This window comes from Pseudopedobacter beijingensis (assembly GCF_042678145.1).
Classification (GTDB): Bacteria; Bacteroidota; Bacteroidia; order Sphingobacteriales; family Sphingobacteriaceae; genus Pseudopedobacter; species Pseudopedobacter beijingensis.
This window is the reverse complement of the sequence record NZ_JBHUDG010000049.1, coordinates 1-57,671: the sequence shown is the minus strand read 5'-3', so window position 1 is coordinate 57,671 and position 57,671 is coordinate 1. Positions and strand designations below refer to the sequence as shown.

Genomic DNA, 57,671 nt, shown 5'->3' with positions numbered 1-57,671 from the left:
AAACTTTACTATTCTAAATCTACTCCGACAAAGGCCACTGTTTACGATATATCAGGAAAACTATTGGGAGAAAAAAATCTCACTATTTACGAAGGGGAAAATTTATTCAATATTCCGGTAAGGGGAATGTATGGAAATTCTGTTTATGTCCTTGTATTAAATGCAGATGGAGAAATAATCAGTAAGAAGTTTATGCCAGTTAAATAACTAAATATAAACAATATGAAAAGGAAAATTACATTATGTAGTCTGGCAGTTTTACTGCTTGGTGCTGGTATTTCAAAAGCACAACAAAATTTTACAGCGGATAATCTGGTTATTGTTCGGGTAGGTACAGGACCAACAGCCTTAACGGTTAATGCAGCTGCGGCATATTTAGATGAATATACTACGGCAGGTGAATATGTGCAAACAATAGAGATACCAACTACAGCAAGTGGTGCAAATCATGGTTTTGTGGTTGGAGGAGCAACAGGTTCAACTCATGGGTTTGGTAACCTATCTCCAAATGGTCAATACTTAGCTATAGCAGGACATGAAGTCCCTGTAGGGTCAGACGTGGCAACTTTGCAGGCATCTACAACTCCCAAAGTGATAGCTATTGTATCAAACGGCGTTTCGTCTCCTGTAATTAATACGTCCACAGCCGTAAATATTGACAATAAAGACAATCGTACAGCAATAACTACAGACGGTAATTCTATATGGTTTGGTGGACAAACTTTAGGTGTGCAATATACTACTGTAGGAAGTAGCACATCTGTACAACTTACAGGAACTCCTGCCCCAACAAGAGGAGGGTTAGGCATTTATAACGGACAGTTATATCAAAGCACTAATCAGAATCCTTACCGTATTGCCAAAATTGGTGATGGTTTACCTACAACAGCTACAACGGCAACAGCTGTGAGTGGATTAGAGGCAACAGGCTCTAATCTTCCGGTAGAACATACTGCAAATGGTTTTGTGTTTTTTGATGTGGATTCCAATGTACCGGGAAATGATTTATTGTATTTTGTTACTGAGCTGGGTGGAGGATTCTTACAGAAGTTTGTACGTACAGATCCTGATAACGATGTTTGGGCAAATAAAGGTTCTGTAGCAGGTGGCTCATTTGTCAATATGAAAACGCTTACCGGCACTTTAGTAGATGGCGTACCAACATTATATGCAGGAAGCTATAATAAAATTATAAAAATAGTAGATAATGCAGCTTATACCGCTAATTTAAATCAAACTGTTACAGATGTAATTACAGCAGGACCAAATATGGCATTCAGAAGCCTTACTTTCACACCCGGTACTGTAGCCAAAACAACATTACCCGTTACATTAACCTCATTCACCGGAAAAGCAGAACAAAACTTTGTGAAACTTAACTGGATAACCTCCTCAGAGCAAAACAACTCACATTTTGAAGTGCTTCGTTCTACAGATGGAAAATCTTTCAATGTAATAGGCAATGTAAAGGGCAACAATAATTCTGATATAGCTATAAATTATGAATTTAAAGATCAAAATCCTTTAAATGTAACAGCCTATTACCGTTTAAACCAAGTTGATTATGATGGAAAAAACAAACTGTCATCAGTTATTTCTGTAGAACCAGGACTGGCTGTTTTAGAAGAATTTACAGTTTACACTTCAGCGCAATCTGTTGTAGTCAGGTTTAATTCTGCATTAAAATCAAACGGAAAGATAGTTATATATACTACTGCAGGACAGGCAATAATCAATAAAGATATTGTTATTGAAACAGGAGCGAATGAGGTAATACTACCTGCAAAGGGAATTAAGAACGGAAATATTTATGTAGCTCTACTTAATGCAGAAGGTAAGATACAGTCAGAAAAATTTATAGCGAACAACCAATAATAAAAGCCAAAAAACAGACCAGGAGATAAATAAAATGAAGATTATAAATAAGAATATATTGCAGATACAACTCACAGCCTTTTTGTTATTCGTCTGGAATTTATCGTTTGCAGATAATATTCTGTTGCATGAAAAATTCAATGGTAAAAAGGACGACTTAAAAGGATGGAAATTTACACCAGATACTTCCTGGTCTGTTTTGTCTAAGATAGGGGCATTTGGCGACGGAGGTCTGGCAGTTACAGGCGGAAAAAATAGTAACATAAAAAAATATGAAGCTTCGCTTTCTATGAAATTAAATCCGGGAGGGAAGAAAACTTTACGTTTAAGTGTTTGGCTGAAAACAGAAAACGTTAATTACCGGCGAGACGCAATTGTAGAAATCCAATTTAAAGGAACAAGATATTTTCAGGAAATACGAGAATTTAACCGGAATAAAGAAGGCTACAGCTATTTGGAAAAAGTAATGAAAGTGCCTGCTGATTTAAGTAGCGCTACTATCAATATTATTTTTTACGGGCAAACCGGCACAGCATATATAGATGAAATAAAGCTGGAAGACGTAAGTGGAAAAGATAAATCTCAACTCTGGACCACCAATTCAACGCCTTACAAAATAGAAAGAAAAGCAGTTTTAGGTAAGCAAACCCAATGGAATACAAATTTACCTTACCGTATTACAGGTAAACTGGATGCAGATTATTCAGGAGATCCCGTATGGACAGATCTTGATTTTTCGAGATTATTGCTGGCATCAGGAGAGCTTAATCCGGTAGACCCCTCATCAGTTAGATTGTTCGCAAAATACGGCAATGGAAAAACAGAAGAATGCCCGGTTTCTTTTGGTGACCCCATAGCTAAGTTAAGCGACCATTATATGCGAAATGGTACGCTAAAATGGCGGGCAAAAAGAGGAGCTGTGGAATATGAAATTTATTTTGCTTCGGCAGGAAAAAATGGACCATTACCTCAGCAAAAGAATCTTCATCTGGGAGTTGGGGAATTATTGAATTATCCTGCTAACGATAAAAACCTGTTATGGGCAGGCTGGCCAGGTTACGGTTTAGAAGTATTGGATGTAGACGGAGATGGCGATTGGGATATTTATGGAAAAACAGTAGACGGAGGTACATGGTTGCATCGCAATATAGGTTCAAACCAATCCCCCCTGTTTTTGCCAAGAAGCAGGCAATTGAAAACAGATAAAGATCCTACGGATGAACCCGAAGACTTTATGATAGATTGGGATGGCGACGGGTATAAAGATCGGGTGTATTATGTAAAACACCCACGCTCAAACCGAACAGACAATATAGAAGCAAGCGTTTATGTGCAGCTTCACCGCAACGGAAAACTTTCAAAAGAGGTATTATTAACCTATACAGACGGAAAACCTGTGAAATTCATCAATTCCTCATGGTTTTCTATGAAAACAGGAGATTTCAATAACGATGGGAAGCCCGATTTGGTTATCGGTTCAACACAAGGATATGCGGAAATACTGCTAAACAAAGGACTCAAAAATGATAAGCCGGTTGTTGTCAACGAAAAACTGCCATTGAATGTTTTTAAAAAAGAGCCTTATGAATCGGGAGATATGTCATTAAAACCTTTTCCAATAGATTGGGATGGCGATGGACGCACAGATTTAGTGTTTACTGCATGGCAGGGCTTCTACTGGATATCTTTTAATAAAGGCAAGAAGGATGAATTAAAATTTGAAAACCCGAAAGATCTCTATCAGCAAGGTGGGCTGTTGGTACATAGCGATTCACCTGCACCTTATGCCGTAGATTGGGACAATGATGGCGATCTGGATATTATTAGCGGAGGATGTAGCGGAAATCTGATGTATTATGAAAACATCGCGGGAAAAGGCAATCCACCGCAATTTAAAGCAGGTATTTATTTAAGAGATGATACCAACGAACGCTTTTTCGTAAACGCTGTAAAAGAAGGTGGGACAGTGCAGGGGATGGAAGAACAATATTGGGGATACCTCACCGTTGTACCGGCAGATGTAGATAAGGATGGAGATTTGGACTTGATAATAGCAGACTGTTTAGGAAAAGTAAGATGGATAGAAAATATAGGAAATAAGTCTAATCCAAAATTATCCCGGAAAATTCATGATTTTATTGTAAATGGAAAACCGTTAATTACTCCATGGAGAAACAGACCAGGTGTAGCCGATTGGAATAATGATAACCGGTTAGAACTAATACTATTAAATGACGATAGCGAACTGGTTTTTTATTCTCAGGATGCTAAAAATCCTTCTTTATTATATCTATCAGGGAATCTGAAAGATAAAAACGGAAAAAATATCTTGATAAAAAGACCGCCTGCAAGAGTTCCGGGAGGTAATGGACGTTTGCAGATAGACGTAGCAGATTGGGATGGTGATGGAAACTTAGACCTGATTATGGGAGAACCACGCATGTATTTAGGTGGTGGAAACCTTACTATCTGTCTAAACAAAGGAACAAATCTTAACCCTGTATTTGAATATAGCATCCTTAAAGCCCGTGGTGGCCGATTCGTAGAATGGACAGGTTCAGATGGTCATGATGCGTGGCATTGCACCTATCCATGTGTAGTAGATTGGAACAATGACGGAAAACCAGACCTTCTTACAGGTACAGAATCTGGAAGATTTGCTTTTTATGCCAACGATTATTTCAAGGGAGAAAAATTTCCGGTGTTTACAGCTTTGGAATTTGACGTCAGAGAAGACAATCAATCCATTAGCAGGATATTGGATTTTAAATCACTGACTCCATTTACAGCAGGTTTAAATACGCATAATGTGCAATTGCAGTTGTTGCCGGAAGAATCAAACCTCAACTTAATTAATGCGCAGGGAACATTGAATATCACTTCTCCTGAAAAAGCAGCAACAGTTAGCGGCAAAGTGAAATTTATTGCAACAGTTTCTTATCCTAACCCTGTTTCTGTTGATTTCTATATCAATAATGAGAAAGTAGCAACGGAAAGTTCTCCTCCCTATGTCGCATTTGGAGATGATAATTTCTGGGATACTACAAAATACCCTGATGGCGAGTGCAACCTTAAAGTGGTGCTTCATCTTTTCGACGGTAGAAAGATAGAAGTTACACAAACCAATATAGTCCGGAATAAGAAATAGAATAAGGAAAATGAGAAAAAGTATTTCAATAACAATTTCTGTATTGCTGGTTGGTTTCAGGTTTGCATTTGGGCAAATATCCGTTAGTAATTTACGATGTGAATTGTTGGTTAATCCAATAGGCGTTGATAAGGAATATCCTAATCTGAGTTGGGAAATAAAATCATCGTATAGAAATACGCAGCAAACGACATACAGGATACTGGTTTCAGAAAGTAAAAACAATCTGATGGCAGATAAAGGAGAAATATGGGATTCGGGGAAAATAGCCTCAGACAGCACTGTATTTGTAAGTTATAAAGGGAACAAGCTAAAAAAAGATACCCGTTATTACTGGAAAGTAAAAATATGGACGAATAAGGGAGAAAGTTCATGGAGCGAAACAGCATATTGGCATCAGGGTTTGATGAATTACAAAGACTGGGCAGCTACGCAGGTTGGCGAAATGCCATTTAAGGATTGGGGAGGAAGATGGATTGGTTTCGACAGGATGTTTCCATGGGACGGAAACCAGTCTGAAAACAGATTGTCTGCCCGATATTTCAGAAAGGAATTTAAGCCTTCGGGGAAAATAAAATCTGCAACCGCCTACATTATAGGATTAGGACTGTATGAATTGTACATCAATGGCGAAAAGATAGGAAACCACGTTTTAGCTCCCATACCAACAGACTACACCAAAAATGTAAAATACAATGCTTTTGATGTTAAGGATAAACTAAAAGAGGGAGCAAATGCCATTGGCGTGGTGCTTGGAAACGGACGCTATTATACCATGCGCCAACTTCATCAGGAATATAAAATCAAGACATTCGGGTTTCCAAAATTGCTTTTCAATCTCATACTGAAATATGAAGACGGTACAGAAGCAGTCGTATTCTCAGATGATTCATGGAAAGGAACTGCCGATGGGCCGATAAGGTCAAATAATGAATACGACGGAGAAATTTACGATGCGACCAAAGAAATGCCGGGATGGAACAAAACAGGCTTTGATGACAGCAAATGGTTAAAGGCCGAGTTTGTGCAAGAACCGGGCGGAAATTATGAAGCCCAACTGAGCGAAAATATGAAGGTAATGGACAGTATAGCCCCGGTTTCCATTTCCAAAATATCAGGAGACAGGTATATCATAGATTTCGGACAGAACCTTACAGGTTGGGTAAAATTTTCTGTACAGGGCAAAAAGGGAGAGCAAATAAAGCTACGTTATGCAGAATCTTTAGAATCTAATGGAGAACTTTCTGTAGCCAATCTCAGAGATGCTAAGGCACAGGCACTCTATATCCTTAAAGGAAGTGGAAAAGAATCATGGAAGCCTTCTTTCACTTACTATGGATTTCGTTATGTAGAAGTAAGCGGTTATCCGGGAAAAGTAGCCAAAGAAAACTTTGTGGCAAAAATGGTATACGATGATATCCGAACAGTGGGGTCTTTTGAATCGTCTAATGCCTTACTTAACCAAATCTATAAAAACGTATGGTGGGGAACTGCAGGCAACTATAAAGGTATGCCTGTGGACTGTCCGCAACGAAACGAACGCCAACCCTGGTTAGGTGATAGGGGAATAGGTACAATTGGTGAAAACTTTATGTTCGATAATGCCCGTATCTATAAAAAATTGCTGAATGACATCAAATTAGCCCAAAAAACTGATGGCTCTTTACCAGATGTGGCTCCCGATTTCTGGAGGTATTATAGTGATAACATGACATGGCCTGGTGTAATGTTGCTGATTACAGATATGCTCTATCAGCAAACCGGAGACTTTTCTGCCGTGGAAGAAACATATCCTGTTATGCACAAATGGTTGCGGTATATGAAAGACAGGTTTATGACAGCAGATCATATCCTCAACAAAGATAGTTACGGAGACTGGTGCGCACCGCCTGTAACTATAGAAGCAGGCAGGGGAATAAGTGCTAACCAGAAATTTCCAAGTCCCTTAATATCCACAGCTTATTACTATCATTTTACCAATATGATGGCAAATTATGCGTCGCTACAGGGCAAAGGAGAGGATGTTCTTTATTATAAGGATTTAGGAGAAAAAATAAAAGAAGCTTTCAATAAGGCTTATTATAAAGAAGAAGGGTTTTATGGAAACGGAGAACTTACAGATAATCTTCTTCCGCTGTATTTTGAAATGGTTTCTGAAAAAAACAGCAATCAGGTTTTTAACTGTGTCATTAATACCATAGAAGTAAAGAACAAAGGACATTTAAGTACAGGTGTAATCGGTACACAGTGGTTAATGAGAACATTAACCAAATATGGCAGAGCTGATATAGCGCTGAAAATTGCTACTCAGAAAACCTATCCAAGCTGGGGCTATATGCTAGAAAACGGAGCAACCACCATTTGGGAACTATGGAATGGCAATACAGCAGCACCGGATATGAATTCGCAAAACCACGTAATGATGGTGGGCGATTTAATGGTTTGGTATTATGAATGTTTGGCAGGAATTCAATCAAGTGCAACCGACCCTGGATTCAGGAAGATTACCATGTCACCGGAATTTGTCACCGGACTGGATTTCGTAAAAGCCTCGCACCATGCCGTTACCGGATTGATTAAAAGCGAATGGAAACGGGAAAAAGGTAAAATACATTGGATGGTTTCTATACCGGCAAACAGCAGTGCGGAAATATATATTCCAACCTCATCGCTTAAAGATGTAGAGGAAAGCGGTAAGTCCATTTCCACGATTAAAGAAATAGAGTATCTGCGTAATGCGAACGGAAAGCTTGTTTTTAAAGTGCCTTCCGGCGATTATGTGTTTAAATTTTAAAAATAAATAAATGAGAAAGCAAATTTTATTAGTCATTACAGTTTTATGTTTAGCTGTCGCTGTACAAGGAGCGGTCAGGCTGCCATCCTTTTTTTCCAGCCACATGGTATTGCAACAAAATTCAGAAGTGAGCTTTTGGGGTTGGGCTGGTGCAACTCAGTATATCCAGATTATTCCTTCGTGGTCAAAAGATACAGTTAAAGTGCGAACAGATGGTTATGCAAAGTGGCGGACGACATTAAAAACTCCCGGAGCTGGAGGTCCGTATACAATAGCGTTTATCGCTCCTGATAATAGGATTGTACTGGAAGATGTTTTGATAGGGGAAGTATGGCTATGTTCGGGGCAATCTAACATGGTTTGGAATTCACTGAATAAACATCAGGAAATGCTGGATGAATTGCCCATTATCAATAACAATCAGATAAGGATTTTACATATTCCAAATGTCAGTTCATTAAATCCACAGGATGATTTACGGGCTTCGTGGAGAACCGCAAATCCAGAGAGTGTCAAAGGATTTAGTTCTATAGCATATTTCATTGCTAAGAAATTACAGAAAGAATTGAATGTACCTATAGGTGTAATCAATTCAAGTTGGGGAGGTACGCCTGCGGAGGTATGGACACCGGAAGAGGTGATTAACAGCAACTCGGTTTTAAAATCGTATGCAGATTTACAAAAGCCAGCTATAAGCCGTCCGCATACACCCGGAAGTTTATGGAATTCTATGATATACCCGTTAGTAGGCTATCGCATAGCGGGCGCATATTGGTATCAGGGAGAATCAAATGTACCAACGTGGCAGGGCTATGAGCAGCTTTTCTCAACTATGATACAATCCTGGAGAAAGGCATGGGGATATGATTTCCCTTTCTACTATGTACAGATAGCTCCTTATGATTATAAAACCGGCACAAGAAACCTTTCTGCCCTTTTACGGGAACAACAAACCAAAGTACTTTCATTGCCTAAAACAGGTATGGTGGTTACAACAGATTTAGTGCCCGATGTCAAAAACATACATCCGGAAAAAAAGATAGACGTAGCAAACAGACTTGCCGATTTGGCATTGGCAGAAACCTATGGAAAAAACAAAACAGATTATAAAAGCCCTGTTTACGATAAGTCAGAGATTAAAGGCGATAAGATAATCGTTCATTTTAAATATCTGGAAAAAGGACTTTCTGTAAAAGGAAAAGACATTACAGAAATACAGATAGCAGGTAGCGACGGTAATTTCCGGGATGCAAAAGCAGTAGTAAAAGGTAATACATTGGAGGTTTCTTCTAAAGAAGTAAAGAAACCTGAAGCAGTACGGTTTGGGTTCACAGACACAGCGATGCCCAACCTGTTTAATAAAAACGGATTGCCTGTAACACCTTTTCGTACAGACAACTGGAGTAATTAATCTAAAATTTAACATATATCAATTATCAATCATGAAATTAAAAACTATTTTATCAGGCTCTTTAGTTGCTGTATCACTATTTATATCGAAATCCTACGCTCAAAAATCTCAGCCTATTGATTTTAAACCAAACAATTTATTGGTAGTAAGAGTTGGAGATGGAAGCTCTGGTTTGAACGATAAAGCAGCTCCGGTATTTCTGGATGAATATACCCCAACAGGAAGTTTAGTACAATCTACCTCTATGCCCATTGCCGGAAAAGGCGCAAACGCGGCTTTCGTTTTATCCGGAAATAACCAATCGCAAGGTTATAGCTCCTTATCAGCCAATGGTCAGTTTGTAACATTAATAGGTTATGATGCTGCTCCCGGAACGGATGCAACTGCATTAAAATCAGCCAGTACCCCAAAAGTAATTGCTCTGGTCTCTAAAAAAGGCATAGATACACGCACAGCCGAAGCAATAGATATTATAGACACCCGTACAGCGGTTACAACAAATGGCAAAGATATCTGGTTTGCAGGGCAGAAAGAAGGAATAAGATATATTTATGCAGGAAGTTCCAAATCAGAGAGAATTAGTCCGCCAAGTCCCAATGCGGGAAGGATTTTAAATATATATGACAACCAACTTTATGTAAGCACATCCAATCCCAGCGGATATATTACCAAAGTAGGAAATGGGACACCTATATCATCCACAAGAGTCTCTCCGATAGTACCTTATGTGCCGGATTTGAATTTTCTGGTACATGGTTATGTATTCTTTGATACAGACCCATCTGTTCCGGGATTAGATTTACTTTATGTAAACGGAGATCAGGGTACGGGATATTTACGTAAATATGTGAATGACGGCAGCCGTTGGACAGAAGTTGGAGCGCCAGCAACCGGAGCAGCATTTAAAAATGCAGCTTTAACAGGAACAATAGAAGACGGAAAAGTAGTGCTATATGCATCAAACAACAGTAAAATTACCAAAATCACAGATAATGCAGCGGCTAATAATAAATTAGATGTGAAAACAGAAGTATTGGTTTCTGCCCCTGCAAACACAGCGTTTAGAGGTTTAACCTTTACACCAGATTCTAAACCCGTTTTAGTAAAAAAATAGTTGAATTTAATGGAAAATAAGAACAATAAGTATTCAATTCTTGCCGTACTCTTTGTACTGCTGTCCTTAAACTCTTTTTCTCAGATAGACAAATTTGAACCACAGGTAAAAGGTTTTGTAAGACAAGACAGTATAAACCCGCCAAAAAACGGGATGATACTTTTATTGGGAAGTTCCTCATTCTCCAGATGGAGAGATGTAAATTCCTATTTTTCGGATTATTACATACTGAACCGCTCTTTCGGCGGTTCAGTAATTCCACAGTTGATATACCATGCAGAAGACGTAATTTTTAGATATAAGCCTGTTCAGGTAATTATTTATTGCGGAGATAATGATATAGCAATAAAAACAACAACCCCTGAAGGTGTTGCCGAAGATTTTGCAAAACTGTTTAATACGATTAGAAAACGGTTGGGTAAAAAGGTGAATATAAGCTACGTGGCAATTAAACCCAGTCCTGCCAGAAAATGGAACGCCACACGTGTTATAGAAACCAATAAACTGATTGCAGATTTTATCAGGAAAAAAAGCAATGCAAATTTTGTAGACGTATATCGAAAAATGGTGGACGGACAGGGAGAGCCATTAGCGGATATTTTTATAAGCGATAATCTGCATATGAATGCCAAAGGTTATGGGATATGGAAAGAAGCGTTAACTCCGGTTTTGGTCAGGAATAAAAAATGACAGGCTTTTCAAAAACAATAGCAATGGAAAATAAGATGATAAAAATATTAGGTATAATCTTAATGCTCATAACAGGCAATCTATATGCACAGCAAATTGCAGATAAAGATAAAAAGTCGGTACAAAAAGAAGAATTTGTAAGGAAATATCTTAGTCCGGTGCGTATAGTGTGGCAAAGCAACAGTTCAGAAGGGAGTATAAAAAATATCGGACAACTTTTGAAAGAAGGAAACGGACAAGCAGATTTATCATCTACAGCATTGTGTGTTTTGGAAAGCAATGCAACAGGGAAGCCATCGTTCCTTGTTGATTTTGGGAAAGAGATACATGGCGGTTTACAATTAGTAACAGGTAGATGGGAAAACAAAAGGCCTGTAAAAATAAGAATAAGGTTTGGCGAATCAGTAAGCGAAGCCATGTCGGAAATAGGAGAAAAAGGAGCAACCAACGACCATGCTATGCGTGATTTTGTTACAGAACTGCCCTGGTTGGGCAAACTGGAAACAGGGAATACGGGTTTCAGATTTGTGAGGATAGACCTTATTGATGAAAACGCCAAACTCCATCTGAAAGAAGTACGGGCAATATCTGTTTACAGAGATATTCCTTATCTCGGTTCATTCAAAAGCAGTGATGAACGGTTGAACAAAATCTGGGAAACCGGGGCGTATACCGTCCATCTCAATATGCAGGAATATCTTTGGGACGGCATTAAACGCGACCGATTAGTATGGGTAGGAGATATGCACCCCGAAGTGGCAACAATCAACAGCGTATTCGGATATCATGAAGTTGTGCCCAAAAGTTTAGACCTTTCAAAAGACATAACACCCTTACCGGGTTGGATGAATACTATCAGCACCTATTCCATGTGGTGGATAATCCTGCAACACGACTGGTATATGCATCATGGAAATCTGGACTATTTAAAACAGCAACAACCGTATTTACAAGGGTTGCTCCGGCAGATTGTTTCAAAAATCGAAAACAACAAGGAAAAACTGGATGGAGTACGGTTTTTAGACTGGCCTTCAAGTGAAGATAAACAAGGAATACATGCCGGATTGCAGGCAATGATGGTTTGGTCTCTGTCTGTAGGAAAAGAACTGTCGATAATTTTGGAAGACGGAGAGACAGCCAGCTTATGCGAAACCGCACTGTCAGGTTTAAAAAAATATGTACCGAAGCACAATAATTCCAAACAGGCGGCAGCATTAATGGCTCTTTCCGGATTGATGCCGGCAAAACAGGCAGACAAAGAAGTACTTTCTGTAGGAGGCACAAAGAATTTTTCTACTTTCTATGGCTATTACATGTTGCAGGCACAAGCAAAGGCAGGTAATTATCAGGAGGCTTTAAACAATATCAGGGAGTTTTGGGGAGCGATGTTAGATTTAGGAGCTACTACATTCTGGGAAGATTTTAATATGGAATGGAAAGAAAATGCTTCAAGAATAGATGAATTGGTGTCTGCAGGAAAAAAAGATATACATGGCGATTACGGTGCATATTGTTATGTTGGGCATCGCCATAGTTTATGTCATGGTTGGGCATCCGGACCAACGGCATGGCTAACAGAACATGTTTTGGGAATAAAAGTTACAGCTCCGGGATGTAAAGAAATTACTATTAAGCCTAATCTAGCGGATTTGGATTACGCCGAGGGAACTTTTCCAACACCTTTCGGTATATTGCAGGTTAAACATACCAGAAAAGCAAACGGAAGTGTTCATACCGAAATTAAAGCTCCCAAAGGAGTAAAAATAATAAAGTAATAAAAGTGCATGAAGAGTATAGTTTTTTTAAGACAGATAACCAAAATTGTTTTTTTACTTATTGTATCTATAAAAGCCTATGCTTTATCTGATATAGAACCGGTAAATCTGCGCTGTGAATATAAAGTAAAGCCTGTAATTGATGTAAAAGCTCCCCGTTTAAGTTGGGAACTCATATCAAGAGAAAACAATCAGGAACAAAAGGCTTATCAAATTATGGTAGCTTCCTCTGCCAAATTGCTCGGACAGAATAAGCCGGATATGTGGAATAGTGGAAAAATATTATCAGGTTCCACAAATCAAATTGAGTATAAAGGAAATGAACTTGAGTCTGCAAAAACATACTACTGGAAAGTGCGCAGTTGGGATAAATCAGAAAATGCCGGGAAATGGAGTGAAATTTCTGCATGGGAAATGGGGCTTTTGGACAAAATAGAATGGGGCGCAAAATGGATAGGATATAATTTGGACAGTTTGAATAAAAATCCAGATTATCATTTACCCCCATCTCCTTATCTCAGAAAAGAAACTGATTTGAAAAAGCCTGTAAAAAGTGCCCGTTTATATATCACCTCGTTAGGTTTACACGAATTTTATATTAATGGAAAGAGAATAGGAGAAGATTATTTTATGCCTGGTTGGACTGACTATAACAGGCGGGTTTATTATCAGGTATATGATATAACAGAAAACCTTTCAATCGGAAAGAATGCATTTGGGGCAATTCTTTCTTACGGTTGGTATTCAGGTTATTTAGGTTACGCATTGTTAGTTAAAAGCCCTCAGGTCAGAGCTTTTTATGGAGAAACACCCGTATTAAAAGCTTGTATAGTGGTAGAATATCTGGACGGGGAAAAAAAAATTATAGTTACAGATAATACATGGAAAGCCAATGATGGACCAATAAGGGAAAGCGATATACTCAACGGCGAAACTTATGATGCCCGTATGGAATTAAGCGGTTGGAATATACCGTATTATGATATGCGGCGATGGAAACCTGTAAAAATATATCCTGATAAAGCAGAACGTAAGCTTCAGGTATATCCAGGTAACCCGGTAAGGATATACACAGAACTAAAGCCAAAAAATATTATTGAAAGACCTCAGGGAAAGTATATTATAGATTTTGGACAGAATTTTTCAGGGGTTGTCAGATTGAAAGTAAAAGGAAAAGCAGGAGACAGTATAATTGTTCGTTATGGAGAAATGTTGCATCCTGACGGCAGACTGATGACAGAGAATCTTAGAAAAGCAAGGGCTACAGATACCTATATTTTGAAGGGCGAAGCGAAAGAAGAAACATGGATGCCGTCCTTTACCTATCATGGTTTTCAATATGTGGAAGTTTCGGGACTGCAATATCGCCCAGATACAGGAACACTTACAGGTGTCGTATTAAGTTCAGTAACACCGCAAGCAGGCAAGTTGGAGACAGATAATGCAATGGTAAACAAGCTCTACGAAAATATTGTCTGGACACAGCGCTCCAATTATTTTGATATCCCTACAGATTGTCCGCAAAGAGACGAACGTTTAGGCTGGACAGGAGACGCTCATGTATATATGAAGTCGGCCATTTATAACAACGATATAGCCGCTTTTTTTACCAAATGGCTGGAAGACCTGAACGATGCACAATTACCAAATGGAGCTTATCCGATATATGCACCTATGCCAATGAAAAATGGCATGGCGGCAATAAGACCATCGGACAGCTATTCTCCGGGATGGATGGAAGCTGGTATAATCTGCAGTTATGAATTATACAAAGCTTATAGCGATATACATATCGTCAGAAAATACTGGCAGAACATGAAAAAATTTATGCAATTTCTGGAACAGAAAAGTGCAGGTAATTATCTGTTGAAGGAAAGATCATTTGAAGAAACTAATCCCAAAGGGGGATTCGGAGACTGGTTATCAATCGGGAAGAAAACTTCGCCGGATTTGCTTGCCACTATGTATTATGCATATTGTAATAAGCTAATGGCAGAAATGGCCGAAGCGATTGGCGAAAACAGCGACCAAATGTATTTTAAAGAAAACGCAATAAAAATACAGCAGGCGTTTGAGAAGCACTATATGGATGAAACAGGGAAGCTAAAGATAAATTCAGAAATATATGGGAATGTTAATGGATATATAGAATACCGTCCGGAAACCGGATTCCATGGACATACCCAAACAGCTTATGCCAATGCCATTTATATGAACCTTTTAACGCCTGTACAGATGGAAGTGGCAGGTGAAAAACTGAAGGACTTGATTAATGAAAATTTAGGTAAGTTAGCTACGGGTTTTTTAGGGGTAAAGCCATTGCTACCCGCACTTTCGGTAACCGGAGCAACAGATTATGCTTATAAATTATTGCTGTCTCAAGAATATCCTTCATGGGGGTTTGAAGTTGTTAATGGCGCAACAACCATCTGGGAACGATGGAATAGTTATACAAAAGAAAAAGGATTTGAGAATAATGCAGGTATGAATTCCTTTAACCATTATTCCTTTGGTTCGGTAAATGAGTGGATGTTCGGTAATATGGCGGGTATCAAAAATACGGAACCTGGATTTAGAAAATTTATCATAAAACCAGAGGTGCCAGGAATAGGAATTAATTATGTAAACGTATCGTATCATTCTATAAACGGAGAAATATTGTCTTCATGGAAAAAAGAAGGAGATAAGTTTACCTTAACTGTTAGTATTCCTGTAAATACAAAGGCACTGGTATATATACCTGCAAAGACTAACGGTTTTGTTTATCTAAACAATAAAAAGTTGGAAAAAAAACTGGAAAACGGCTATGTACCTGTTGAAATAGGATCCGGTGAATATATCTTTTCTTCAGTAATAGAAAGATGATGAAATATAACCATGCGGAAGATTTAATAGTAACCAATACAGGTGAATATGTCATTGGTAATTTGGAAATAGGTTTGTGGCTAAGCGAACTGACACATATTTATCATGCAGCCAGGGAAAAAGGTTACGAAATAACCATTGCAAGCCCCTAATGGAGGAAATGTGTATGTTGATTCCGAGAGCTTGAAATGGTTTTCACTGAATAAAATTTCTAAGAATATTGGGATGATCCTTTGTTTCCGAGAGTGTTGAAATATAGGAGGAATCTGGAAAAAGTTTCAGCCGAAAGTTTTGATCTCGTATATCTGGCAGGTGGACACGGTATACTTTATGATTGTTCTGATGATACAGTGATACAAAGCATATATTTATCCAGCAAGGGAGTTCTTCTTACCATAGGGCAGAAATCCCTGGTTCCCGGCAGGTTATTCCGTATGCGATGCCTTTTGGAATTTTCAACAAATTTCATGCATCCGTATTGGATAGTTGTATCCACAAGATCGGTATAATTGCCTGAATTCACGTCCCGCAGGTTTAACGAAGTTCCCATAAGCCATTCATACAGAAACCATATCTTCCTGCGGTATTGGCCGGTAGGCTCTCCAGCAATAGATATGGCCAAAGCATCTGCATCTAGTTTTTCAAAAAGTTTCTTTAGAAGGTATAGCTCTATACCTTCGTATTTAAGTGCAAAAGTAAAATGGCCCATCAGTGTCTCTTCCGGTTTATGCCTTGGGGTGAATACCTGCCATTGAGAAGTTTTGTACTGCTTATGCTTATGACTTATTATAGATAAAGTATGAGGCGTAGGAACCTGTAAGCTATACGCGTTTAATATGGCGGCATATCCAACCAGATAACCCCCTTCTAGGTGTTATCCTTTCCTGAAAAACACTTATAAGGTGTGAAAAATGATGTTTTTCATTTTTTATATGAATATCCTTTTAAAGGTATGAAAAATAATTAGAAGCTATGAAAAACAGTTAAAAATATATGTTTCTTATGAAATATGTGTAGGTGTGTTTCTGAACTGTGCTACAGCTTCTTCTTGATTTGATAAACTAGCCTGTGCTTGTCCGAAACCCCTCTTGACTATGTTGGAACCTGATGGTGCTTTAGTGATTCTGGTTTATCTGTACAAAGGAGGGATGTTCTGCTAATTCCTCTAGGAGCAAAAAAAGTTTTTAGTAACTTTTTGTCTCTTGATTTTTGAAGTTTTTAATATCGAGTTAGGCTTTTAAAACTTCTTGCCGAACTTGGTGTTACCAAAAAGTAACCATGTCGAAGATTTTAATTATAGTAACCAATATAGGTATGTATGCCAGTGGTAAGCTGGAAACAGGCTTGTGGCTAAGTGAACTGACGCATATTTATCATGCAGCAAAAGAAAAAGGCTGTGAAATAACCATTGCCAGTCCCAAAGGAGGAAATATACCAGTTGATCCTGAAAGTTTAAAGTGGTTTGCCCTGGACAAAATTTCTAAGGAATATTGGAGTGACCCTTTCTTTCGGGGAGTGCTGAAACATAGCAGGAACCTGGAAAAAGTTTCAACCGAAAGTTTTGATCTCGTATATCTGGCAGGTGGACACGGTACAATGTATGATTTTCCTGATGATAGCGTAATACAAAGTTTTGTTAAAAATCAATACGAAAGTGGTAAAATAGTAGCTGCCATTTGCCATGGCGTTAGTGGATTGCTGAATGTTAAGCTGTCCAACGGCAAATATTTAATAAACAACAAAGTCATTACCGGATTCAACTGGTTTGAAGAAAGTCTGGCAGGAAGAAAAAAAGAAGTACCTTTTAATCTGGAAGCTGCATTGAAAGAAAGAGGGGCCGATTATAAAAAAGCCTTTATTCCGATGACTTCAAAAGTAGTAGTTGATGACAATCTGATTACCGCGCAAAACCCTTTCAGTTCAAAAGAAATGGCAAAAGTGGTGATGTCTGAATTGAATAAAAGACAGCAATAAATAATTTTAGATATGCAAACAATATTAGGCGGAAGTGGACAAATTGGCGAAGAACTGGCAAAGGAGTTAAAAAAGAATTTTACTTCAGACATCCGAATCGTTAGCAGAAACGCGAAAAAAGTGAATGATACCGATGTGTTTTTCTCTGCGGATTTATCCATCCGTGAGAAAGCCATTGAGGCTGTAAAGGGCAGTGAACTTGCATATTTCACGCTGGGGCTTCCGATGAGTTCGGACCTATGGGAAAAGCAGTTTCCGCTAATTACGAGAAATATAATTGAAGCCTGTAAAATTAATGGGGCAAAACTGGTATTTTTTGATAATACCTATATGTATCCACAGGATGACCATATGCTTACAGAAGATACACCTTTCGCTCCAGTAGGCAGAAAGGGAAGAGTAAGAAAAGAAATGGCAGAGATGATTTTAAAAGAAATAAAATCCGGAGAACTGGAAGCTGTTATTTGTCGCGCTCCTGAGTTTTACGGGCCGGATAAAACGCAGAGCATTACCAATACGTTGATTTTTAATAATATTAAAGAAGATAAAAAACTGAAAGTACCGTTAAGGGATGATAAAAAAAGAAGCCTGATCTGGACCCCCGACGCAAGCCGGGCTACGGCATTAATAGGAAATACACCCGATGCTTTTGGGCAGACATGGCATTTACCAATTGACAAAAGTTATCCGACCTACAAAGAATTTATAGCTTTAGCTTCAGAAGTTTATGGAAAGGAACTGAAACATTCTGTTATACCAAAATTTACTTTTCGGGTCGGAGCTCTTTTTAATGAAAGACTAAAGGAGTTGCAGGAATTGCTTCCGAGATATGAACATAATAATGTGTTTAACGATTCCAAATTTAGACGGCGTTTTCCTGATTTTAAGGTTACGACTTATAGAGAGGGAATTGGAGAAATTCGGAATGAACAAATTGTGTAGGAAATTCTAAACTGAAAGTGTCTTTTAAAGGTAAGAAAGTGTAATTTTGGCAAACACATCGATGGTTGGAGAGCTTTCTTCAGAGAAGGTTTAGTATTTAAAAATTATGAATTTCAAAAGAAGTATTTTACTGGTATCCCTTTCATTTTTAGGAATAACGGCATTAAAAGCCCAAAGTGTTAATCTGCAGCTTATAAATGAGCTTAAACAGGAGAGGAAAGATGAGTTAATAGTATTGAAACGAGCTTTCTTAGAAAAGAAGTTTAAAAAACAGATAAACGGAAAAATATCAGTTTCCGATAAAGGAACACCGGTTTTTGTTCAGTTTGATGATTTAAACGGAGATGGTAAATGGGATGAAGCTGTATTTTTGCAAAACTTTAAGTCTTTGGAGAAAAAAGACTTGCAATTATCTGTTGACAATGGAAACGAAGCTAAAATAAAACCGGTAGTTAGGGCTTATGTAAGGCAAAAAAGAAGACTTCCGGATAATACGTTTGGTACAAACCTAAACAGAGATTCAGTTCCGGCAAACCAAGCCAATACCGATTTTAAAAAACAGCAATTACCTTCTATGTTAACAGAAGGTCCAGCCTGGGAAAATGATAAGGTTGGATTTAGAATTTATATGGATGTACGCAATCAAAAAGATATTTGGGGTAAGCGTATTCCGGAAATGGTTTTAGATTATGTAGGGGCGAATCCGGGAAATAGTTATCATAAATTAAGCAATTGGGGAATGGATATCTTAATTGTGGGTAAGTCTTTAGGAGCAGGTTCTTTGGCTGTAAGTGTGCCTGTAGCCGGCAAAGATACGCTTGTACGTCTTGGTGGTAAAAATATGGGGCGCATTGTTTATGAAAAGGTAGCAGATGGACCGATAAGAGCAATTTTTAGAATGCATTATCCGGAATGGAATATTTTAGGTGACGGAAAGTTAGCCTCTTTAACAGAAGAGATTAGCATTTGGGGAGGACAATTCTTTTTCGAAAGTAAAGTTAAAATGACAGGAGCTCCAAAAAACACTAAACTGGTAACCGGAATAGTTAACCTTTCGGCAAAAGAATCGCATCAGTATATCAACAAACAGGTTGCCTCATTGTATAGCTATGATATACAAACAGATAATAAAGATCAGTTAGGGATGGGAATTTCTATGCCTAAAAAGCAATGGCTTAAGTTTGGGAATATTGGAGATGAAGGAACCGATATCAAAAATACCTTTACTGCTTACGAGAAGTTTGATAAAAATCAGACAGCAAAGTTTAGATTTTTCTCTGCCTGGGAGCTTTCAGACGTTCAGTTTAAAACTCAGGAAGGCTTTAAAAACTACATGAGAAAAAAATCAGACGAACAAGCTAGCGAGATTAAAATAAAATAAGCTTTTTCTGAACAGAAGAAAAGAATGATCAAAAATAAACAGGGAGCTCAAAATATTGGGCTCCCTGTTTTGTAAATAAAGTATTCATCAGGAAAAAGTTTCCTGAGAATACTTTTGGATATATTTAAATATTTAAAAGGTGCAATTTATTTCTCGTCAGGCTGAATTAGAGGAAAGTCCTTTGCTTTTTCAGGATTAAACTTTAATCCGGGAGTAAGCCAATACAGTAAAATAACCCTGGAATACCTGAAGTTGAAAGGGGATAAGGCAAAAATAGACAGAAACAGGATTCCCATATAAATGTAAGGGTTTTCAGTTCCGCTAAGAATATATATGGCTACCGATAAGGTCACCATTTCTGCTACATTAAGAGCATAGCTCACAAACATAGATACATAGTAAAAACCGGGTTCACGCTCGTACTTTAGATTACAATGCGGACATCTGTCCAGCATAATCTGAGATTTAAAACCATACATTTTGTTGGCAAATAAATCTCCCCGTCTGCATCTGGGGCATTTTGCTTTACATGCTGCCTGAAATTCGGTTAAAGTGTATGTAGTTTTGGTGTTTTCTTGAACTTCCATAATATTAATGATTTAATTTTTTCTCCTGAATTCCTCAGGAGTAGTCCCAACGTATTTTTTGAAGAATTTTGTAAAGTTAGAGTTATCACTAAAGTTTAATCTATAGGCTATTTCGGAAATAGACAGATCCAGATTAATGAGCAACCGCTTTGCTTCCAGTATAATGCGATTACGGATTAAATCGCCCGCAGAAATGTTGACAAAGTCGTTGCATAAAGCATTAAGGTGGTTAGGAGTTATATATAGTAAAGCCGCATAGTCTTTAGGTAATCTCAATCTTGTATAATTTTGTTCGATCAGTTTTTTGAAATTATTGAATATGGTATAATTGTAATTGTTTTTTACGCTGTTAGAGGTATTACTTTTTAATCTCGATATCTTGATAAAGATTTGTAATAACAAGGTTTTTATCATGTCCTTTTCCATGAAATCGATTCCGTTGGCCTCCATAATAATACTTTCAAACAGATCTATTACAGGTTTTGCTGTTTCGTCTGTAAGGTTAATTACTGCATCTTCGGCAATTCCATTGAAAAAGAAAAAATTGTCAATATAGTCTGGTTTCAGTAAAAAAGACTGGTAAAAAGAAGGGGAAAAGTTGATGATATAACCTTCCGGAATACTGTCGAAATTCCAGCTATGTACCTGTCCTGGTGTCATGAAATAAATCTGATTCTGCTTAACCTCAAACTTTTCAAAATCAATAATGTGGCTGCCATTTCCTTTGGTGAAAAATAAAACATGGTAAAAACTATGTTTGTGCGGAGCGTGTAAATGCTGATTATTTTGAGAATAGGCATCCAGTCTGCTAATGAGAATATCTTCATTCCTGTCTTCAGAAATGGTACAAATATCGTATATGGGTATGTTTAAACTCACATCAGTACAAAAGTACTAGTTAAACCATATTGTTTATGGTATGTTTTACTGATTCAGTGGTTTTAAAGGTTAAAATAATGAAAATTGCTTTTCTTCGACAAACTTCCGAACAGAGGTTTTGGAGATGTAATAAACGGGTGTTTCAAAGTCTCTGGAAGCAATCGAAATCTGTGTATCAATAGTGGCTGCATCAAAAATCTGTTTAACCAGTTCGGGTGAATTGTTTTCCTGCGACAGATGAGCTAAAAGCAATAGCTGTAGTTTTGGTGTCTGGTGGTTTTGAAAAAGCTCCAGGGCTTCATTATTAGATAAATGTCCATTTCCTCCGCTGATTCTTCTTTTTAAGAAATAGGCATATCGACTGTTTTTGAGCATCTCTTCACAATAATTAGCCTCAAGGAAAGCAGCATCACACATTTTAAAATGTCTGATTAAATTATCGCAAACCCTGCCTAAATCTGTAAATACACCAATACACAATTCATGATTTTCAACAATAAACGAATGTGGGTGTGCCGCATCATGATATTTTTCAAAAGCGGTAATCTTTAAGTCGCCCACTTCAATGGGCGTGTCTGCGTTAAAATAATTGATGTTTTCCAGTTTCAAACTGGTGTTATCTAAAGTAGCAAAAGTAAAATAAATGGGGATTTTATGTTTTTTAGACAATGTTTTTAGCCCTTTGATATGGTCGGTATGTTCATGAGAAATAAAAACAGCCTTTACTTTTCCAATATCTAGATGCAGTCTGTTTAATCTTGTTTCTACTTCTTTACAGGATATTCCAACGTCTATAAGCACAGCTTCGTTATTATTGCCCACATAATAACAATTACCATTGCTACCAGAATTTAAAGAAGTAATAAACAAAGACATTAAGAATTTATTTAAATTAAGGGAATTTAAAGTTATGTGACCGAAATCAATTTTTAACTTGATAAATTTAGAAATTTGTAAGAGAAATAAGACAGAAATTGGAGACGATAGTGCGAATATTATATGGAACGAAGTAAGTTTAACGTATTTTGGAATAATATTATAGGGGATAAATCAGATTTTGAGTTGAATACCAGGGTTTTGCATTATGTGTGCGTGGTTGGGATGATAGCCTTGTTGATCAATATTCCTCTGAATTATTATATCGGATTTCCGTTTTTAACTTATGCGCTGGTTGTTGTGCTCATGGGCGTGTTTATCTGTTATTATCTTTCAAGGTTTTTAGGGAAGTATGATGTTTCTGTAGTTATTTTTGAGATAACTACAACTATTTTGGTTGTATTGCACTTTTTCTTTAGTAGCGGTATTAATGGTGCCGGATTGCTTTATTTTCTATTGGCTTTTTTTCTGACCATTGTTATTGCACCCAGAAAACAGTATCTATTTTGGTTAATGGTAAATCTGATCCTGGTTATTACGGTTCTGTTTATCGAATATAAATATCCTTATCTGATTGCCAGTCAGTATAAAAGAAAGGAAGAACGCTTCTATGATCTTTTTATAGCTTATTTTATTACATTAATTCTGTTGTTATTGCTCATAGGCGAAATATGGAAGAATTATCTCAGAGAAAAAAATGCTTATGAGACAAGAACACGAGAGCTGGCAAAATTGAATGAAGAAAAGAATAAGCTATTCTCCATTGTAGCTCATGATTTAAGATCGCCATTAGCATCTATACAAAGCTATCTGGAGTCGCTATCCAGTATTTCCTTTTCAGAAGAAGAGAGGAACAAAATTAATCAGAGTTTGCTGGAAAATACGGTTGCAGCAAATGAAATGATGGATAATTTATTGACCTGGGTAAAATCGCAACTCGATGGATTGAAGCCAGATCTGGTGAGGTTTGCATTATTAGAAAATCTTAAGATAACCCTGGACGTTTCTGCTACTTTTGCTGAAAGGAAAGGTATTAATCTTTCCATAGCTATTGACAATAGTGTAACCGTTACTGCGGATAAAGAGATATTAAAAGTAGTGATACGTAATCTTGTTAACAACGCCATAAAATTTACCAACCCGGGAGGATATGTAGATGTAAAAGCCATCAACGAAAATGGTCAATGTATTATATCCGTAACCGATAGCGGGGTAGGTATTTCGGAAAATGACCAGAAAGATATGTTCTCTCACAGACTTAAATCTAAATTGGGAACTAAAAGCGAAAAAGGAACTGCATTAGGGCTTATTATTTGTCGTGATTATACCTTGTTACAAAAAGGAAAAATAAGCTTAGAAAGTAAAGAAGGTAGGGGAACTACATTTTACCTCACATTTCCGGCCTGGTAAAAACAAATCAAAGGTTAATTTGCTTATTTTAGTTAACCTATAATTTGTTTATGAAAAAATATAACACGTTTTTCCAATATATTTTCTTTGCTCTGCTTGTGCTATTTACATGGTCTTGTAGTAATGAAAGGAAAAAAAGTCAAAAAGAACTGGATGACTCTCTTAAGACCGAAGCATTTAAAAAATGGGATGAAACTATACCTGGTTCCTTTTCCGAACAAACTGAATTAACCTTTGACAGTACAGAGATTGCTGTTTTTTTTGCTGGCTACCCGGAGCTTAAAATTTACGAAGACAGTATCAAAAAGTTTTACAGCCAACGTAACTATGCTTATGCATGGTTTACCACCAAAGGTCTTATTGAACAGGCAGGTAACCTATCGGATAGAATCAGAAACCTTGGAGATGAAGGTATTGAAGAAAAAGTGCCCTATACGCAGGTTACAGATTCTTTAATCTATTCTGAAAATTTAACAGAAAATATTAAGAAACCTTCTATAGAAATAGAGCTTTTGCTGACGGGACAGTATTTTGTTTTTGCGAATGAAGTGTGGCAGGGGGTAGATGAGAAAACAAGTAAATCTGTGCAATGGTATCTGCCCAGAAAGAAAGTATCTTACGGTGTTTTACTGGATAGTTTAATTGAAAACCCAAAATCTTTAGAAAATGTTGATAAGGAGCCTGTTTACAGACAATATGGATTACTACGTAAGTTTTTGACCAAATACAGGTTAGTTGAAAAGGAACCCGAAATAACGAATATTGTGTTGGATGCAGGGGTTAAATCTTTTAAACCGGGCGATTCTTCCAAGAATATATTACGGATTAAAAAACGATTGTCTTTTTTAGACGATTTTACCGGAGATACCTTAAGTTTAAAATATACCGATGATTTGACCGAAGCGGTGAAAAACTTTCAGGAAAGGCATGGACTAACAGCAGATGGCGTAATTGGACCGGGAACTATTAAGGAAATGAATGTGCCGCTGAGTAAAAGGATAAGAACTTTAGTGGTAAATATGGAAAGGGCGCGTTGGCTGCCGGCAGGCTTAAACAGAAAATATCTTGGTGTAAATATCCCGGAATATAAGTTGCATGTTTATGATTCTGATAGTTTGTTGTGGAGCTGTAATGTGGTGGTTGGCAAAGATTTGCATAAGACAGTGGTTTTTCAGGGAGATATGCAGTATGTTGTATTTAGCCCGTACTGGAATGTGCCTGAGAGCATTGTCAGAAACGAGATTTTACCAGCAATGAATAAAAACTCTAGCTATATTGCCCAGCATAATATGGAAATTATTGGCAAAAGAAATGGTTTACCTATTGTCCGTCAGTTACCGGGGAAAAATAATTCTTTGGGATTGGTTAAATTCCTGTTTCCTAATAACTACAATATTTATTTACATGATACCCCTTCAAAATCGCTCTTTGCTCAGGAAGATAGAGCCTTTAGCCATGGTTGTATCAGGGTAAGCGAGCCAGTAAAACTAGCCGAGTTTTTATTAGAGGATATGCCTCAATGGACAGCTGAAAAAATAAATACTGCTATGCACCAGAATAAAGAAACCTGGGTAACATTAAAAGATAAAATGCCCGTATTTATAAGCTACTTTACTGCCTTTGTAGATAGGAAAGGGCAGCTGAATTTTAGAAAAGATATTTATGACAGAGATGAAGCGTTGGAAAAAATGATATTGAAGTAGTGTTTTATTGCAAGCTTTTAATTCTGGAATTACCGGTTATGGCTATCATTGGATGCCATAGCCGGTAATTATCTTAACCTGTTATTTTTTCTTGAATAAATTGTTCAATTGGTTTTTAACCTCGTTTTTCAAGGATTCTTCCGCTTGTTTCTTCAAAGTATCTACTTTTTGTTGGGCTTCGGCTTTGGCTTTTTCGGTTGCTTTTGTTGCTTCTTCTCTTACTTTAGATTCTAATTCGGCCTTTTTATCGGCTATAACCTGATTGACAATAGCTGTAGCTTCACCTTTAGGATCATTATTCAATAGATCTAATTTTACAGTTGGTTTTTTTATCGTCCCACCAACTAAAGCATTAAATTTTATCATGTCGCCCAGGGCAATATTAGTGCCCGCTTTGCTATTTAAAGATGCCAGTAATGCATTTGCAGCCTCATTCGCTTGTCCTCCAAGTTTGGTCCTTGGAATATTGATGGCTACCTTATAATCCATAGATTGATCCAGCCCGTTAGACCCTTGAACGTTCATTAAAATGTCGTTTTTCTTAATATCAAAAGGAGCAATTTGTAAACGACCGTCATCTATCTTAAACTTAGCCAATACATTCTTGAGTTCTAATTTTTTAAGCTCGGCAACATTTAAAGACGAAGCCAGTTTATTTATAGGTTCAAAACCTTCTAAAACAGCCTCTATAATATTGGCCATGCCAGATGCGTCTATAGAAGAGTAAACAGGCATCATGTCTGGGCCTAAATCCGAATTGAATTTTAGATTAGTAGTAAAAATACCGTTAGTATATTGCGCAATAGGAGCCAGTAGTTTAACCGTGTTAAATGTTTTAAATGCTTTTTGGATGCTTACCTTTTCAATAGAAAGATCTACATCTACTTTAGGTTTTTTTACATCTGTAGTTGAATAATAACCATTCATTTTAATAGCACCATCCAACATATCCATAGCCAGATTTCTGAAAGTGACAGTTTGGTTTTTAATATCTAATGCTCCCTGAGCGTTTTTAATGTCGTAATTATCGTAGTAAAGTTGTTTTGCTTTTACTCCCAGTTTAAAATCTATGTTTTTGGGAACTTCAATGATGGTAAGTTTAGATGTATCTGCACTTTTACTTTCAGTAGCCGATGGAGGTCCCATTAATTCATTTACATCAATAAGATTAGAAGTAGTTGAAAAAGAACCTTGTAATGGCTTGCCTTTCTGGAAAACATACGATAAATAGTTGTTTACCGTTCCCTGAGCATTAAAATCACTTTTTCCTACTTTAGCAATCAGGTTGGATAAAGTTATATTTCGTGGACTGATACTCATTTGGGCAGTAGGTATTTGTACTGGTTTTGGCACCTGTGCCCCGGAATAATTGAAGTTTTTGGCAGAAATAGTTCCTTGTGCCTTAAAAGCTTCATAATTACCTCTGTCTATGGTCGATTTATTACCGGCGGCCATCACATCAGCATGTAAAATACCATCCAGTTTAATGTCTTTTAATGGGAAAATAGTAGTCAATTGTTTTAAATCTAAAGTGCCTTTAAGTGCCATGTCTACATACGGGTCGCTCATAGGTGTTTTAACAATCAATTTTCCGTCTAATGGTGCTTTATCAAAAGCAAGATGAAAAGCCGGAATGTTTACGGTCGTGTGATCCAGATTTCCATCAGGGTTAGCTATGTTGGCTTTTACCTGTATATCGTTAATCGCAGATGGTAAAGCATTGTATTTTATCTTTCCGTTTTCAATAGTCAGATCAACATCAAAGGCAGGCAGAGATTGTTCATTATAAGTTCCTTTTGCAAAACCATTTAAACCAAACTTGCCGGTAGCTTGCATATCCTTGAAATTTTCAGAATAGATTGCGGGTATTAAAGAAAGGAAATTTTTAAGATCAGATTTTTCAGCATTAAACTTAACATCAACCAACATATCCGTATCGTTAGGCATAGCTAAACTACCTACCAGAGAAAGTACCAATTCATTCAATAGAATCTGGTTTTTACCCAGTGTAAACTTCATCTGTTTCATATCTATATCCAGAGGGAGTTTCGCTTTTAGGGTTACACCATTTAAATAGGGGATTCCGGCATATTTTAGAGTGAGTTTTTCAATTTCAGAATCGGTATCTAAAACAAATAAATCCTGCGTAAAATCTCCTTTACCAGAGTGGTTCAGGTTATCCATTGCCAGATAAAAGTTCATAGATGCGTCGTCATAAACTACATTACCTTTTTCTATACTATATTTTTTTAGTGCGGCCTTAAAATTAGTAGGAGTAGTATCTCCTGGAGCTTTTTCCGTAGTGTCAGGTTTCATAATATCCCAGTTCGCTTTTCCGCTCTTTAATACTCTGGCATAAATCTTCGGTTCCCTTAAGTCTACGCTATTAATCTCGTATTTATCGCCTTTTATCACACTCATTATATTGAGATTAACTTTTAAAGACTTGATATTGGCAAGCGTATCCGTAGCAAAACTATCTATACCCACAACTTTCAGATCATTCAATTGAATGCCCAGTTTAGGGAAAGAGCTAATAATAGTCAGGTCCAGATCATTAAAGCTAACTTTAGCATTAACATTGTTGTTTATAGATGTTTTTACTTTCTCTACAATGGTGTCTTTGAAGAATAAAGGAATGCAGGCTGCTGCAATAATGAAGATTCCAAAAACTACAGCAATAATAATGAGCGTTTTCTTAAGCATTTGATACTGAGATTTGATGTTTGTATTAAACAAAAATAAATTAAATAATTGATGCGCAAATAATCTATTCTAATAACGGAGATAATTCATTCGTATTTTAATTACAGCTATCAGATAATGTAAGGGAAGTATGGAGTAAGGTTTAATGTATAGCATTAACAAAAATCCCCGATACTTACTGGTAACGGGGATTTTTAAAAAGGTATATGTTTTAAATGATCTTTAATTATATTTTGCTGTTGATTTAAGACTAATCTTCTCCAGGTTCTTCCTGTGCAGGTAAGCCTGTTACAATCTCTTTTATTTTTGTTTCCAGTTCTTCAGCTAATTCCGGATTGTCCAATATAAGTTGCTTTACAGCATCACGGCCTTGTCCAAGTTTAGAATCTCCGTAACTGAACCAAGAACCTGCTTTCTTAATAATTCCGTATTCAACACCTAAATCTATAATTTCACCGGCCTTAGAAATACCTTCGCCAAACATAATGTCAAATTCTGCAATCCTGAAAGGAGGTGCAACTTTGTTTTTAACAATTTTTACTTTTACCCTGTTTCCGGCTACTTCGTCGCTATCTTTAATTTGAGAGATACGACGGATATCTAAACGTACAGAAGAATAGAATTTCAATGCGTTACCACCAGTCGTTGTTTCGGGGTTTCCGAACATTACACCAATTTTATCTCTCAACTGGTTGATGAAAATACAACAACATTTTGTTTTGCTAATGGTACCGGTTAACTTACGTAAAGCCTGAGACATTAAACGAGCCTGTAAGCCCATTTTGGAATCACCCATTTCACCTTCAATCTCACCTTTTGGAACCAAAGCAGCAACCGAGTCAATAACAATAACATCAATTGCTCCCGAACGGATTAAGTTATCGGCAATTTCCAGAGCTTGTTCACCGTTATCCGGTTGCGAGATTAATAAATTCTCGATATCTACACCTAATTTTTGGGCATAAAATTGGTCAAAAGCATGCTCCGCATCTATAATTGCAGCAATACCACCTGCTTTTTGAGCTTCAGCAATAATATGGGTGGCCAAAGTAGTTTTACCAGAAGACTCAGGGCCGTAAATCTCAATAATTCTTCCTTTAGGTACGCCACCAATGCCCAAAGCAATGTCTAAGCCTAAAGAGCCTGTGGAGATTGCTTCCATGGCTTCTACAGGGGCATCTCCTAATTTCATTACAGTTCCTTTTCCGTAAGATTTTTCTAATTTATCTAAGGTAAGCTGTAAGGCTTTTAATTTTTCGCTAGGATTACTCATGTATAATATTTTTAGTAATTTTTCTTTATTTAAACTTTATGCTACAAAAATGCTAAAATTTTTATCATTACCAAGCCTATTGGCAAAAATAGTTGGACAGTAGTTTAAACTTTTTTGATAGCCCTTGTTTTCGTAAATAATAAAAGTAATATTATTTGATGAATTTTTGACAGCAAAGGCAGATGAAATCATAATAATTTATCAACAATATGGAGAATCCTTGTTGGTATTGTCAACAGAAAATAAAAGCTGTAACAGTTTCTTTATATTCTATATCAGAATCTACAAGATAACTATCTTTAGATGCAAATATGAAAAAGATAATAACATTGATCATCGGTTTGTTTTTGTTTAATGCAGGCTATGGAGAGCAGGAACCAACGGCTTATGCGCTTAATGAAGAGTATAACTTCTGGAATTTACAAAAGGGACAAACCGCTTGTGTATTTGCAGATAATGCCTACATAAGATCATATCCCGATTTAAAATCTAAAATTTTAGACTCTATTGTTTTGGGAACTCCTGTTACCATTGTAAGCCCAGCCTATAATGGAGATAAGGTAAGAGGTTTTTATGCGCCCTGGTATGAGGTAGTGTATAAAAAGGATAACGAGGACAGGAAAGGTTTTATTTGGTTAGGACTGCTGGCTTTGGGGAGAAATGTAGATGCCGATGGTAATCAGTATATTCATGGTTTTGAACGTTTTGTTTCCTATACAAATTTGGTGCAAGCTCATTATGATTGCGCTGTGAAGCTGTTGGATATCAACGGGAATTTTATTTCTAAATATGAATTTACCTACAATTTTGGAGATCAGACTTTTACACAAAGTAAGATATTACCATCTATGGGACTGGAAGGTATTAAAAATATACACAGGATAGAGTTTGTTGGCGAAGCCTGTGGCGTTCCTACAAACTATTATTACGTGGCGTGGAACGGAGAAAAGTTTATTGAAATGCCAGGAAGGTACCGTGTAAGTGATGCCGGAGTTTTTTATTATAATGAAAGTATTCTGTTTCCTTCAGAGCATAAAAAAGAACCAAATTATATTTATAAGCTTATAGAGCAGGGAGAGGTGATGGATGAAAAAGCAGATGACTATAAGTATTTGGTGAACAAACGTCAGGAAATATACTATTGGAACGGAACCTCCTTTGTGTTTTTACCAGCATTAAAAGGAACGCGGTTTAAGTAAAAAGGGCAATTTTAGATAATTGCCCTTTTTTATTCTTTGATTTTATAAAAAAACTATTTTGGTAAATTATACTCTGTATATGCTTTTTTAACATCAAAATCTGATTTTTTGTAGGTGTACACGTATGTGATGTCACTGTATATCTCCGTAATGGTTAATGTAGAGCCATTGATAGAATAAGTTACATTATCCCCAAAATAATTTTCGTGAGTAAATGTAATTTTATTATTAGTGCTAGTGTAGATGTCGTCATTTGTCCAATTTGAAATATTTTTCACTGTACCAAGAAAATATACGTTTCCATCGTTTTCGAAAGAAAGGTATTCTCTGTAATCTCCGTCAGGATAGTCGTCTTTAGTGGGCTCTCCTGCATTAGGTTGTCTCACTATAGAAGTTAATTCCCAATTACCTTGTAAAGTAGGCTCAGGAGTTTTCTCATCTTTTTTACATGCCGATAAAGTGGTAAATGCAATTAATACGTAAAGTAGCTTCTTCATGTCTATTTGTTATGTTAATTTAAATAATTTCGCAAATATAGATTAAATGTTCGGTTTTCCTTGAAATTAAAAAAACAATTATTTGAGTATATGAAAGTGTGAAGTGTATTTATCTGGTTTTTTTTATTGTTTATACATTAAATTATTCTGTGTGAATATGCAACAATACTTTAGCCTTTATGTAAACTGTTTTTATTTGCTAAACCGCTCTTTTTTTTAATTCTTTAGCTATCTTCTTTTTAGCCTCTAACTCTGCCTGTTTCTTCAGTGCAGAAGGTGTGTTATGTTGAGCAAAATATTTGCAAAAAGTTGTTAAAGGACAAATGTCACATTTAGGGCTTCTGGCTAAACAGATGTATCTGCCGTGTAAAATTAGCCAATGGTGCGCAATGTGTATTTTATCTTGTGGCAAATGGGCAACCAATTGTTTTTCTACTGCTAGTGGAGTTTTAGCGTTGGTTGTTAATCCTATTCTGTTAGAAACACGAAAAACATGGGTATCGACAGCCATGGCAGGCTCGTTAAAAATAACCGATGAAATTACATTAGCCGTTTTTCTGCCCACACCAGGCATTTTTTGAAGATCTTTAACATCCTTAGGTACTTCGCCATTAAATTCATCTAAAAGCACCTTAGCCATACCTACCAGATGCTTTGATTTGTTGTTGGGATAGCTTACCGATCTGATATAGGTGAAAACTTCTTCGGGAGTAGAGCTGGCCAGGCTTGCTGGTGTCGGATAACGTTCGAAAAGCTTAGGTGTAACCAAATTTATTCTCTTATCGGTACACTGGGCAGAAAGTATAACAGCAATCAGTAATTCGAAGGGATTGTTGTAATTAAGTTCTGTTTCTGCCTGTGGCTGGTGTTCTGAAAAATAATCTACAAAAGCTTTATAACGATCTTTTTTTAACATGATACTCTAATTAACACCCTTTTCCTCTTTTTTAGGGAAGAGTAAAGAAGCAATAACGCTGCTAGCTAATATCCCGATAATGATATACAGAGAATGGGCTGTAGTAAATCCAATTTCTTCCAGATAGTCGTGGGCAAGCATTTTTACTCCAATAAATACAAGTAGGAATGACAATCCGGTTTTTAGATAATGGAACTTATGGATAATATTAACCAATAAAAAGAACATAGATCTTAAACCCAATATGGCAAAAATATTAGAGAAGAATACAATATAAGGGTCTTTGGTAGCGGCAAATATAGCAGGTATAGAATCTACAGCGAATATAACATCGGTGAATTCTATGATTAATAAAACCAAAAATAATGGGGTGATATATTTCTTTCCATCTTCGATATGGAAAAAATTATGACCAACAAACTGAGGGTAAACCGGGAAAAATTTGGAGGCCAATTTCACCACTTTGTGGTTTTTGGTATCTATTTCTTCCTCCTCATCTTTATTGATAAACATCATGATACCGGAATAGATCAGGAAGGCACCGAAAAGATATAATATCCAACCAAATTTGCTGATTAATGTAGCACCAATGAATATAAAAATAAAGCGCATAATTACAGCGCCCAATATTCCCCAGAATAAAACACGATGATAGTATTCCTTTTTCACGGCAAAGGCAGAGAATATCAATACCATTACAAAAATGTTATCTACAGATAAAGCATATTCTATAACATAGCCTGTAATAAACTCCAGTGCCAGGTTTTTGCTGTATATATCTAAACTAAGGTCAAAATTGTCCGGAATTAGTTTAATACTATGTTGATGCTTGGCCGTTATAGCAACCAAATCATCCATGTTATGGATACTATGGAGGTAATTGGCATGAAATCTTAACAGAAAATAAAACCCTATGGCAAAACTAATCCATATCAAACTCATGATAGCGGCACTTTTTAGCGATACAGGTTTGTCCTCTTTGTTGAAGACACCCAGATCCAATGCAAGCATTAACAGTATAAAAACTGCAAATCCCGAGAAAAATATGATTTCGTTACTCATTATTTATTTCTTTCTGTCGTAAATCTTACTAAATTTTCCAGCCCTGTTCTGGAGTCACTTTCAGGAAACTGAGATAATATTTTAAAAGCTTCTTCCTGGTATTTAAACATTTGTTCTTCGGCGTAGGCCAAACCACCGCTTGATTTTACAAAATCAATAATGGCATTTATTTTTTCTGGCTCCTCGTTATGGTTTTTTACCAGATTAATCATTTTTTTCTTTTCGCCGGACTTAGCGTTGTTTAAAGCATAAATCAACGGTAAAGTAACTTTCTTCTCTTTGATGTCTATACCTTTAGGTTTGCCTACATCATCAACACCAAAGTCAAAAAGATCGTCTTTTATCTGGAAAGCAATGCCAATTTTCTCTCCAAAATTATACATCAGATCTACTGTTTTTTCATCGGCACCTGCAGATGTGGCTCCCGCAGCGCAACAAGAAGCAATTAAAGAAGCCGTTTTTTTACGAATAACCTCGTAATAAACATCTTCGCTGATATCCATCCGCCTTACCTTTTCCATTTGCAGTAGTTCGCCTTCACTCAGCTGTTGCATGGCGTCAGAAACTATTTTTAACTGCTTAAACTCGTTATGGTTTACAGAAAGCAACAGGCCTTTAGCCAAAAGATAATCACCAACAAGTACAGCAATTTTGTTTTTCCATAAAGCATTTACAGAAAAGAAACCCCTTCTTTCAAAAGAGTTATCTACAACATCGTCATGTACAAGGGTGGCTGTATGTAATAGCTCTACAAAAGTAGCCGCATGGTAGGTCGACTCGGTGATACCTCCGCTTATACTGGCAGAGAAAAAAACAAACATAGGTCTTATTTGCTTGCCTTTTCTTTTAACAATATAGTGTGTTATCCTATCCAGCAAGGGGACTGCACTTTTCATAGAAGCTTTAAACTTCTCTTCAAAGGAATCTATTTCCTGCTCTATAGGTTTCTTAATTTCGTCTAGTTTCAGCATCAGAAGCAGCTCGCTTTATGTTCGTTTGCAAACATAAGCAAAAAACATAATTTTTGTTTTTATTAAGCCTATAGTTTCAAATTAAAAACTGTATAATTGATTGTTTATTGAGAAATTCTATGAAAAAACCTTACCTGTTTGTGTTTGCCGTGTTATTATGTGCTCAACAAGCATTATTTGCACAAAGTTTTAAAGCTCCTCAAAAGTTTAGAAGTTTTACTAAAATGCAGCTAAATTATGGTTTGGGTATTAACGATGTGGTTAATAATCAAAAGGTAAACCCTTTTCAGATTAAATTCATGTTTGGAAAGCAGAACGAGTTTTTTGGAGCGGCATTGGGCATAGCTACGGGCAACTATAAAAACAATGGCTCTAATGGCGGTCTAAATATGAATACTTTGGCTTTTTCTGCGAATGGACATTACTTGTTAAGAAGTGTAGAGGATTATGGAAGTGCTCCTTTTCTGAAAGCTGGAATAGGTTATGCCCCTAAAATATTTAGAGAATACGCTAAAGGATTAAATTATGATGCAGGTGCAGGTTACGTATTTACCAATAAAAAAGGAGGTAGATATTTTGCCGAATTACAATACCATACCCAAAGATTTGAAAATTTTTATTACCAGGGAAACAACCTTAAAGCCGAATCCATAGGGTTGGGTGTAGGTCTCTGGTTTTAATTAATCGTCTGTTTTTTTCTTTAATATTCTGGGTTTAAAACCAACGGGTTTTGCAGGAGTAGTTTCAGTAGTGCTTTCCTCTTTTTTGTCTTCTGAAGAAAGTGTTTGTTCCGTCGGGTCAATATTCTCCGGCATATCTTCCACAGTCTTCTTTATTACAGATCTTGGTTTAAAGCCTAGAGGTTTAGTTGCCGCTGGAGCAGGTTTTTCTACCTGTTGTTGCTCCTCCGTGTTTTTAGGTTGTTTCTCTTGAGCGGTTTTCTCTTCTGTTTCAGTATTTTGAGCAACAGGAGTAGTGCCAGCTTTAAATCTAGGCTTAAACCCTAAAGGTTTGGTGGCTGCAGGTGCATGACTTTCTGTTTGCTTTTCTTCAGAAGTCTCCTTTTTATCTTCTTGAACCGGCTTTGTTACTTCCGTGTTTTGAGTCGTAGGAGTAGATCCGGCTTTAAATCTAGGCTTAAAACCTTGTGGAGCTGGGGCAGGAGTTTCTGGTGCTTTCTCTTCTGGATTTACAGCAGGATTTTCTTTTGTTTGTTCTGCAGGTTTAGCAGTAGCTCTAAACTTAGGCGTAAAGCCAACAGGTTTTGGAGTAGCCGCAGCGGTTTCTGTAGAGGCGCCGCTTGGCACCTTTTCTTCTTCTGATACCGGAGGCGCATTAAGCGATTTAAAGTATTCTTTTAACCGGGCCTGCTCTTCTTCAGAAAGAGGGTAGGAATGTCTTAAGCGATTGAACCAATATTTTTTAGTATGGTCAAAGCTTTTCTCCCCCATAAGAAAGTAATGGTTTTTGAATTCATTAAAAAGGTTTGGCTCAGTATTTTGTAATTGAACCAGATCAATTTTTTTCTTAAAAAAGAATTCTTCAAAAACCATTTCTATATCGCTATTTCAACATTAAGATTTTTCCAGACAATTTTTTTGCCGTCCTGACTTAATTCCCATTGATTCTTTTCTTCATCACTGGCATTTCTAAGTTGAGGATGCCAAAGCAATGGGAATGCTGTCTCTTTACCATCCTCCAATTCAATAACCAATGTGTCATCGTTAAAGGTAACCTTTAATTCCTGATCTTTTCGTCTGGTGCTAACTATTCCCATATTACTTTATTTTTATTCCGCCATATTGTGGTAAACCGCCTGCACATCATCGTCCTCTTCCAGCTTGTCTATCAGCTTCATAATGTCGGTAGCTTGTTCTTCATTTACCTCTGTATGAGATAATGGAATTCTTTCCAGTTTAGCCTGTTTAATTTCGATGCCCCTTTCTTCCAGCGCTTTTTGCATTTTTCCGAAATCTTCAAATCCGGAATGGATTACCGCTAAATCATTACCTTCTTCATCAGCTTCAACATATATTTCTTCCAAACCGTAATCAATCAGCTCAAGCTCCAGTTCTTCCAAATCCAACTCACCAGGTTCAAATCTGAAAGTAGATACCCTTTTGAAAATAAAGTCCAATGAACCTGTTTTTCCTAAAGCTCCATTACTTTTATTAAAATAGCTTCTTACGTTGGCAACTGTTCTGTTGGTGTTATCCGTAGCTGTTTCTATTAAAACAGCCACACCATAAGGGCCATAACCTTCGTAAACAACCTCGTCGTAATTGGCTGTTGATTTATCAGAGGCTCTTTTAATAGCGGCTTCAACACGGTCTTTAGGCATATTCACTGCCTTTGCGTTTTGCATGGCAGTTCTTAGTCTCGAGTTGTTTTCGGGGCTTGGACCGCCCTCTTTTACAGCTATAACAATGTCTTTACCTATACGGGTAAACTGAACGGCCATTTTTGACCAACGCTTAAACTTTCTTTCTTTTCTGAACTCGAATGCTCTTCCCATTTTTTATTGTTTTGAGAGATATGATCTATCTCTTTGCTTATCAAAATTAAAAGCCCTGAATTGAGCGTCGTAAAATTAAGAAAAAAGCAAATGGAATTGCTGTTTTTTTAGGAATTGTGATGTTGATCTATTTTTAAAGTAGTCATCTGTAAAACCATAGCTCCTTTTTTAGGAAACTTAAAATAGAATTAAAACAATCTTCAGGACTAAATTAAAATTTGTGGGGTAACAGATTATGCTCTTCGTTGATATACTCCTGTAAACAGATTGAAAAACTAAAAAACAAGAAACTATGAAAACGAATATTTTAAAAACAGTAATGATGGGAGCTGCAATGTTGGCAGTAGTGTCATGTAAGAATAATGATGATCCAAAGAAAAAATGTGAGGATGAAATTCTAAGAAATCATCAAACAGGGTTAGTAGCTTACTACAAATTTGCCGATGGATCTTTGAACGATCTTTCCGGGAACGGGCTACATGGGGTGTTGAATGGGAGTGTAACAAAAACAACCAATGCCAATAACGTGGCAGACTGCGCCCTTCGTTTTGGAGGAACCGCTAATGACTATGTGAAAGTGGCATCTAATGCTTCCGTAAATTTTGACGGAACTACGCCTATATCCATTGTGCTTTGGTTTAAAGCAGAAGATCCGGGAAGTGCAGGTAAATATCAGGTTTTGTTTGGAAGGGGCGAAGCCGGCGTTGGATGTTCTAATATACAAGGCGACTTTTCTTTGGGATTATATGAAAGCTTGAAACCCATTTTTGGATATAACAAAAACAATGTTTGGGACGAAACATTAATGGGAATAGATGTTTATGATTATCACTTAAATAAAGGATGGCAAAATTTAATAGCCGTCTATGATCCTACAGCTACCAGCCAATGGAAAATCTACCGTGATGGAAACATGTCTGACTATATGGGAGGGCTTTGTGATATAGATATGACCAATACAGGTGATATTTATATCGGGAGAGATTTTAAAGGAAGTATAGATGATATTAAAGTTTATTCAAGAGCATTATCTGCAACCGAAATAGACTTTATGAAATCTTATGTAAGTCCTTGCTGTGAATAAGTTCTTTTAGGAAGGGATAAAATTTAATGAGGCTGACTGAAAAGAGAGATTTCTCTGTCTGGCTGAGGCACTCGAAGCCTTTTATGTCCATTGCAGGGACACTTCGACTTGTCATGGAGAGGCTCTCGAACCATCAGTGTGACAACGTTAGTGCTTTTTAGACTGAAAGTAAATTGAAATAATTAATATTTAAAAAAGGAGAAATGATGAAGAATGATATTTTAAAATTGGCATTTTTAAGCGTATTGGTTTTAGGAATGTCTGCTTGTAAAAAAGACAAAGAACCCAGCAGAGAGGATTGTGATGACCAGATTGTAAACAATTACAATAACGGGTTGGTGGCATATTATAAATTTCCTGGTGGTTCGCTTGATGATTTTTCAGGGAATAATCATCATGGTAATGTTTTTGGAAATGTGGTTCCAACAACAAACGCTGCGGGGACAGCAAATTGCGCAGTAAGGTTTAACGGTACTGATAACGATTACATAAAAGTGAATTCGCATACCGATTTTGATTTTGACGGATCAACCCCTATTTCCATTGTACTTTGGTATAAACCGGAAGATATTGGAACAGGATCAAAGTATCAGTTGCTTTTTTCCAGAGGAACGGGGCCACATTGTCCGGATACCTATGGCGAATTTTCGCTCGGTTTGTATGATAATTTGAAACCGGTATTCGGATATAACCAACATAGTGTATGGGATTCTCATGTACACACAATTACTAATGATGTGTATAATTATTATTTAAATGAAGGGTGGCAAAACCTGATTGCCATTTATGATCCTGCATCATCAGATAGTTGGAAAATTTATAGAGATGGAAACTTGTCCGACAATGAAGGAGGTCTTTGTGGTCCAGCAATAAATCTTTCAGGAGACCTCTATATCGGCCGAGATTTTAAAGGAAGTATAGATGATATTAAAGTTTATTCAAGGGCATTATCAGCCGCAGAAATAAACTTTATGAAATCTTATGTAAGTCCTTGTTGTGAATAAGCTTCTTTGTTGATTTTCATGCGATAGGCTCTGTTAGTAATAACAGGGCCTTTATTGTTTGTTCACTAAGCCAACAGCATTTCTGAAATTCTTTTTATCTCCATTTATATGGAATAGCTCGGTATTTATAATGTATATCCCAGATTTAACTCGTTCGGTAACGTCATTAAAACCATCCCATATCCACATCCCTTCTTTTCCAATTTTTTCATTGTTGATGAGTTTTCGTACAAGCTTACCTTGCTCATTGTAAATGGAAACATTAGCTACATAATCTGTATTTTCCATCAAATAGCCAATGGTTAAAATATCATCCACACCATCATTGTCCGGTGAAAAAACTTTAGAAGACAGCTGAATGGTGTTTTTAGAAACCGTTACGCTTTCTTCCATGTATTGCGAGTTCTGATAAGCAGGTGTTGCGTAGCCAACTGCAGCTGCTGCAGATCTGAAATTACCCGGAGCGTTAGCCTCCCTGGAATAAAAACTGCGTTCAAGCGAAACGCCCTTAACATCTTTTAATAAAGGGAAGTGCATTTTCTTGTCATAGCTAAACTGGTCTATTCTCTCCTTTTGTTGGTTTAGTAAAATAACAGTACCCTTTTCTACGCTGTATGATGGTATGCTCGCCATCTTTATAAAATGCCCGGGATTGCTGGTGTAATATTCAGATTTTACATTTTCAGGATTAGTGCTTAACACCCAATACTCCCGAGGAAGTATCAATACACTACTTTCGGTTACCGCCTTTATATTAATTACCGAATCTCTGTCTTTGGCTAATGTTGCCAGAAATAGGTTTTTTAGATCAAAAGTTTTGTCGGTATGGTTGTATATCTCAATAAAACTTTGACTGTTTACTTTCGGATTAAACAAGACCTCGCTAATCAGAATATCATGTTTAGTAATTTCAGCAGGAGAAATAAACGGTTTAATCGTCTTCTCCATCATATTTCCTGCGCAATCTACCATTTTGTTAATCTCCACATTATAGTTTAATCCAGGAGTAATACCATTATTGTATTGCAAACTTATTTCAGCAAAATTATCTGGATTAACAGATACCTTATCAGGGGTGCCAACCCCATTATTAATGGAATATAAATGATTAGAAACCGCATAAAGGCTATCTATAGCTTTATTAAATTGTACCAAAACCGTTTTGTTGTTGTCTTTTAAGTAGATGTTCTGCACTGTTATTGCCTGCGGATCAGACGGGATGGATAATGAGTTTTTCCTGCCCGGAGTTCCACCGCTGGGATCCATGCTGGCAGCATAGTTTTGTGCATGAATACAATCCGAAAACGGATCTATCAGTTCTAAAGTATAACCCCCATTTTTCTTGACCGGATCTCGATACCAGCTATCGAAGTAATGTACTGCGTCAATAATATTGTCATCGGCATCTGTTAAAGTAATTATATCTGAAGCATTGTTAAGAGTTGGCCAGGGAGAAATACCTAAAGTTCTTCCATATTTTTTGTATTCCGTAGTATCATTTTTGGAACATAGTATCAGATATTCCTTAGGAGTTATATAAATGTCTCCAAAAATATAGCTTGTTGTAGTATCAAAGTATTTAAACCCTTTAAGAGGTAAAGTGTGTTCCGTTGTATTGTAAAGCTCAATAAATTCAGAGGTAGGTAAATCTATTTGAGGACTGGGGTCTGCAAAAATTTCGTTAATAATAATATCTTTCCGTTTAACAAGGTAAGGTTTGGTATAAGAAAAGCGTGTTTCTAAGGGCTGCGAAGTAGCATTTCCATAAATGTCCTCTAAATTAAGAATATGTACGCTGTACTCACCCGATAGAAGCTCATCCTCTAACATCAATATGATCTCATTATTCCCTTTTTGGACAGAATTTATAACCTGATGAGGAGTAATTTGGTAATTCGAAAGTGTATGTAGATTAGCATCACCTAGAGGTTTGTTAAAAAGGATATTGATGATTTTCTCTTTTGCGGAAGTAAAAATAGGCTTAGGAAAAGAGTTGTCGGTAGATTTAATGGTAATATTATCAAAGTAGTGTTTTTTCTGAAACGATGCGGTGGACTGCTGAATGACGAATCCAAACCAGCTGGTTTGCAAGAAATTGAGGTCGGCAATAGATTCTCCTTCCAGGGTGTAATTATTCCTGCTTTGCGACTTGTCCCACTCTAAAGAAAATTTCCCTTCAATATCCCGGCTAACTCTTATGCTAAATGTATTGTTAGAGCCGCTGGATACAATATTATCCTGTCCTTCAATGAGCTTAATAATCGAGTTGATGTTTCCTGTTCTTTTGTATAAGACCAGGGTTTTCTTGGTGTGCCCAATTCTTAGGAAATAGCCGTTAATTACTTCTGATTTTAGATTGTCAGTATCACTAACCAGATAAACATCCACATAATTATTGCCAGACACGGCAAACTTAAGATTACAGTCAAATTCCCAGACACAATCCAAAGCCAGTTGGTTTTTAGCAGAAAGGTAAAAAGACTGATTAAGCGCTGTTGAATTAGATCTTAATAAACCGTTGTCTATTGTAAAATCGTTTACGTTGCCTGTCCATTCCGGATAATTTGTAAAATCTCCGTCATCAAACGTTTCATTTAGCTGACAGAAAGCGTTTTTGTATGACAAAAACATGAAAAATATCAAAAACTTTCTCATATTTGGGGCACAAAAGTTTACGTTAATATACTAAAAACAAATTAATTAAAAAGCAAAAGATGAAAGTTGCAGTTGTAGGCGCTACCGGACTAGTAGGTACGGAGATGTTAAAAGTTTTAGCAGAGCGCAATTTCCCGGTTACAGAATTAATTCCAGTTGCCTCTGAAAAGAGCAAGGGTAAGGAAATTGATTTCAAGGGAAAGAAGTACAAGGTTGTAACTGTTGAGGAAGCTATAGAGATGGTTCCTGATGTTGCTTTATTCTCTGCCGGTGGGAGTACATCTTTAGAGCAAGCTCCAAAATTTGCTGCTAAAGGTACAGTGGTAATAGATAATTCTTCTGCATGGAGAATGGATCCGTCTAAGAAGTTAATTGTTCCTGAAGTTAACGCAGATGTATTAACCAAAGAAGATAAAATTATTGCAAACCCAAACTGTTCTACCATACAAATGGTAGTGGCATTAAAGCCTTTGCATGATGAGTATAAAATCAAAAGAGTGGTGGTTTCCACTTATCAATCGGTTACTGGTACAGGTGTAAAAGCTGTAAACCAGTTAATGAACGAACGCAAGGGAATTACTGATGGAGAAATGGCTTATGCCTATCCTATTGATTTGAACGTTATTCCTCAGATAGATGTTTTCCAGGATAATGGTTACACTAAAGAGGAAATGAAAATGATTTTAGAGACGAAAAAAATCATGGGAGACGACAGTATCAGAGTAACAGCAACCACTGTTAGAATTCCGGTAATGGGTGGACACTCAGAATCTCTTAATATTGAGTTCGAAAAAGACTTTGATTTAGCAAAAGTACGTGAATTATTAGCAGCAACTCCAGGAGTAATTGTTGTGGATGATCCGGCAAATGCAAAATACCCGATGCCAATGGATGCACACGGTAAAGATGAAATTTTGGTGGGACGTATTCGTCGTGATGAATCTCAGGATAAAGCATTAAATATGTGGTGTGTTGCAGATAACCTGAGAAAAGGGGCTGCTACAAACACAGTTCAAATTGCAGAAGCTTTAGTAGCTCAAAAGTTAATCGGTTAATTTCCGATATTCAATCATAAACTAAGAGGGGGCTGTTGTTTTTACAACAGCCCCCTCTTAGTTTATAGGCTGCTCTAAAAGTAGCTGAAATTTATAGGGTTATTTGATGGAGAAATACACTAAGGCCCCTTAGTTGTAGATTGACTATAGCTTAGATGGAGCTACACTATAGCGATGATCCAGAAAGTTTAATTTAAAAATGGCGTTTCTAGCGTTTAAACAGGGGGTGAATTGGGGCTTTTTGGCTAAAGAAATACACTAAGCTCTGATAAAATAGTAATCATTAGCGTTAAGTTAATGGGAGAAAAAAATCTATATAATTGGATTATCCCGGTTTTTACTCTTGCCTTTATTCCAATCCTTCTCTTCTCGTTGTCCGAAGCTTCCCTTTTTCTGGCTTTCTTAGCCCGGTCGAAGAATCTATAGATTTAAGCAACGAATCGCTAAAACAAGTTATCTATTCTCTACATCAGTTTCTGGCGGTTATTTTACAGTAATCTGTTTGGTGATGTAGGTGTTTTGTGAAGACTTAAATTTAAGAGTATAGTTATCCTGCTTTTAGCTTTTATATACATCGGTTGTTTTTGGCTATAATACCTCATATCTTTATGGGGAATTATGAAAAAAATCTTTGCAATCCTTTGCTTATCCCTCTTATCGAATATTTCTTCAGCTCAAGCTATTTCCGATAAAATAAAAGCAGCTTATAATATTTTTACTAAAGATAGTCAATTAAAATACGCAACAACTTCCCTTATTGTTACAGATAAGGTTACAGGTAAAGTCCTGTTTGCCCATAATGAAAATGTAGGCTTAGCCCCGGCTTCCACTTTAAAAACAGTAACATCTGCTACGGCACTTGCCATTTTAGGAGAAGACTATCAGTTTAAAACAGAAATTCTTTATACCGGAAATCTTTCCGGAGGCATATTGAACGGAAATATTTTAGTAAAAGGAAATGGAGATCCCAGTTTAGGAAGTAACCGTTTTCCGGAAACAAAAAAAGAAACTATCCTAAATCAGGTGTTATCAGCTGTAAAGGCATTGGGGATAAATAGAATTAATGGAGATGTAATTGTTGACAATGCCGTTTGGGATTCCCAGAATTTACCCGAAGGTTGGGTTTGGCAGGATATGGGAAACTATTATGGAGCGGGTACATCAGCAGTTTGCTGGGGCGAAAATGAATTTGAGCTTAAGTTTAAGCCCTCGGTACCCGGAGGTAAAGTAGAATTAACGGAGGATGCGTTTGTTTACCCATTTTTAAAAATCATCAATGAACTGGAGACCGGAGCAGCAGGCACTGGAGATAAAGTTTACGGATACTCTGCGCCTTATGCACAGGAAGTTTATCTGCGGGGAAGTTATGCCGTTAATTTAAAAAAGGCAATCCGTTTTTCGTTACCCGATCCGGCCTTGGCTATGGCTTACGAGCTAAATAATGCCTTAAGAAAAAACAATGTGGCTATCAATGGATACACCACCACCCGAAACCTTAAAAAAGAAAATCAGAAATATACCTTCGAAGGAAAAAATATAACAACCATTTATTCTCCAAAACTCATAGACCTGGTGTATCCATTCAATCAAAATAGCTTAAACCTTTACGGCGAACAAATGCTGAGGGCTATGGCTGCTAAAGATGGAAATACGATTAAAGACGGACTCAACGTTTTAAAAGATTTTTGGGGAAAGAGAGATATTGATAAAAATACATTAAATATAGGTGATGGAAGTGGGCTTTCGCCCGCTAACCGGGTTACTGCTGCCAGTATGATTAAAGTATTGCTATGGGCAACACAACAGTCCTGGTATAATGGATTTCTGGCTAGTTTACCTCTTTATAATGATATGAAAATGAAAAGCGGAACTATTGGCGATGTGTTGGCATATTCGGGCTATCATAAAAACTATTGTTTTACCATTATGGTTAATAATTATAACGGAACAACCTCCTCTATGAGGCAGAAAATGTTTACTTTGTTAAACAGTCTTAAATAATTAAATGCCTACGTTAAAGCTAATGCTTAATCCATAAAAAATGCAGCAGTAATTGGATTGATTTTTGTGCAATTTTCAATGTCAATTATAAAAGGAGGTTTGCTATGAACCTGGTACACAAAATTGAGCATTGGGGAGATCATTATCATTCCAAAGCTACGGATGTCATTCGCATTTGTTTAGGTGTAATCATCTTAATGAAAGGAATAACAGTAATTATGAGCAGGGATGCTGTTTATTCTTTATTACTAGACAGTGGTAAGTTCGATTTTTCGAGTGTATTGCTGGCAGGTATTGTGCATTATATTGTTTTTGCACACATTGTTGGTGGTATATTTCTTATAGTAGGTCTTTTAACAAGATTTGCCGCCGTTATTCAGATCCCGATTTTATTAGGAGCTATTTTATTTGTTAACATTACTAAAGGCTTTACATTTTTTAACTCAGAATTATGGTTGTCTATAATGGTGTTGTTGTTATTGGTTGTATTTTGGATAATTGGTGCAGGCCCGTATTCCGTAGATAATACCATCCATAAAAAAAGAATATAAACAGCTTCAGGTTCATGCAAAATCAAATATTACAATGCTCTGATTGAGAATTTTATATTTTTGTATGAATTAAAGGGATATGGGATATAAATTAAAGGTTACTATTGATAGTGATTCCGGTTTTTGTTTCGGAGTGGTGTATGCTATTGACATGGCCGAAGACATTTTAACCGAAGACGGATACTTGTATTGTTTGGGCGATATAGTCCACAATGACGAAGAAGTTAGCAGGTTAAAAGCTAAAGGCCTTAAAATTATCAATCATGATGATTTAAAAAGTATCAATAATGAGAAGGTGTTGATCAGAGCACACGGAGAGGCACCGGAAACCTATAAGTTAGCCTTAGAAAACAATATCACTTTAATAGACGCCTCGTGCCCTGTTGTGCTAAAACTACAGAACAGAATTAAAACCAGTTATGATTCTGATGAGAAAATTGTAGTATTTGGAAAACACGGACATGCAGAAGTTATAGGTTTACAAGGGCAAACCAATAACGAAGCATTGGTTTTTCAGAGTATGGAAGAGTTAGAGCAGTTAGATTTGCCTGCTAAATTTACATTATACAGTCAGACAACAAAATCTACAGATACTTTTTACCAAATAAAACAAAACCTGTTGGATAAAGGCTACGAGGTAAAGGCAAATGATACCATTTGTCGACAGGTATCTAACAGAGATAAAGACCTTCCCGAATTTGCAAAGAAATACGATAAAATTGTCTTTGTATCCGGAAAAAAATCATCTAACGGGAAAGTGCTGTACGAGGTATGCAAAAAGCATAATCCCAATACCTTTTTTGTAAGTGATGTGAGCGAATTAGATAAAAACATGTTTGAAGAAGGAAATACAGTAGGCATTGCCGGGGCAACATCTACCCCCATGTGGTTAATGGAAGAAGTAAAACAAGTTTTAGAATCGTATTAACATCCATGGGAAAAAAAGGAATTTTACTAGTCAATTTAGGTACACCGGATAGTCCGCAAACAAAAGATGTAAGAAACTACCTCGATCAGTTTTTGATGGACGACAGGGTGATAGATATTAACCCTATAGGTCGTAATTTTTTGGTTAGGGGGATTATTATTCCCAAACGAGCTAAAAATTCGGCAAATATCTATAAGGAAATCTGGACAGAAGAAGGGTCTCCCTTGTTAGTTTACGGGAAATCTATGCAAAAGCTTATAGCGGAGCGTTTGGGCGAAGATTATCATGTAGAATTGGCCATGCGCTATCAAAACCCATCTCTGGAAGAAGCACTGGCCAAAATGCAAAAACTGAATTTAGACAGCATAAAAGTGGTAGCACTGTTTCCGCAGTATGCGTCGGCAACTACAGGGTCTATACATCAGATGGTAATGGAAATTGTAAGCCAATGGCAAATTATACCGCCCATACAATTGGTGAATAATTTTTGTGACCACCCTGGAATGGCGAAAGTATTTGCAGAAAATGCCCGTAAACACCTGGAAACAGGTAAATGGGACCATATCCTTTTTAGTTTTCACGGAGTACCGCAACGGCAGATGAAAAAAGCAGATGTTAGCAAAAAATTCTGTTTACAGGTATCTGATTGTTGTAAAACTTATGTGGAAGAAAATAAATTCTGTTATACTGCACAATGCTATCAGACAGCTAAAACAATAGCTAAAGAAATGGGACTTGCAGAAGAACAATATACCTTGTGCTTTCAATCACGTTTAGGCAAAGAGCCGTGGATGCAGCCATATACCAGTACCGTATTAAAAGAGCTGGCAGAAAAAGGCTGTAAACGACTGTTGGTATTAAGTCCTGCATTTGTGGCCGATTGTATTGAAACTATATACGAAATTGGTGTTGAGTATCAGGAAGAATTTCATAGCTATGGAGGCGAGAAAGTACAAATGGTAGACAGTTTAAATGATTCCCCGGGGTGGATAGATGCTCTGGAGGATATTATTCTAAGTTATTAGTCTGGATAAAATTCTTTTATGTCGAGAAAAAATTCTATATTGCTACATGGGATTAAAAGATAAAAGAAAAATGAAATCTTACCAGCTTGATGATAATAATCAAAATATTGTAGAAGAAACAATTTCATTTTACCATACCTTATATGATACCCCAGTTTCTTTGCTGTCGGTAGCTAAAAAAGGGCTTCGTGCTAAAGCTGCCTTAGATTTTATAGCGGTTTCTGGTTTTACCTACGATCAGTTTCAGGAAACATTTAAAACAACGGTGAAAACTATTCAAAACTATGCTGGTCAGGATCTGAAATTAGATGCCGCATTAAGCGAGAAGCTTTTGAAGTCTTTTTCTTTATTTGAACAAGGTATAGAAGTTTTTGGCTCTGTCAAAGCTTTTCATGATTGGCTTAAACAACCTTCAATTGGTTTAGGAGATCAGATTCCGTTCGAAATAATGGATACCATTACCGGGATTACTTTAATAGAAGAAGAGTTGTTGCGTATTGCTTACGGTGCTTTAGCATAGTGGAGGTTTTTAGAATTACTTTGGCCAGATATGCGGGAGAACTCAAGGCTTCCGGAAGAGCTGCCCGTTGGAACTCTAATGATGTACACTTAATTTATACATCATCTTCTCAATCGCTGGTTTGTTTAGAAAATGTAGTTCATCGAAATAGTTTGGGGCTTAATGCATTGTTTAAAGTAATGAGTATCGAAATTCCTGACGATTCAGGGATAGAAACGATCAGTTCAAAGCATTTACCGAAAGACTGGAGTTCATTTGAAAATATGGGCCATACCCAAAGACTCGGCGATGAATGGGTGCAATCAAATAGGTCCTTGGTGTTGAAAGTCCCGTCGTCTATTATTCCCTCTGAATTTAACTTTTTAATAAATCCCTTGCATACTGATTTTAAACATGTTAAATTGCTAGGGGCAGAGCTGTTTGTTTTTGATAAAAGAATTAAAGATAAATAATATGATAAATAAACCTTTATCCTACTTTCTTCTTCGTTTAGCAGTGGCAATGAGTATGCTGGGACATGGATTGGTAAGGTTGCCAAAAATAGATGCTTTTGCAGAAGGCATGGCTAAACAATTTGAACAATCTGTATTACCTGCACAGTTAGTTTTACCATTTGGTTATGTTTTACCTTATGTAGAACTGTTAGTGGGCATTTTTATGTTGGCAGGCTTATTAACCAAGCAGGCCATAGTTGTAGGAGCGGTTACTATGATAGTGTTGATTTTTGGAAGCTCTATGATAGAGTCCTGGGGAGCCATCCCCTCACAACTGATACATATTCTTTGTTTTGTATTGCTGTTATCTTATCAGCAGTACGATAATTATTCCTTAGATAAAGTCTTTTTTAGAAAATCCTGATTCGTAAACTTGTTTGATAATAAGATTGGTTGCCCCAATGTTTTCCTGTACATATTGTCGGGCTTTTTGTGCGGCAACGGTTCTTAGCTCATTATCTTCGGAGAGTTTGGTCAGAATTTGATGGAGTCCTTCTTTGTTTAGGTAGCTAAAACCAGCACCAATGCTTACCAGATCCTTAGCTTCCTGAAACTTTTGGTAATTAGGGCCAAACACAACAGCCTTGCCCCAGGCAGCAGCTTCCAGTGTATTGTGTATGCCCGATTTGTTGAAACCACCACCAATATAAGTAATATCAGCTACGTTATATAAAGTGGATAACATACCAATATTATCTATAATCAATACGGTATATTGACTGATGTCCTGATTGTTTATAGCCGAATGTCTGATTACAGAATCTGTAGGGAACAGTTTTTCCAGACTATCTATTTTTTCTTTACCTATTTCATGCGGAGCAATAATAGCTTTCCAGTTTCTCTGATTAGAAATAATCCATGGAGCAAGGTTTTGTTCGTCCTCGGGCCACGAGCTTCCAATAACAAATAGCTTTTTACCGTCTTTGAACTTATCAATAAACGGAAGATCTTTTAATCGTTTTGTAAGGTTGCTTACACTATCAAAACGGGTATCGCCCGTAAGGCTGTGGTTTTTTATGTTTATACTATCCAGTAAATCCCCGGATTGTTTGTTTTGTACAAAAAAATGAGTTACAAAATTTAGAATACTTCTGTTAAAACCACCATAAGGTTTGAAAAAAATCTGATTTGGTCTGAAAATAGAAGAAGTAAGGTATAAGGGAATACCAGCTTGGTGCGTCTCCTTAAAAAAATGATACCAGTATTCGTATTTATTAAAAAAAGCACTTTCCGGTTTGAAAATGTTTAGAAAATCTTTGGCATTTTGTGCAGTATCCAAAGGAAGGTAAAGAATATAATCGCCCAAAGGAGAGTTCTTTCTGACCTCGTAACCCGAAGGTGAAAAAAAAGTAATGATGATCTTTTTCTGAGGAAATAATTCTCTTATTCTTTCTATAAGTGGTTTACCCTGCTCAAATTCGCCTAAGGAGGCAAAGTGAAACCAAACTTTCTCACCATCAGGAATGTCCTGATATTTTCTTTGCCAGTTTTTTCGGCCCTGCACCCACAATTTTGCCTTATTATTGAATAAAGAAGCAAATGAAACTAGAAAGAAAAAAAATCTGATTCCGATATTGTAAAAAGTAAGCATTTAGAATTCTTATTGTTAACTTCGTCAAGTTTAAATATTTTAGGTCTAACTTTATAAATAAATATGAAGATTGCTGTCATTGGTACTGGTTATGTAGGCTTGGTAACCGGAACCTGTTTAGCTGAAACTGGAAATAACGTTATCTGTGTAGATATCGTAAAAGAAAAAGTAGAACAAATGAAAAATGGGGTAATGCCCATCTACGAACCCGGTTTAGATGTGCTTTTTAACAGGAATATAGCCCAGGGAAGACTGCATTTTACTACCAACCTTTCTGAAGCTATTAAAGATGCTCAAATTATATTTTTAGCATTGCCTACGCCTCCGGGAGGAGATGGAAGGGCAGACCTGAGTTTTGTATTGGGCGCTTCAAAAGATATTGCAAAAATTATTACAGATTATAAAGTTGTGGTTACCAAATCTACTGTTCCCGTAGGTACGGCAGATAAAGTTAAGCAAGTATTTCTAGAGAACTCCACTATAGAAGTAGATGTAGTTTCTAACCCTGAGTTTTTAAGAGAAGGTGTTGCGGTAGAAGATTTTATGAAACCAGATAGGGTAGTAGTGGGAACCAGTAGCGAGCGGGCCAAGGCTTTAATGGGCGAGCTATATGCTCCTTATGTACGTTCTGGTAATCCTATTATTTTTATGGACGAACGTTCTTCTGAACTTACTAAATATGCTGCAAACTCCTTTTTGGCAACTAAAATCACTTTTATGAATGAGATTGCCAACCTGTGTGAGTTAGTAGGGGCAGATGTTGATATGGTACGTATAGGTGTTGGCGCTGACGCACGTATCGGGAAACGATTCCTGTTTCCGGGAATAGGTTACGGAGGAAGCTGTTTTCCAAAAGACGTTCAGGCTTTGGCATTATCTGCAGAAGAATACGATTATGATTTCAAGATTCTTAAATCGGTGATGGATGTTAACCAAACACAAAAAATTAAGATTGTTGAAAAAATTGATAAATACTATAAATCTAATCTCAAAGGGAAGAAATTTGCTTTATGGGGATTGGCGTTTAAGCCAGAAACAGACGATATCCGTGAAGCGCCTGCATTATACATTATTGACGAATTATTGAAAGCAGGTGCAGAAGTTGTTGCCTATGACCCGGAAGCCGTAGATAATGTGAAAAAGCTTTTAGGTGATAAGATAGAGTATGGTGATAATGCCTATGATATTTTAGAAGGTGCAGATGCCTTAATTATTGCTACAGAATGGCAATTGTTCAGAAATCCTGATTTTGACCTGATGGAAAAAAAACTGAAGCATAAGGTTATATTCGATGGAAGAAACCTTTTCGATTTGCATAAAATGGTAGATCTGGGTTACTATTACAATAGTATAGGACGCAAAATTGTAGAAGCATAAATGGAAAGAAAAAGAGTTTTAATTACAGGAGCAGCCGGGTTTTTAGGGTCGCACCTTTGCGATAGGTTTATTAAAGAAGGCTACCATGTAATTGGTATGGATAACCTGATAACCGGAGATCTTGCCAATATTGAACATCTTTTTAAGTTAGAAAACTTTGAGTTTTACAATCACGATGTTTCTAAATTTGTTCATGTACCAGGAGAGCTGGATTATATTTTACATTTTGCTTCACCAGCAAGTCCGATCGATTACTTGAAAATTCCTATACAGACCTTAAAAGTAGGATCACTCGGAATCCATAACCTGTTAGGGTTGGCAAGAGTGAAAAAAGCAAGAATTATTATTGCTTCAACCTCTGAGGTTTATGGGGACCCGAATGTAAACCCACAACCAGAAGAGTATTGGGGCAATGTAAATCCGGTAGGCCCACGTGGCGTTTACGATGAAGCTAAGCGTTTTCAGGAAGCTATGACCATGGCTTACCATACCTTCCATGGAGTAGAAACAAGAATTGTTAGAATTTTCAATACCTATGGCCCTCGCATGCGACTGAATGATGGTCGTGTACTGCCAGCTTTTATAGGTCAGGCTTTAAGAGGCGAAGATTTAACCGTTTTTGGTGATGGCACACAAACCCGCTCATTTTGTTATGTAGATGACCTGGTAGAAGGAATTTACAGACTGTTGATGTCTGACTATGCCTATCCGGTGAATATCGGGAATCCCGATGAAATCACTATCGGTCAGTTTGCAGAAGAAATTATTAAGCTTACCGGGACTACCCAAAAAGTTATTTATAAGCCTTTGCCACAGGATGATCCTAAGCAAAGAAGACCGGACATTACAAAAGCTAAGGAGTTATTGGGATGGGAACCTAAAGTAAACAGGGCAGAGGGATTAAAAATCACCTACGAATATTTTAAGTCGTTGTCAAAAGAACAACTGGAGAAAATAGAGCATAAAGATTTTTCAAATTATAATAAGAAGTAATAGATGTCAAAAAGAATTTTGGTTGCCGGTGGAACGGGATTTATCGGATCACATACCGTTGTAGAATTGCATAATGCAGGTTATGTACCGGTTATTGTAGATGATTTATCTAATTCATCAATAAAGATTTTAGATCAGTTGGAAAGAATTATAGGTTATAAACCTGAGTTTTACCAATTAGATTTATGCGATATTGAGAAAACCGAGCAGTTTTTGGATCAAAATTCAGCTATCGAAGGTATTATACATTTTGCCGCATTTAAAGCAGTAGGCGAATCTGTAAAGAAGCCTTTAGCGTATTACCGCAATAATTTTTACTCACTGATTAACCTGTTGAATTATTATCAGGATAAACCTATAAATTTTGTTTTTTCGTCAAGTTGTACCGTTTACGGACAACCAGACGTATTGCCTGTTACAGAGTCGGCGCCAGTGAAAAAAGCAGAATCGCCGTATGGAAATACCAAACAGGTTTCCGAAGAGATTTTGGCAGAAACAGCAGCAGCCAATAAAAATTATAATATTGTTGCATTAAGGTATTTTAATCCGGTTGGAGCGCATGATTCTGCTTTAATTGGAGAGTTGCCAATTGGTGTGCCTCAAAATCTGGTACCTTTTATTACGCAAAGTGCAATTGGGAAAAGAGGGCCAATAACCGTGTTTGGAGATGACTATGATACACCGGACGGAAGCTGTATAAGAGATTATATCCATGTGGTAGACCTGGCAAAAGCACATGTGGCAGCTATTAAGCGTATGGAGGCCAAGAAAGCGGCAGATAATTACGAAGTATTTAATATTGGAACAGGCAAGGGAAGTTCGGTATTGGAAATTATCAAAGCTTTTGAAACTTCTACAGGTGTAAAACTGGATTATAAAATAGGACCCAGAAGAGCTGGAGATATAGAAAAGGTTTACGGCGATGTAGAAAAGTCGAAAAAAGAATTGGGATGGCAGGCAGAATTGGGTATAGAAGAGATGATGAAGTCGGCCTGGGAATGGGAAAAGTACATTAAAGCCAACCCTTTTTAATACTTGCTAAAACAACCTATGGTTTTACATGCTGATGTTCAAATCTAAAAAGAAATGAAAAAAATATTAATTACAGGTGGGGCGGGTTTTATTGGCTCGCATGTAGTCAGAAGATTTGTAACCACTTATCCTGATTATGAAATAGTGAATCTGGATAAACTAACCTATGCAGGAAATCTCGAAAATCTGAGAGATATCGAGAATCAGCCTAATTACAAGTTTGTCAAAGGAGATATTGTTGATGCAGCATTTATCAACAGCTTATTTGAAACCGAAGCCTTTGACGGAGTTATTCACTTGGCTGCAGAATCGCATGTAGACAGGTCTATTACCAACCCAACAGAATTTGTGATGACCAATGTGGTTGGGACTGTCAATTTATTAAATGCAGCAAGAACTTATTGGAAAGATAATTATGGCGAAAAACGTTTTTATCATGTATCTACCGATGAGGTTTACGGCACTTTAGGCGAAGGTACGGATATGTTTACGGAAGAAACAGCTTACGATCCGCATTCTCCTTATTCTGCTTCTAAGGCAAGCTCAGACCATTTTGTAAGGGCTTATGCCGATACTTATAAGATGGATACGGTAATTTCAAACTGTTCCAATAATTATGGGTCTTATCATTTTCCTGAAAAGCTGATTCCACTTTCCATCAATAATATCAAGCATAATAAGCCTATTCCCATTTATGGTAAAGGCGAGAATATAAGAGATTGGTTGTGGGTTGAAGATCATGCCAGGGCGATAGATGTAATTTACCATCAGGCAGAATCAGGATCTACCTATAATATTGGCGGACATAATGAATGGAAAAATATAGACCTGATTAAACTGCTATGTAAAATCATGGACAGAAAATTGGGAAGAGTAGAGGGCGAATCAGAAAAGCTGATTACCTATGTAACTGACCGAGCAGGACACGATTTACGCTATGCCATTGATGCTTCTAAATTAGAGAAAAATTTGAACTGGAAACCTAGTTTACAATTTGAAGAAGGTTTAGAAAAAACAGTAGATTGGTACCTGGAAAACGAAGCGTGGTTAAACAATGTAACTTCGGGTAATTACCAGCATTATTACGAAGAGCAATATACCAACCGTTAATGTTTGGGCTTTTTAAGAAGAAAAAAACGTTACTACATAATTTTGAAAATATTGGGACGGATATGCATTCGCATATTCTTCCCGGTATTGATGATGGGGCTAAAACCCTTGAAGAGTCGGTGTCACTCGTCTTAAGACTTAAACAGCTGGGTTATTCTAAATTAATAGCTTCTCCCCATATTATGGGAGATTATTACCGAAATACACCGTATACCATTAATAAGGCTTTACAGCAGTTACAGGAAGAACTGAATCGGCGAAATATAAATATAGAAATTCAGGCAGCCGCAGAGTACTATTTAGATGAGTTTTTTGAAACTAATTTATCTAAAAATAATGTTCTGACTTTTTCCGGATACCTGCTTTTTGAACTGTCCTACATCAATACACCTCATAATCTTAAAGAAATTGTATCTGAAATAAGAGATAAAGGTTATTCGCCTGTTTTGGCGCATCCGGAACGTTATCCTTATTACCATAATACTTTAGATTTTTATGAAGAAATAAAAAGTTGGGGATGCCAGCTCCAATTAAATACTATTTCTTTAACCGGATATTACGGGAAAAACATACAAAAAACGGCAGATAACCTTATAGCAAGAGGTTTGATAGATTTTATAGGAACCGATGCTCATCATCACCGGCATTTAGATGCCTTGGAGAAAAGCCTCACCTCTCCCAGATTACGATCTTTAATTGCCGAAGAAAAACTGTTGAATAAAGTGTTGTAGATTTAAAGTTTATCGTATCTACTCGTATCTTAAAGCTTCTACCGGATCAAGTTTAGCCGCTTTAGAAGCAGGAAGAATACCCGAAATTAATCCCGTAGCAATACAGGCGGTAAGTCCTAAAAATATCCATATCCATGGAATTATAAAGGAGGCACCCATAGCTATAGCCAATAAATTTCCCATAGTTATACCCAGAAAAATTCCGAATAGGCCACCCATCAGACAAATAACAATAGCCTCATATAGAAATTGTTTTTTAATAACAGTAGGAGTTGCTCCAATTGCTTTACGCACCCCTATTTCCCGGGTTCTTTCTGTTACAGAAACCATCATAATATTCATTAATGCAATGGCAGCGCCCGCTAAAGTTATAAAGCCAATGGCGATACCTGCATACTGTACAATCTTAAGGTTACTGATAAGCATTTCAGCCATAGAATCACTTTTGGTTATTTCAAAATTATTAGGCTTGGTGACTTCTGTTTTTCGGATTTTACGCATCAGGGCAGTGGCTTCTCCTATGATATAATCCATCTGCATAGCATTATTAACCATAACAGATACGGTATAGGTTGGGTTTTTAGCAGTGCTGATTTGTTTGGCTTTGAGAATAGGGATTACGCATACCCTGTCGCCTCCAAATCCTGAACTGGAACCTTTAGACTCAAATACTCCGATTACCCTGAATTTATCGTTGCCTATGGTTATAATTTTATCTATGGCACTTTGCGCAGGAAATAAATTCTCTTTGATTTCATGGCCAATAATTACAACGTTGGCTCCTAGCTCCATATCGTTATTAGATAGGTTTCTCCCGGTAGCCATCTTATAACCTCCGGTTAATAAATAAGCATCATCGGCCCCCAGAACTGTAATATTTGGATTGGTTTTCTTTCCTTGGTATTTAACGGTTGATCCACGGGAGGCAAAAGTATTTACAGAGACCAAGGCCGCAGGCAAATGAAATCTTTCTTTAAACTGCATGGCTTCTCGGTAAGTGATGGAGGGCCATACTTTGGGTTTTATCCCACTGTCCCCAATTCTGATTCCTGTACCTCTGTTTCGTATGGTGAAAGAATTGGCGCCCATACTGGAAAAGGTATTGTTTAGTGAACCTTTTATCGCATCTATTGAAGTGAGGATACCAACCAGAGCCATCAAGCCAATGGCAATAATAAGCGCAGTAAGGAAAGTTCTTAACTTGTTTCCTTTAATGGCTTGTAAAGCTACTTTAATGTTCTCTAGGGTATTCATGTCAATAATATATAAGACAGTTATCATCCAATATTGTTACAAGTTTAAGTACAAATACTTGAAATAAATATGGACGAAATAAAAAAAGCCACCCGAAAGAGTGGCTTTTTTACATAGCAATAATGTAATGCGTTATTTGATCGCGAATTTGAAGTTTTTACCGATGAATTTTGCAGTTTCACCCAGTTCTTCTTCAATTCTTAATAGCTGATTGTATTTTGCAATCCGGTCTGAACGAGATGCTGAACCAGTTTTAATCTGACCGCAATTTAAAGCAACCGCTAAATCAGCAATAGTAGTGTCTTCTGTTTCACCAGATCTGTGAGACATTACAGAAGTATATCCGCTGGTTTGTGCTAAACTTACAGCATTAATAGTTTCTGTTAAAGAACCAATTTGGTTAACTTTTACTAAGATAGAGTTAGCTGTATCTTCATCTATACCTTTTTGTAAACGAGTTACGTTAGTAACAAATAAATCATCACCAACTAGTTGTACTCTGGTACCAATTTTATCTGTCAATTGTTTCCAACCGTCCCAGTCATTTTCATCCATACCATCCTCAATAGAGATAATAGGGTATTTTTCGGTTAGTTCAGCTAAATAAGAAGCTTGTTCAGCGCTTGTTCTTACTGCACCTTTATCGCCTTCAAATTTAGTATAATCGTATTTTCCATCTTTGTAGAATTCAGACGAAGCACAGTCTAAAGCCAGACAGATTTGAGATCCAGGTTCGTATCCTGCAGCTTTGATGGCTTTTAATACCGTTTCAATTGCATCTTCTGTACCTTCGAAAGTTGGAGCAAAACCACCTTCGTCACCAACAGCAGTAGATAAACCTCTGTCGTGAAGAATTTTCTTCAAGCTATGGAAAACTTCAGTACCCCATCTTAAAGCCTCAGAAAAAGAAGAAGCACCAACTGGCATAATCATAAACTCCTGGAAAGCGATAGGCGCGTCAGAGTGAGAACCACCGTTGATGATGTTCATCATTGGAATAGGAAGCGTGTTGGCATTTACACCACCGATATAGCGGTATAACGGTTGACGGCTTTCCTGAGCAGCAGCTTTAGCAGCAGCTAAAGAAACACCTAAAATGGCGTTAGCGCCTAGTTCGCCTTTATTCTCTGTTCCGTCCAAATCCAACATGATTTGGTCAATAGTGTTTTGTTCAAATACGTCAACACCTCTTAATTTTTCAGCGATTTTTTCGTTTACGTTAGCAACGGCCTTTAATACACCCTTACCTAAATATACAGACTTATCATTGTCGCGAAGTTCTACAGCTTCGTATTGTCCTGTTGAAGCACCAGACGGAACGGCTGCTCTTCCCAAGATACCATTTTCAGTTATAACATCTACTTCAATAGTAGGATTACCTCTCGAATCGAGGATTTGTCTTGCATGAACATCAAGAATTAAACTCATATTACTTATTTTTTAATTGCCTTTTCTTTGTGTACAAATAACACTGGTAAATTCAAACTTCCAAATATACAAAAATAATATACTTTCGTTACAATACTGATGATGACAGTAATAATAAATTATTAATTTTTTATTTGTGCCAGATAATGATATCTGTATGTTGATTGTAATTGGAGTTGTTTAAACTTTTGGCTGTTAAAAAATGATTCCCAATAAATTTCCAGTTTTGTGTTGCTAAATCATAAAACGCGGAGTCAAGTTGGGAATCATCGATA

49 protein-coding genes (1 of these 49 running past the window's edge) are annotated in these 57,671 nt (G+C 36.9%); 32 read left to right on the top strand and 17 right to left on the bottom strand.

All coding sequences use genetic code 11. From position 1 onward, the window contains the following. The 10 genes in view from ACFSAH_RS17250 to ACFSAH_RS17205 are tightly spaced (at most 34 nt apart) and all read left to right on the top strand, a layout consistent with a single transcriptional unit that may run on beyond the window. Positions 1 to 207 carry the 3' end of an FG-GAP-like repeat-containing protein gene (locus ACFSAH_RS17250; RefSeq protein WP_379663993.1) on the top strand. 5,253 nt of this gene lie to the left of the window's left edge, so the window shows 207 of its 5,460 coding nt (coding positions 5,254-5,460); its start codon lies off the left edge, out of view; it ends in the stop codon at positions 205 to 207. Between the two features lie 15 nt (positions 208 to 222). After that, on the top strand, positions 223 to 1,875 hold the full coding sequence (locus ACFSAH_RS17245; RefSeq protein WP_379663992.1) for an autotransporter outer membrane beta-barrel domain-containing protein: 1,653 nt from the start codon (positions 223 to 225) through the stop codon (positions 1,873 to 1,875). A 34-nt stretch (positions 1,876 to 1,909) separates the two neighbouring features. Beyond that, positions 1,910 to 5,023, top strand: coding sequence for an FG-GAP-like repeat-containing protein (locus ACFSAH_RS17240; protein WP_379663991.1), 3,114 nt, complete (start codon positions 1,910 to 1,912; stop codon positions 5,021 to 5,023). Between the two features lie 10 nt (positions 5,024 to 5,033). Next, positions 5,034 to 7,817, top strand: coding sequence for an alpha-L-rhamnosidase (locus ACFSAH_RS17235; protein ID WP_379663990.1), 2,784 nt, complete (start codon positions 5,034 to 5,036; stop codon positions 7,815 to 7,817). Between the two features lie 10 nt (positions 7,818 to 7,827). Next, on the top strand, positions 7,828 to 9,228 hold the full coding sequence (locus ACFSAH_RS17230) for a sialate O-acetylesterase (protein WP_379663989.1): 1,401 nt from the start codon (positions 7,828 to 7,830) through the stop codon (positions 9,226 to 9,228). Between the two features lie 31 nt (positions 9,229 to 9,259). After that, positions 9,260 to 10,342: a hypothetical protein gene (locus ACFSAH_RS17225; protein ID WP_379663988.1), complete on the top strand. Its 1,083-nt coding sequence runs from the start codon at positions 9,260 to 9,262 to the stop codon at positions 10,340 to 10,342. Between the two features lie 9 nt (positions 10,343 to 10,351). Next, positions 10,352 to 11,032 carry a GDSL-type esterase/lipase family protein gene (locus ACFSAH_RS17220; RefSeq protein WP_379663987.1) on the top strand — a complete coding sequence of 227 codons (681 nt, stop codon included), beginning with the start codon at positions 10,352 to 10,354 and terminating at the stop codon, positions 11,030 to 11,032. A 23-nt stretch (positions 11,033 to 11,055) separates the two neighbouring features. Then, the gene (locus tag ACFSAH_RS17215; RefSeq protein WP_379663986.1) at positions 11,056 to 12,807 is read left to right on the top strand and encodes an alpha-L-rhamnosidase-related protein; all 1,752 of its coding nucleotides are present in this window, start codon (positions 11,056 to 11,058) and stop codon (positions 12,805 to 12,807) included. A gap of 9 nt (positions 12,808 to 12,816) precedes the next feature. Beyond that, positions 12,817 to 15,672: a family 78 glycoside hydrolase catalytic domain gene (locus ACFSAH_RS17210; protein ID WP_379663985.1), complete on the top strand. Its 2,856-nt coding sequence runs from the start codon at positions 12,817 to 12,819 to the stop codon at positions 15,670 to 15,672. Next, a complete protein-coding gene (locus ACFSAH_RS17205) occupies positions 15,669 to 15,824 on the top strand; it encodes a hypothetical protein (RefSeq protein ID WP_379663984.1) in 156 nt (51 codons plus the stop codon). The genes ACFSAH_RS17210 and ACFSAH_RS17205 overlap by 4 nt, the downstream gene beginning before the upstream one ends. A 176-nt stretch (positions 15,825 to 16,000) precedes the next feature. Here the strand turns inward: ACFSAH_RS17205 and ACFSAH_RS17200 are convergent, their stop codons facing one another. Continuing rightward, the gene (locus ACFSAH_RS17200; RefSeq protein ID WP_379663983.1) at positions 16,001 to 16,381 is read right to left on the bottom strand and encodes a hypothetical protein; all 381 of its coding nucleotides are present in this window, start codon (positions 16,379 to 16,381) and stop codon (positions 16,001 to 16,003) included. A 569-nt stretch (positions 16,382 to 16,950) separates the two neighbouring features. Here ACFSAH_RS17200 and ACFSAH_RS17195 point away from each other — a divergent pair. From ACFSAH_RS17195 to ACFSAH_RS17185, 3 genes are all read left to right on the top strand, one after another. Further along, positions 16,951 to 17,646: a type 1 glutamine amidotransferase domain-containing protein gene (locus ACFSAH_RS17195; RefSeq protein ID WP_379663982.1), complete on the top strand. Its 696-nt coding sequence runs from the start codon at positions 16,951 to 16,953 to the stop codon at positions 17,644 to 17,646. 12 nt (positions 17,647 to 17,658) lie between these two features. Next, the gene (locus tag ACFSAH_RS17190; RefSeq protein WP_379663981.1) at positions 17,659 to 18,588 is read left to right on the top strand and encodes an NAD-dependent epimerase/dehydratase family protein; all 930 of its coding nucleotides are present in this window, start codon (positions 17,659 to 17,661) and stop codon (positions 18,586 to 18,588) included. 106 nt (positions 18,589 to 18,694) lie between these two features. Continuing rightward, a complete protein-coding gene (locus ACFSAH_RS17185) occupies positions 18,695 to 19,969 on the top strand; it encodes a DUF4861 domain-containing protein (protein ID WP_379663980.1) in 1,275 nt (424 codons plus the stop codon). A gap of 146 nt (positions 19,970 to 20,115) precedes the next feature. Here ACFSAH_RS17185 and ACFSAH_RS17180 read toward each other — a convergent pair whose 3' ends face one another. The 3 genes from ACFSAH_RS17180 to ACFSAH_RS17170 form a co-directional block, all read right to left on the bottom strand. Continuing rightward, complete coding sequence (locus ACFSAH_RS17180) at positions 20,116 to 20,556, bottom strand: DUF983 domain-containing protein (protein WP_379663979.1); 441 nt, start codon at positions 20,554 to 20,556, stop codon at positions 20,116 to 20,118. A gap of 12 nt (positions 20,557 to 20,568) precedes the next feature. Beyond that, entirely contained in the window at positions 20,569 to 21,435 is an 867-nt protein-coding gene (locus tag ACFSAH_RS17175; protein ID WP_379663978.1) for an AraC family transcriptional regulator, read from the bottom strand. A gap of 69 nt (positions 21,436 to 21,504) precedes the next feature. Further along, the gene (locus ACFSAH_RS17170; RefSeq protein WP_379663977.1) at positions 21,505 to 22,311 is read right to left on the bottom strand and encodes an MBL fold metallo-hydrolase; all 807 of its coding nucleotides are present in this window, start codon (positions 22,309 to 22,311) and stop codon (positions 21,505 to 21,507) included. A 123-nt stretch (positions 22,312 to 22,434) separates the two neighbouring features. On the opposite strand from ACFSAH_RS17170, the gene ACFSAH_RS17165 reads away from it, so the two are divergent. After that, positions 22,435 to 23,721 (top strand): sensor histidine kinase, encoded by a 1,287-nt coding sequence (locus ACFSAH_RS17165; RefSeq protein WP_379663976.1) that lies wholly within the window; start codon positions 22,435 to 22,437, stop codon positions 23,719 to 23,721. Between the two features lie 50 nt (positions 23,722 to 23,771). After that, positions 23,772 to 25,424, top strand: coding sequence for a L,D-transpeptidase family protein (locus tag ACFSAH_RS17160; RefSeq protein ID WP_379663975.1), 1,653 nt, complete (start codon positions 23,772 to 23,774; stop codon positions 25,422 to 25,424). Positions 25,425 to 25,505: 81 nt separating this feature from the next. Here the strand turns inward: ACFSAH_RS17160 and ACFSAH_RS17155 are convergent, their stop codons facing one another. Both ACFSAH_RS17155 and recA read right to left on the bottom strand, forming a co-directional pair. Next, positions 25,506 to 28,130: an AsmA-like C-terminal region-containing protein gene (locus tag ACFSAH_RS17155; RefSeq protein WP_379663974.1), complete on the bottom strand. Its 2,625-nt coding sequence runs from the start codon at positions 28,128 to 28,130 to the stop codon at positions 25,506 to 25,508. Positions 28,131 to 28,380: 250 nt separating this feature from the next. Beyond that, entirely contained in the window at positions 28,381 to 29,403 is a 1,023-nt protein-coding gene (gene recA, locus ACFSAH_RS17150) for a recombinase RecA (RefSeq protein ID WP_379663973.1), read from the bottom strand. A 311-nt stretch (positions 29,404 to 29,714) separates the two neighbouring features. Here recA and ACFSAH_RS17145 point away from each other — a divergent pair, with 311 nt between their 5' ends. Then, on the top strand, positions 29,715 to 30,602 hold the full coding sequence (locus tag ACFSAH_RS17145; RefSeq protein ID WP_379663972.1) for an SH3 domain-containing protein: 888 nt from the start codon (positions 29,715 to 29,717) through the stop codon (positions 30,600 to 30,602). Positions 30,603 to 30,655: 53 nt separating this feature from the next. Here ACFSAH_RS17145 and ACFSAH_RS17140 read toward each other — a convergent pair whose 3' ends face one another. The 4 genes from ACFSAH_RS17140 to ACFSAH_RS17125 all read right to left on the bottom strand — a co-directional run bounded on the left by ACFSAH_RS17140 (position 30,656) and on the right by ACFSAH_RS17125 (position 34,048). Then, the gene (locus tag ACFSAH_RS17140) at positions 30,656 to 31,099 is read right to left on the bottom strand and encodes a hypothetical protein (protein ID WP_379663971.1); all 444 of its coding nucleotides are present in this window, start codon (positions 31,097 to 31,099) and stop codon (positions 30,656 to 30,658) included. Positions 31,100 to 31,298: 199 nt separating this feature from the next. After that, positions 31,299 to 32,015 carry an endonuclease III gene (nth, locus tag ACFSAH_RS17135; RefSeq protein WP_379663970.1) on the bottom strand — a complete coding sequence of 239 codons (717 nt, stop codon included), beginning with the start codon at positions 32,013 to 32,015 and terminating at the stop codon, positions 31,299 to 31,301. Positions 32,016 to 32,021: 6 nt separating this feature from the next. Continuing rightward, positions 32,022 to 33,077: a TerC family protein gene (locus ACFSAH_RS17130; RefSeq protein WP_379663969.1), complete on the bottom strand. Its 1,056-nt coding sequence runs from the start codon at positions 33,075 to 33,077 to the stop codon at positions 32,022 to 32,024. After that, positions 33,077 to 34,048 (bottom strand): polyprenyl synthetase family protein, encoded by a 972-nt coding sequence (locus ACFSAH_RS17125; protein ID WP_379663968.1) that lies wholly within the window; start codon positions 34,046 to 34,048, stop codon positions 33,077 to 33,079. The genes ACFSAH_RS17130 and ACFSAH_RS17125 overlap by 1 nt, the downstream gene beginning before the upstream one ends. A 119-nt stretch (positions 34,049 to 34,167) precedes the next feature. Here ACFSAH_RS17125 and ACFSAH_RS17120 point away from each other — a divergent pair, with 119 nt between their 5' ends. After that, entirely contained in the window at positions 34,168 to 34,728 is a 561-nt protein-coding gene (locus tag ACFSAH_RS17120) for a hypothetical protein (RefSeq protein ID WP_379663967.1), read from the top strand. Here the strand turns inward: ACFSAH_RS17120 and ACFSAH_RS17115 are convergent, their stop codons facing one another. The 3 genes from ACFSAH_RS17115 to ACFSAH_RS17105 form a co-directional block, all read right to left on the bottom strand. After that, positions 34,729 to 35,499, bottom strand: a complete 771-nt coding sequence (locus tag ACFSAH_RS17115; RefSeq protein WP_379663966.1) for a hypothetical protein — start codon at positions 35,497 to 35,499, stop codon at positions 34,729 to 34,731. It abuts the gene before it with no gap. Positions 35,500 to 35,603: 104 nt separating this feature from the next. Then, entirely contained in the window at positions 35,604 to 35,825 is a 222-nt protein-coding gene (locus ACFSAH_RS17110; RefSeq protein ID WP_379663965.1) for a DUF2442 domain-containing protein, read from the bottom strand. 12 nt (positions 35,826 to 35,837) lie between these two features. After that, positions 35,838 to 36,563: a YebC/PmpR family DNA-binding transcriptional regulator gene (locus ACFSAH_RS17105; RefSeq protein ID WP_379663964.1), complete on the bottom strand. Its 726-nt coding sequence runs from the start codon at positions 36,561 to 36,563 to the stop codon at positions 35,838 to 35,840. A 292-nt stretch (positions 36,564 to 36,855) separates the two neighbouring features. Here ACFSAH_RS17105 and ACFSAH_RS17100 point away from each other — a divergent pair, with 292 nt between their 5' ends. Both ACFSAH_RS17100 and ACFSAH_RS17095 read left to right on the top strand, forming a co-directional pair. Continuing rightward, positions 36,856 to 37,647 carry a LamG domain-containing protein gene (locus ACFSAH_RS17100; protein WP_379663963.1) on the top strand — a complete coding sequence of 264 codons (792 nt, stop codon included), beginning with the start codon at positions 36,856 to 36,858 and terminating at the stop codon, positions 37,645 to 37,647. A 203-nt stretch (positions 37,648 to 37,850) separates the two neighbouring features. Beyond that, positions 37,851 to 38,651 (top strand): LamG-like jellyroll fold domain-containing protein, encoded by an 801-nt coding sequence (locus tag ACFSAH_RS17095; RefSeq protein WP_379663962.1) that lies wholly within the window; start codon positions 37,851 to 37,853, stop codon positions 38,649 to 38,651. Between the two features lie 51 nt (positions 38,652 to 38,702). Here ACFSAH_RS17095 and ACFSAH_RS17090 read toward each other — a convergent pair whose 3' ends face one another. Next, complete coding sequence (locus tag ACFSAH_RS17090; protein ID WP_379663961.1) at positions 38,703 to 41,306, bottom strand: lamin tail domain-containing protein; 2,604 nt, start codon at positions 41,304 to 41,306, stop codon at positions 38,703 to 38,705. A 59-nt stretch (positions 41,307 to 41,365) separates the two neighbouring features. Here ACFSAH_RS17090 and ACFSAH_RS17085 point away from each other — a divergent pair, with 59 nt between their 5' ends. The 8 genes from ACFSAH_RS17085 (at position 41,366) to ACFSAH_RS17050 (ending at position 48,244) form a co-directional block, all read left to right on the top strand. After that, positions 41,366 to 42,361: an aspartate-semialdehyde dehydrogenase gene (locus ACFSAH_RS17085; RefSeq protein WP_379663960.1), complete on the top strand. Its 996-nt coding sequence runs from the start codon at positions 41,366 to 41,368 to the stop codon at positions 42,359 to 42,361. 618 nt (positions 42,362 to 42,979) lie between these two features. Then, a complete protein-coding gene (gene dacB, locus ACFSAH_RS17080) occupies positions 42,980 to 44,362 on the top strand; it encodes a D-alanyl-D-alanine carboxypeptidase/D-alanyl-D-alanine endopeptidase (RefSeq protein ID WP_379663959.1) in 1,383 nt (460 codons plus the stop codon). Between the two features lie 104 nt (positions 44,363 to 44,466). Further along, positions 44,467 to 44,913, top strand: a complete 447-nt coding sequence (locus ACFSAH_RS17075; protein ID WP_379663958.1) for a DoxX family protein — start codon at positions 44,467 to 44,469, stop codon at positions 44,911 to 44,913. A gap of 79 nt (positions 44,914 to 44,992) precedes the next feature. Next, on the top strand, positions 44,993 to 45,841 hold the full coding sequence (locus tag ACFSAH_RS17070) for a 4-hydroxy-3-methylbut-2-enyl diphosphate reductase (protein ID WP_379663957.1): 849 nt from the start codon (positions 44,993 to 44,995) through the stop codon (positions 45,839 to 45,841). 5 nt (positions 45,842 to 45,846) lie between these two features. Continuing rightward, positions 45,847 to 46,866, top strand: a complete 1,020-nt coding sequence (hemH, locus tag ACFSAH_RS17065; protein ID WP_379663956.1) for a ferrochelatase — start codon at positions 45,847 to 45,849, stop codon at positions 46,864 to 46,866. A 70-nt stretch (positions 46,867 to 46,936) separates the two neighbouring features. Continuing rightward, positions 46,937 to 47,386 (top strand): type II RES/Xre toxin-antitoxin system antitoxin, encoded by a 450-nt coding sequence (gene parS / locus ACFSAH_RS17060; protein WP_379663955.1) that lies wholly within the window; start codon positions 46,937 to 46,939, stop codon positions 47,384 to 47,386. Further along, a complete protein-coding gene (locus ACFSAH_RS17055; RefSeq protein ID WP_379663954.1) occupies positions 47,386 to 47,838 on the top strand; it encodes an RES family NAD+ phosphorylase in 453 nt (150 codons plus the stop codon). Before parS ends, ACFSAH_RS17055 begins: the two co-directional genes overlap by 1 nt. Position 47,839: 1 nt before the next feature. Next, a complete protein-coding gene (locus ACFSAH_RS17050) occupies positions 47,840 to 48,244 on the top strand; it encodes a DoxX family protein (RefSeq protein WP_379663953.1) in 405 nt (134 codons plus the stop codon). On the opposite strand, the gene ACFSAH_RS17045 is transcribed toward ACFSAH_RS17050, so the two are convergent. Next, the gene (locus ACFSAH_RS17045; protein WP_379663952.1) at positions 48,215 to 49,471 is read right to left on the bottom strand and encodes a 3-deoxy-D-manno-octulosonic acid transferase; all 1,257 of its coding nucleotides are present in this window, start codon (positions 49,469 to 49,471) and stop codon (positions 48,215 to 48,217) included. The genes ACFSAH_RS17050 and ACFSAH_RS17045 overlap by 30 nt on opposite strands. 63 nt (positions 49,472 to 49,534) lie before the next feature. Between ACFSAH_RS17045 and ACFSAH_RS17040 the strand changes: the two genes are divergently transcribed. The 5 genes from ACFSAH_RS17040 to ACFSAH_RS17020 all read left to right on the top strand — a co-directional run bounded on the left by ACFSAH_RS17040 (position 49,535) and on the right by ACFSAH_RS17020 (position 54,714). Next, entirely contained in the window at positions 49,535 to 50,848 is a 1,314-nt protein-coding gene (locus tag ACFSAH_RS17040) for a UDP-glucose dehydrogenase family protein (RefSeq protein ID WP_379663951.1), read from the top strand. After that, positions 50,849 to 51,841 carry a UDP-glucuronic acid decarboxylase family protein gene (locus tag ACFSAH_RS17035; RefSeq protein ID WP_379663950.1) on the top strand — a complete coding sequence of 331 codons (993 nt, stop codon included), beginning with the start codon at positions 50,849 to 50,851 and terminating at the stop codon, positions 51,839 to 51,841. Positions 51,842 to 51,844: 3 nt separating this feature from the next. After that, entirely contained in the window at positions 51,845 to 52,873 is a 1,029-nt protein-coding gene (gene galE / locus ACFSAH_RS17030) for a UDP-glucose 4-epimerase GalE (RefSeq protein WP_379663949.1), read from the top strand. A gap of 54 nt (positions 52,874 to 52,927) precedes the next feature. Beyond that, the gene (rfbB, locus tag ACFSAH_RS17025) at positions 52,928 to 53,983 is read left to right on the top strand and encodes a dTDP-glucose 4,6-dehydratase (protein WP_379663948.1); all 1,056 of its coding nucleotides are present in this window, start codon (positions 52,928 to 52,930) and stop codon (positions 53,981 to 53,983) included. A gap of 62 nt (positions 53,984 to 54,045) precedes the next feature. After that, entirely contained in the window at positions 54,046 to 54,714 is a 669-nt protein-coding gene (locus ACFSAH_RS17020) for a tyrosine-protein phosphatase (RefSeq protein WP_379663947.1), read from the top strand. An 18-nt stretch (positions 54,715 to 54,732) separates the two neighbouring features. Here the strand turns inward: ACFSAH_RS17020 and ACFSAH_RS17015 are convergent, their stop codons facing one another. Both ACFSAH_RS17015 and eno read right to left on the bottom strand, forming a co-directional pair. Then, on the bottom strand, positions 54,733 to 55,968 hold the full coding sequence (locus tag ACFSAH_RS17015; RefSeq protein WP_379663946.1) for an ABC transporter permease: 1,236 nt from the start codon (positions 55,966 to 55,968) through the stop codon (positions 54,733 to 54,735). Between the two features lie 132 nt (positions 55,969 to 56,100). Beyond that, complete coding sequence (gene eno / locus ACFSAH_RS17010) at positions 56,101 to 57,396, bottom strand: phosphopyruvate hydratase (RefSeq protein ID WP_379663945.1); 1,296 nt, start codon at positions 57,394 to 57,396, stop codon at positions 56,101 to 56,103. Positions 57,397 to 57,671 lie beyond the last annotated feature (275 nt).

Excerpts from the sequence above, each read along its gene's own strand:
- ACFSAH_RS17245 (WP_379663992.1), top strand. The coding sequence starts at position 223 with ATGAAAAGGAAAATTACATTATGTAGTCTGGCAGTTTTACTGCTTGGT.
- ACFSAH_RS17240 (WP_379663991.1), top strand. The coding sequence starts at position 1,910 with ATGAAGATTATAAATAAGAATATATTGCAGATACAACTCACAGCCTTT.
- ACFSAH_RS17235 (WP_379663990.1), top strand. The coding sequence starts at position 5,034 with ATGAGAAAAAGTATTTCAATAACAATTTCTGTATTGCTGGTTGGTTTC.
- ACFSAH_RS17230 (WP_379663989.1), top strand. The coding sequence starts at position 7,828 with ATGAGAAAGCAAATTTTATTAGTCATTACAGTTTTATGTTTAGCTGTC.
- ACFSAH_RS17225 (WP_379663988.1), top strand. The coding sequence starts at position 9,260 with ATGAAATTAAAAACTATTTTATCAGGCTCTTTAGTTGCTGTATCACTA.
- ACFSAH_RS17220 (WP_379663987.1), top strand. The coding sequence starts at position 10,352 with ATGGAAAATAAGAACAATAAGTATTCAATTCTTGCCGTACTCTTTGTA.
- ACFSAH_RS17215 (WP_379663986.1), top strand. The coding sequence starts at position 11,056 with ATGGAAAATAAGATGATAAAAATATTAGGTATAATCTTAATGCTCATA.
- ACFSAH_RS17210 (WP_379663985.1), top strand. The coding sequence starts at position 12,817 with ATGAAGAGTATAGTTTTTTTAAGACAGATAACCAAAATTGTTTTTTTA.
- ACFSAH_RS17205 (WP_379663984.1), top strand. The coding sequence starts at position 15,669 with ATGATGAAATATAACCATGCGGAAGATTTAATAGTAACCAATACAGGT.
- ACFSAH_RS17200 (WP_379663983.1), bottom strand. The coding sequence starts at position 16,381 with ATGGGCCATTTTACTTTTGCACTTAAATACGAAGGTATAGAGCTATAC.
- ACFSAH_RS17195 (WP_379663982.1), top strand. The coding sequence starts at position 16,951 with ATGTCGAAGATTTTAATTATAGTAACCAATATAGGTATGTATGCCAGT.
- ACFSAH_RS17190 (WP_379663981.1), top strand. The coding sequence starts at position 17,659 with ATGCAAACAATATTAGGCGGAAGTGGACAAATTGGCGAAGAACTGGCA.
- ACFSAH_RS17185 (WP_379663980.1), top strand. The coding sequence starts at position 18,695 with ATGAATTTCAAAAGAAGTATTTTACTGGTATCCCTTTCATTTTTAGGA.
- ACFSAH_RS17180 (WP_379663979.1), bottom strand. The coding sequence starts at position 20,556 with ATGGAAGTTCAAGAAAACACCAAAACTACATACACTTTAACCGAATTT.
- ACFSAH_RS17170 (WP_379663977.1), bottom strand. The coding sequence starts at position 22,311 with ATGTCTTTGTTTATTACTTCTTTAAATTCTGGTAGCAATGGTAATTGT.
- ACFSAH_RS17165 (WP_379663976.1), top strand. The coding sequence starts at position 22,435 with ATGGAACGAAGTAAGTTTAACGTATTTTGGAATAATATTATAGGGGAT.
- ACFSAH_RS17160 (WP_379663975.1), top strand. The coding sequence starts at position 23,772 with ATGAAAAAATATAACACGTTTTTCCAATATATTTTCTTTGCTCTGCTT.
- ACFSAH_RS17155 (WP_379663974.1), bottom strand. The coding sequence starts at position 28,130 with ATGCTTAAGAAAACGCTCATTATTATTGCTGTAGTTTTTGGAATCTTC.
- recA (WP_379663973.1), bottom strand. The coding sequence starts at position 29,403 with ATGAGTAATCCTAGCGAAAAATTAAAAGCCTTACAGCTTACCTTAGAT.
- ACFSAH_RS17145 (WP_379663972.1), top strand. The coding sequence starts at position 29,715 with ATGAAAAAGATAATAACATTGATCATCGGTTTGTTTTTGTTTAATGCA.
- ACFSAH_RS17140 (WP_379663971.1), bottom strand. The coding sequence starts at position 31,099 with ATGAAGAAGCTACTTTACGTATTAATTGCATTTACCACTTTATCGGCA.
- nth (WP_379663970.1), bottom strand. The coding sequence starts at position 32,015 with ATGTTAAAAAAAGATCGTTATAAAGCTTTTGTAGATTATTTTTCAGAA.
- ACFSAH_RS17130 (WP_379663969.1), bottom strand. The coding sequence starts at position 33,077 with ATGAGTAACGAAATCATATTTTTCTCGGGATTTGCAGTTTTTATACTG.
- ACFSAH_RS17125 (WP_379663968.1), bottom strand. The coding sequence starts at position 34,048 with ATGCTGAAACTAGACGAAATTAAGAAACCTATAGAGCAGGAAATAGAT.
- ACFSAH_RS17120 (WP_379663967.1), top strand. The coding sequence starts at position 34,168 with ATGAAAAAACCTTACCTGTTTGTGTTTGCCGTGTTATTATGTGCTCAA.
- ACFSAH_RS17115 (WP_379663966.1), bottom strand. The coding sequence starts at position 35,499 with ATGGGGGAGAAAAGCTTTGACCATACTAAAAAATATTGGTTCAATCGC.
- ACFSAH_RS17110 (WP_379663965.1), bottom strand. The coding sequence starts at position 35,825 with ATGGGAATAGTTAGCACCAGACGAAAAGATCAGGAATTAAAGGTTACC.
- ACFSAH_RS17105 (WP_379663964.1), bottom strand. The coding sequence starts at position 36,563 with ATGGGAAGAGCATTCGAGTTCAGAAAAGAAAGAAAGTTTAAGCGTTGG.
- ACFSAH_RS17100 (WP_379663963.1), top strand. The coding sequence starts at position 36,856 with ATGAAAACGAATATTTTAAAAACAGTAATGATGGGAGCTGCAATGTTG.
- ACFSAH_RS17095 (WP_379663962.1), top strand. The coding sequence starts at position 37,851 with ATGATGAAGAATGATATTTTAAAATTGGCATTTTTAAGCGTATTGGTT.
- ACFSAH_RS17090 (WP_379663961.1), bottom strand. The coding sequence starts at position 41,306 with ATGAGAAAGTTTTTGATATTTTTCATGTTTTTGTCATACAAAAACGCT.
- ACFSAH_RS17085 (WP_379663960.1), top strand. The coding sequence starts at position 41,366 with ATGAAAGTTGCAGTTGTAGGCGCTACCGGACTAGTAGGTACGGAGATG.
- dacB (WP_379663959.1), top strand. The coding sequence starts at position 42,980 with ATGAAAAAAATCTTTGCAATCCTTTGCTTATCCCTCTTATCGAATATT.
- ACFSAH_RS17075 (WP_379663958.1), top strand. The coding sequence starts at position 44,467 with ATGAACCTGGTACACAAAATTGAGCATTGGGGAGATCATTATCATTCC.
- ACFSAH_RS17070 (WP_379663957.1), top strand. The coding sequence starts at position 44,993 with ATGGGATATAAATTAAAGGTTACTATTGATAGTGATTCCGGTTTTTGT.
- hemH (WP_379663956.1), top strand. The coding sequence starts at position 45,847 with ATGGGAAAAAAAGGAATTTTACTAGTCAATTTAGGTACACCGGATAGT.
- parS (WP_379663955.1), top strand. The coding sequence starts at position 46,937 with ATGAAATCTTACCAGCTTGATGATAATAATCAAAATATTGTAGAAGAA.
- ACFSAH_RS17050 (WP_379663953.1), top strand. The coding sequence starts at position 47,840 with ATGATAAATAAACCTTTATCCTACTTTCTTCTTCGTTTAGCAGTGGCA.
- ACFSAH_RS17045 (WP_379663952.1), bottom strand. The coding sequence starts at position 49,471 with ATGCTTACTTTTTACAATATCGGAATCAGATTTTTTTTCTTTCTAGTT.
- ACFSAH_RS17040 (WP_379663951.1), top strand. The coding sequence starts at position 49,535 with ATGAAGATTGCTGTCATTGGTACTGGTTATGTAGGCTTGGTAACCGGA.
- ACFSAH_RS17035 (WP_379663950.1), top strand. The coding sequence starts at position 50,849 with ATGGAAAGAAAAAGAGTTTTAATTACAGGAGCAGCCGGGTTTTTAGGG.
- galE (WP_379663949.1), top strand. The coding sequence starts at position 51,845 with ATGTCAAAAAGAATTTTGGTTGCCGGTGGAACGGGATTTATCGGATCA.
- rfbB (WP_379663948.1), top strand. The coding sequence starts at position 52,928 with ATGAAAAAAATATTAATTACAGGTGGGGCGGGTTTTATTGGCTCGCAT.
- ACFSAH_RS17020 (WP_379663947.1), top strand. The coding sequence starts at position 54,046 with ATGCATTCGCATATTCTTCCCGGTATTGATGATGGGGCTAAAACCCTT.
- ACFSAH_RS17015 (WP_379663946.1), bottom strand. The coding sequence starts at position 55,968 with ATGAATACCCTAGAGAACATTAAAGTAGCTTTACAAGCCATTAAAGGA.
- eno (WP_379663945.1), bottom strand. The coding sequence starts at position 57,396 with ATGAGTTTAATTCTTGATGTTCATGCAAGACAAATCCTCGATTCGAGA.